This is a genomic window from Paraburkholderia sp. BCC1884, from assembly GCF_900996225.1.
Taxonomy (GTDB): Bacteria; Pseudomonadota; Gammaproteobacteria; order Burkholderiales; family Burkholderiaceae; genus Paraburkholderia.
The window spans coordinates 1-57,671 of record NZ_CAAJGL010000066.1 but is presented as its reverse complement, the minus strand read 5'-3'; the positions used below and the strand labels follow the sequence as shown (position 1 = coordinate 57,671).

50 protein-coding genes and 1 pseudogene are annotated in these 57,671 nt (G+C 62.8%); 39 read left to right on the top strand and 12 right to left on the bottom strand.

Annotated elements, in window-relative coordinates:
* Nucleotides 1-158: 158 nt before the first annotated feature.
* Entirely contained in the window at nt 159-668 is a 510-nt protein-coding gene (locus FQ705_RS06415) for a Spy/CpxP family protein refolding chaperone (RefSeq protein WP_144138571.1), read from the bottom strand.
* Nucleotides 669-855: 187 nt separating this feature from the next.
* Here FQ705_RS06415 and FQ705_RS06410 point away from each other — a divergent pair, with 187 nt between their 5' ends.
* From FQ705_RS06410 to FQ705_RS06390, 5 genes and pseudogenes are all read left to right on the top strand, one after another.
* Nucleotides 856-1,740: a LysR family transcriptional regulator gene (locus FQ705_RS06410; protein ID WP_144138570.1), complete on the top strand. Its 885-nt coding sequence runs from the start codon at nt 856-858 to the stop codon at nt 1,738-1,740.
* Between the two features lie 96 nt (nt 1,741-1,836).
* Nucleotides 1,837-2,295, top strand: coding sequence for an Lrp/AsnC family transcriptional regulator (locus tag FQ705_RS06405; protein WP_144138569.1), 459 nt, complete (start codon nt 1,837-1,839; stop codon nt 2,293-2,295).
* A 676-nt stretch (nt 2,296-2,971) separates the two neighbouring features.
* Nucleotides 2,972-3,745 (top strand): annotated as a pseudogene (locus FQ705_RS06400) (type VI secretion system Vgr family protein); the annotation flags it as partial.
* A gap of 130 nt (nt 3,746-3,875) precedes the next feature.
* Complete coding sequence (locus FQ705_RS06395; protein ID WP_144138567.1) at nt 3,876-4,523, top strand: hypothetical protein; 648 nt, start codon at nt 3,876-3,878, stop codon at nt 4,521-4,523.
* A 397-nt stretch (nt 4,524-4,920) separates the two neighbouring features.
* On the top strand, nt 4,921-6,018 hold the full coding sequence (locus tag FQ705_RS06390) for a saccharopine dehydrogenase family protein (RefSeq protein WP_144138566.1): 1,098 nt from the start codon (nt 4,921-4,923) through the stop codon (nt 6,016-6,018).
* A gap of 158 nt (nt 6,019-6,176) precedes the next feature.
* On the opposite strand, the gene FQ705_RS06385 is transcribed toward FQ705_RS06390, so the two are convergent.
* Together FQ705_RS06385 and cydX are read right to left on the bottom strand one after the other, a co-directional pair.
* A complete protein-coding gene (locus tag FQ705_RS06385) occupies nt 6,177-6,797 on the bottom strand; it encodes an AAA family ATPase (RefSeq protein WP_144138565.1) in 621 nt (206 codons plus the stop codon).
* Nucleotides 6,794-6,943: a cytochrome bd-I oxidase subunit CydX gene (gene cydX / locus FQ705_RS06380; RefSeq protein ID WP_144138564.1), complete on the bottom strand. Its 150-nt coding sequence runs from the start codon at nt 6,941-6,943 to the stop codon at nt 6,794-6,796. The genes FQ705_RS06385 and cydX overlap by 4 nt, the downstream gene beginning before the upstream one ends.
* 256 nt (nt 6,944-7,199) lie before the next feature.
* On the opposite strand from cydX, the gene FQ705_RS06375 reads away from it, so the two are divergent.
* From FQ705_RS06375 to FQ705_RS06315, 12 genes are all read left to right on the top strand, one after another.
* Nucleotides 7,200-7,640 carry a hypothetical protein gene (locus tag FQ705_RS06375; RefSeq protein WP_144138563.1) on the top strand — a complete coding sequence of 147 codons (441 nt, stop codon included), beginning with the start codon at nt 7,200-7,202 and terminating at the stop codon, nt 7,638-7,640.
* 156 nt (nt 7,641-7,796) lie between these two features.
* Nucleotides 7,797-8,774: a magnesium/cobalt transporter CorA gene (corA, locus tag FQ705_RS06370; RefSeq protein ID WP_144138562.1), complete on the top strand. Its 978-nt coding sequence runs from the start codon at nt 7,797-7,799 to the stop codon at nt 8,772-8,774.
* A 364-nt stretch (nt 8,775-9,138) separates the two neighbouring features.
* On the top strand, nt 9,139-10,101 hold the full coding sequence (locus FQ705_RS06365; RefSeq protein ID WP_144138561.1) for a sugar ABC transporter substrate-binding protein: 963 nt from the start codon (nt 9,139-9,141) through the stop codon (nt 10,099-10,101).
* A gap of 376 nt (nt 10,102-10,477) precedes the next feature.
* Entirely contained in the window at nt 10,478-12,073 is a 1,596-nt protein-coding gene (locus FQ705_RS06360) for a sugar ABC transporter ATP-binding protein (RefSeq protein WP_144138560.1), read from the top strand.
* Nucleotides 12,070-13,110 (top strand): ABC transporter permease, encoded by a 1,041-nt coding sequence (locus FQ705_RS06355; RefSeq protein WP_144138559.1) that lies wholly within the window; start codon nt 12,070-12,072, stop codon nt 13,108-13,110. The genes FQ705_RS06360 and FQ705_RS06355 overlap by 4 nt, the downstream gene beginning before the upstream one ends.
* 192 nt (nt 13,111-13,302) lie before the next feature.
* Nucleotides 13,303-14,349 carry a LacI family DNA-binding transcriptional regulator gene (locus tag FQ705_RS06350; protein WP_144138558.1) on the top strand — a complete coding sequence of 349 codons (1,047 nt, stop codon included), beginning with the start codon at nt 13,303-13,305 and terminating at the stop codon, nt 14,347-14,349.
* Between the two features lie 229 nt (nt 14,350-14,578).
* A complete protein-coding gene (locus FQ705_RS06345) occupies nt 14,579-16,345 on the top strand; it encodes a methyl-accepting chemotaxis protein (RefSeq protein ID WP_144138557.1) in 1,767 nt (588 codons plus the stop codon).
* Between the two features lie 365 nt (nt 16,346-16,710).
* Entirely contained in the window at nt 16,711-17,472 is a 762-nt protein-coding gene (locus FQ705_RS06340; protein ID WP_144138556.1) for a hydratase, read from the top strand.
* 732 nt (nt 17,473-18,204) lie between these two features.
* Nucleotides 18,205-20,127, top strand: a complete 1,923-nt coding sequence (locus FQ705_RS06330; protein ID WP_144138554.1) for a PrkA family serine protein kinase — start codon at nt 18,205-18,207, stop codon at nt 20,125-20,127.
* Nucleotides 20,128-20,307: 180 nt separating this feature from the next.
* Nucleotides 20,308-21,579 (top strand): YeaH/YhbH family protein, encoded by a 1,272-nt coding sequence (locus FQ705_RS06325; protein ID WP_144138553.1) that lies wholly within the window; start codon nt 20,308-20,310, stop codon nt 21,577-21,579.
* Nucleotides 21,576-23,291: a SpoVR family protein gene (locus FQ705_RS06320; RefSeq protein WP_144138552.1), complete on the top strand. Its 1,716-nt coding sequence runs from the start codon at nt 21,576-21,578 to the stop codon at nt 23,289-23,291. The genes FQ705_RS06325 and FQ705_RS06320 overlap by 4 nt, the downstream gene beginning before the upstream one ends.
* A 233-nt stretch (nt 23,292-23,524) precedes the next feature.
* Complete coding sequence (locus FQ705_RS06315; RefSeq protein ID WP_144138551.1) at nt 23,525-24,829, top strand: MFS family transporter; 1,305 nt, start codon at nt 23,525-23,527, stop codon at nt 24,827-24,829.
* Between the two features lie 52 nt (nt 24,830-24,881).
* Here FQ705_RS06315 and FQ705_RS06310 read toward each other — a convergent pair whose 3' ends face one another.
* The 3 genes from FQ705_RS06310 to FQ705_RS06300 all read right to left on the bottom strand — a co-directional run bounded on the left by FQ705_RS06310 (nt 24,882) and on the right by FQ705_RS06300 (nt 26,733).
* The gene (locus tag FQ705_RS06310; RefSeq protein WP_144138550.1) at nt 24,882-25,103 is read right to left on the bottom strand and encodes a hypothetical protein; all 222 of its coding nucleotides are present in this window, start codon (nt 25,101-25,103) and stop codon (nt 24,882-24,884) included.
* A gap of 152 nt (nt 25,104-25,255) precedes the next feature.
* Nucleotides 25,256-26,338, bottom strand: a complete 1,083-nt coding sequence (locus tag FQ705_RS06305; protein ID WP_144138549.1) for a glycosyltransferase family 2 protein — start codon at nt 26,336-26,338, stop codon at nt 25,256-25,258.
* A gap of 215 nt (nt 26,339-26,553) precedes the next feature.
* The gene (locus FQ705_RS06300) at nt 26,554-26,733 is read right to left on the bottom strand and encodes a hypothetical protein (RefSeq protein WP_144138548.1); all 180 of its coding nucleotides are present in this window, start codon (nt 26,731-26,733) and stop codon (nt 26,554-26,556) included.
* A gap of 586 nt (nt 26,734-27,319) precedes the next feature.
* Between FQ705_RS06300 and FQ705_RS06295 the strand changes: the two genes are divergently transcribed.
* The 7 genes from FQ705_RS06295 to FQ705_RS06265 all read left to right on the top strand — a co-directional run bounded on the left by FQ705_RS06295 (nt 27,320) and on the right by FQ705_RS06265 (nt 33,394).
* Nucleotides 27,320-28,291 carry an ABC transporter substrate-binding protein gene (locus FQ705_RS06295; RefSeq protein ID WP_144138547.1) on the top strand — a complete coding sequence of 324 codons (972 nt, stop codon included), beginning with the start codon at nt 27,320-27,322 and terminating at the stop codon, nt 28,289-28,291.
* An 89-nt stretch (nt 28,292-28,380) separates the two neighbouring features.
* Nucleotides 28,381-29,427, top strand: a complete 1,047-nt coding sequence (locus FQ705_RS06290) for an aromatic ring-hydroxylating oxygenase subunit alpha (protein ID WP_144138546.1) — start codon at nt 28,381-28,383, stop codon at nt 29,425-29,427.
* Nucleotides 29,428-29,429: 2 nt separating this feature from the next.
* Entirely contained in the window at nt 29,430-30,263 is an 834-nt protein-coding gene (locus FQ705_RS06285) for an ABC transporter ATP-binding protein (RefSeq protein ID WP_144138545.1), read from the top strand.
* Entirely contained in the window at nt 30,260-31,162 is a 903-nt protein-coding gene (locus FQ705_RS06280; protein WP_260854404.1) for an ABC transporter permease, read from the top strand. Before FQ705_RS06285 ends, FQ705_RS06280 begins: the two co-directional genes overlap by 4 nt.
* Before the next feature lie 22 nt (nt 31,163-31,184).
* Nucleotides 31,185-32,633, top strand: a complete 1,449-nt coding sequence (locus FQ705_RS06275; RefSeq protein ID WP_144138544.1) for an amidohydrolase family protein — start codon at nt 31,185-31,187, stop codon at nt 32,631-32,633.
* 162 nt (nt 32,634-32,795) lie between these two features.
* Complete coding sequence (locus FQ705_RS06270) at nt 32,796-33,029, top strand: hypothetical protein (protein ID WP_144138543.1); 234 nt, start codon at nt 32,796-32,798, stop codon at nt 33,027-33,029.
* A 113-nt stretch (nt 33,030-33,142) separates the two neighbouring features.
* Complete coding sequence (locus tag FQ705_RS06265; RefSeq protein ID WP_144138542.1) at nt 33,143-33,394, top strand: DUF1488 domain-containing protein; 252 nt, start codon at nt 33,143-33,145, stop codon at nt 33,392-33,394.
* A 26-nt stretch (nt 33,395-33,420) separates the two neighbouring features.
* Here the strand turns inward: FQ705_RS06265 and FQ705_RS06260 are convergent, their stop codons facing one another.
* Nucleotides 33,421-34,350, bottom strand: a complete 930-nt coding sequence (locus FQ705_RS06260; protein ID WP_144138541.1) for a LysR family transcriptional regulator — start codon at nt 34,348-34,350, stop codon at nt 33,421-33,423.
* 253 nt (nt 34,351-34,603) lie between these two features.
* Between FQ705_RS06260 and FQ705_RS06255 the strand changes: the two genes are divergently transcribed.
* Nucleotides 34,604-35,377, top strand: coding sequence for an SDR family NAD(P)-dependent oxidoreductase (locus FQ705_RS06255; RefSeq protein ID WP_144138540.1), 774 nt, complete (start codon nt 34,604-34,606; stop codon nt 35,375-35,377).
* A 20-nt stretch (nt 35,378-35,397) separates the two neighbouring features.
* On the opposite strand, the gene FQ705_RS06250 is transcribed toward FQ705_RS06255, so the two are convergent.
* Entirely contained in the window at nt 35,398-36,798 is a 1,401-nt protein-coding gene (locus FQ705_RS06250; protein WP_144138539.1) for a DHA2 family efflux MFS transporter permease subunit, read from the bottom strand.
* Between the two features lie 157 nt (nt 36,799-36,955).
* On the opposite strand from FQ705_RS06250, the gene FQ705_RS06245 reads away from it, so the two are divergent.
* Nucleotides 36,956-37,816 (top strand): LysR family transcriptional regulator, encoded by an 861-nt coding sequence (locus FQ705_RS06245; RefSeq protein WP_144138538.1) that lies wholly within the window; start codon nt 36,956-36,958, stop codon nt 37,814-37,816.
* Nucleotides 37,817-38,045: 229 nt separating this feature from the next.
* Nucleotides 38,046-39,605, top strand: a complete 1,560-nt coding sequence (locus FQ705_RS06240) for a methyl-accepting chemotaxis protein (RefSeq protein WP_144138537.1) — start codon at nt 38,046-38,048, stop codon at nt 39,603-39,605.
* 71 nt (nt 39,606-39,676) lie between these two features.
* On the opposite strand, the gene FQ705_RS06235 is transcribed toward FQ705_RS06240, so the two are convergent.
* Entirely contained in the window at nt 39,677-40,114 is a 438-nt protein-coding gene (locus FQ705_RS06235; RefSeq protein ID WP_144138536.1) for a carboxymuconolactone decarboxylase family protein, read from the bottom strand.
* Between the two features lie 232 nt (nt 40,115-40,346).
* Between FQ705_RS06235 and FQ705_RS06230 the strand changes: the two genes are divergently transcribed.
* Nucleotides 40,347-41,396, top strand: a complete 1,050-nt coding sequence (locus tag FQ705_RS06230) for an NAD(P)/FAD-dependent oxidoreductase (protein ID WP_144138535.1) — start codon at nt 40,347-40,349, stop codon at nt 41,394-41,396.
* A gap of 86 nt (nt 41,397-41,482) precedes the next feature.
* Here FQ705_RS06230 and FQ705_RS06225 read toward each other — a convergent pair whose 3' ends face one another.
* Entirely contained in the window at nt 41,483-41,719 is a 237-nt protein-coding gene (locus FQ705_RS06225) for a hypothetical protein (protein WP_144138534.1), read from the bottom strand.
* A 180-nt stretch (nt 41,720-41,899) separates the two neighbouring features.
* On the opposite strand from FQ705_RS06225, the gene FQ705_RS06220 reads away from it, so the two are divergent.
* From FQ705_RS06220 to FQ705_RS06205, 4 genes are all read left to right on the top strand, one after another.
* The gene (locus FQ705_RS06220) at nt 41,900-43,882 is read left to right on the top strand and encodes a PAS domain S-box protein (RefSeq protein WP_144138533.1); all 1,983 of its coding nucleotides are present in this window, start codon (nt 41,900-41,902) and stop codon (nt 43,880-43,882) included.
* A 222-nt stretch (nt 43,883-44,104) separates the two neighbouring features.
* Nucleotides 44,105-45,277: an acyl-CoA/acyl-ACP dehydrogenase gene (locus FQ705_RS06215; protein WP_144138532.1), complete on the top strand. Its 1,173-nt coding sequence runs from the start codon at nt 44,105-44,107 to the stop codon at nt 45,275-45,277.
* The gene (locus FQ705_RS06210) at nt 45,265-45,933 is read left to right on the top strand and encodes an SAM-dependent methyltransferase (RefSeq protein ID WP_144138531.1); all 669 of its coding nucleotides are present in this window, start codon (nt 45,265-45,267) and stop codon (nt 45,931-45,933) included. Before FQ705_RS06215 ends, FQ705_RS06210 begins: the two co-directional genes overlap by 13 nt.
* Complete coding sequence (locus tag FQ705_RS06205) at nt 45,930-46,583, top strand: glycosyltransferase (RefSeq protein WP_144138530.1); 654 nt, start codon at nt 45,930-45,932, stop codon at nt 46,581-46,583. The genes FQ705_RS06210 and FQ705_RS06205 overlap by 4 nt, the downstream gene beginning before the upstream one ends.
* Nucleotides 46,584-46,616: 33 nt before the next feature.
* On the opposite strand, the gene FQ705_RS06200 is transcribed toward FQ705_RS06205, so the two are convergent.
* A complete protein-coding gene (locus FQ705_RS06200) occupies nt 46,617-48,014 on the bottom strand; it encodes an MFS transporter (protein ID WP_144138529.1) in 1,398 nt (465 codons plus the stop codon).
* Between the two features lie 232 nt (nt 48,015-48,246).
* Between FQ705_RS06200 and FQ705_RS33995 the strand changes: the two genes are divergently transcribed.
* Entirely contained in the window at nt 48,247-48,399 is a 153-nt protein-coding gene (locus FQ705_RS33995) for a hypothetical protein (RefSeq protein WP_186307804.1), read from the top strand.
* Between the two features lie 51 nt (nt 48,400-48,450).
* Here FQ705_RS33995 and FQ705_RS33990 read toward each other — a convergent pair whose 3' ends face one another.
* Entirely contained in the window at nt 48,451-48,594 is a 144-nt protein-coding gene (locus FQ705_RS33990) for a hypothetical protein (protein ID WP_186307805.1), read from the bottom strand.
* Nucleotides 48,595-49,007: 413 nt separating this feature from the next.
* On the opposite strand from FQ705_RS33990, the gene mprF reads away from it, so the two are divergent.
* The 6 genes from mprF to FQ705_RS06170 all read left to right on the top strand — a co-directional run.
* Complete coding sequence (mprF, locus tag FQ705_RS06195) at nt 49,008-51,602, top strand: bifunctional lysylphosphatidylglycerol flippase/synthetase MprF (RefSeq protein ID WP_144138528.1); 2,595 nt, start codon at nt 49,008-49,010, stop codon at nt 51,600-51,602.
* On the top strand, nt 51,599-52,870 hold the full coding sequence (locus FQ705_RS06190; RefSeq protein WP_144138527.1) for a virulence factor family protein: 1,272 nt from the start codon (nt 51,599-51,601) through the stop codon (nt 52,868-52,870). The genes mprF and FQ705_RS06190 overlap by 4 nt, the downstream gene beginning before the upstream one ends.
* A 414-nt stretch (nt 52,871-53,284) precedes the next feature.
* Nucleotides 53,285-54,847, top strand: coding sequence for an amino acid adenylation domain-containing protein (locus FQ705_RS06185; protein ID WP_144138526.1), 1,563 nt, complete (start codon nt 53,285-53,287; stop codon nt 54,845-54,847).
* 92 nt (nt 54,848-54,939) lie between these two features.
* The gene (locus tag FQ705_RS06180; protein WP_144138525.1) at nt 54,940-55,200 is read left to right on the top strand and encodes an acyl carrier protein; all 261 of its coding nucleotides are present in this window, start codon (nt 54,940-54,942) and stop codon (nt 55,198-55,200) included.
* A 22-nt stretch (nt 55,201-55,222) separates the two neighbouring features.
* Nucleotides 55,223-57,040, top strand: coding sequence for an alpha/beta fold hydrolase (locus FQ705_RS06175; protein WP_260854403.1), 1,818 nt, complete (start codon nt 55,223-55,225; stop codon nt 57,038-57,040).
* Between the two features lie 299 nt (nt 57,041-57,339).
* On the top strand, nt 57,340-57,671 hold a 332-nt coding region (locus FQ705_RS06170), incomplete at its 3' end, for a pyridoxal-phosphate dependent enzyme (RefSeq protein WP_144138602.1).

The window sequence follows — 57,671 nt, the reverse complement described above, 5'->3', positions numbered from 1 at the left end:
GGACAAAAGCTCGCCGGGCCGCTGATGACCCGCATCATGCCAGATGCATCGGGTGACCGCTCTCTTTTGCAAGGGATGGCAACGCGGCGCGAACCGTCCGCGCCGCGTGCCAACGCATGCTTACGACTGCCTGCCCGAATCTTGATGCTTACTGTGACTTACTGGGCAGCAGCGTCGCTTGCCGGGGCAGCGGGAGCGCGGCCGCCCTTGCCCTTGCCTTTACCGTGATGCCCCGGGCCGTTGGGGCCACCCGGCTGATGGAAAGTGACGTCGGCCAGCTTCTTCTGTTCCGGCGAGAAGCTGCCATACAGCGGATCGAATGCATCGACCAGCTTCTTCATGCCGTCGGCATGCGCCTGGGCGATCGTGGCGTACTGCTTCATGTCGTCGAGCGCCGACACGTTGCCGGCCGCGCGGCGTTGCTGGAACAGTTGACCCATCGTCTCGCCGTTGTTGCGCATGACGTCGGCGAACGCATTCCATTGGGTTTCCTGCGCGGACGTGATCTTCAGTTGCGAGTGCAGGTAGGCGATGCGGTCTTCGACATTGCGCTCATGGCCCTTGGCGGCGGGCGCCGACGCGGCGGCCATCGGCGCCGGTGCGGAAGCTTGTGCGAATGCGCCGCTCATGGCGACTGCGGTGGCCAGCATTACCAGTGCTTTTTTCATCGAAACTCCTGATGTCTATTCGAATTGGGACAAGGCTCGCGGGCGAGCGGCCCGTCATGCGCCTGTCATGATGACGCACGCCGGCCGACTGCTCACTTTACCGTCGCCGCTATTAGTATCACGTTATCCCTACAATGCGGTCGCTGTGCGACAAACGCTTACAACCGAAACGAACAGGAAATAGCGGGTGGACAAATTCGTCAGCATGGAAATCTTCGTCGCGGTGGTCGAGGCGGGCAGCCTGACGGCGGCGGCCGAGCGCTACGACATTTCGTCGGCGATGGTCGGCAAGCATATCCGTTCGCTTGAAACGCGTCTCGCCACGAGGCTGCTCACGCGCACGACGCGTCGGCAAAGTCTGACCGAGATCGGCCGACAGTACTACGAGCAATGCAGACGCATTCTCGCCGACGTAAGAGATGCCGAGTCGCTTGCCGAAGCGATGGCGGCCACACCGCGCGGCGTGCTCAAGGTGACGGTGCCGTTGACTTATGGCGTCGAAGTCTTCGCGCCCGCGATGACCGACTACCTGACGGACTGGCCGGACGTGAGCCTCGAACTCGATCTGTCGAATCGCGTGATCGATCTGGTGGAAGAGGGCTTCGATGCATCGGTGCGCATCGGTCATCTGCCGGATTCGAGTTTCGTGGCGAGGCCGCTCAAACCTTACCGCATGCGCGCCTGTGCGTCGCCCGCGTATCTGGCGCGCGTCGGCACGCCGCGCACGCCGGCCGATCTCGTGCATCACGAGTGTCTCGGTTTTTTGCATTGGGGCCGCGAAGGTTTGTGGCGCCTGGACGGCGAGACCGCCGATGAAAACCATTTGCGCGCCGGACGATTCCGCGCGAACAACGGCCAGGCGCTGAAGGTCGCCGCACTGCGTGGGTTCGGTCTGGTGCTGCAGCCGGAGGCGTTGCTTGCCAGAGAGATCGCCCGCGGCGAACTGGTATCCGTGCTGGACGACTATTTGCCCGACGGCGCGCCCGTGAATCTGATCTATCCACGCGATCGACGCGCTACGCCCAAGCTCACGAGCTTTATCGATTTCGTGATCGGCCGGTTTGGCGCATGAGGTGAACGTTAGCCGTGAGCCTGTCGAACAGGCTGTCGCCTCGCATGCAAGACGCGCGATAATCCGCTCCATCGCTGACCTACTTCCTTCGCTCCCATGAGACCTCCGCGCCTCGATCAACTCGACGACCTCGACCGCAACCTCGTTGCGCTTTTGCAAGCCAACGCGCGCGAGAGCGTGGCCAATCTCGCGCGCCAGCTCGATGTGGCGCGCACCACCGTGATCGCGCGAATCGCGCGGCTGGAGCGCAGCAATGTGATCGCCGGCTATAGCGTGCGGCTCGGGCAGGACGTGCTCGATTCGAGCATCGTGGCGTACGTCGGGATCATCATCGCGCCCAGGCATGGCGCGGCCGTGCAAAAGCGCCTGGGCAAGATGCCCGAGGTGCAGTTGCTGTGCGCGGTGAGCGGTGAGTTCGACTACGTTGCATGGCTGCGTGCGGACTCGCCTGACCGGTTGAACGATCTGCTCGACGAGATCGGCGGACTCGAAGGCGTGGAGCGCACGACGACTTCGATCATTCTTGCGCGCAAGATCGATCGGGGGATGGTGTGAGGCTTGTCTATGCGGTCCTGTAGCATTGCATTGCGACGATATCTGCGTTTAATAATTTCGGTGGCAGGCGCTATTTGGACAGACATGGTGCGATGCGGTTTGTCGTTGGCTTGGCCGGCTTGCGGCCTGCTGCACGTTTCGAGTATATCGATGGGCGATTAACCAACTGGGCTTTGCGTCGACGCGGGATGATGGCAGTGAACGGTGACGCCTGAATTGGGGACGTCGGGGGGGCTTGGTTCGGGTGGTTTCGGGTAGTCGATATCACAGAGCGTCGCCGACGTTGCTCGGATAAAAGCCTGCTGATGAGGATGTGCCCGGTTTCGTCGAATGACGACGCTTTAGATTCATCGAAAGGGCATAAAGACGGCTGTATCTTTTTTCTGGAGTAAACGCAGCCACGATTTTCGGTAACGACAGTCATTTTCAGACTTTCGAATTGGAGCAGGTTACAAAAAAACAAAAAATAACCGATTAATTGAAATTGGACTGACCCGTTTCTGCTTCTGAACGCGCTAAAAAATCTGGATAGTTTTGTAACAAATACCAGATTTAAAAATGCGATCCGCATATAGGTTATTCCGAATGTTTTTCTCAAAATTCGCTGACCAGATTAATTGCTTAAATCTTGTAGAATCGGGCTCATTCATCAGACCACGAAACAAGAAGAGGGCATATGGGGGCGCAGGATATGGTCTCGGCCATCACGGGCGGACTCGCGCAGCACGACAGATTGTTGACGCTTGACACGCCGTTGGGTAGCGACGTTCTCACACCCCTGCGGGCGATGGGCAATTCACGCGTCGGGCGACATTTTGAATTCACGGTCGACGTCGTGTCGACATCGACTGACATCGAACTCAAAAAGCTGATCGCGCAACCCGTCACGCTTTGGATCCAGCAGTCCGACAAATCTTATCTGCCGCATAACGGCTTCGTGCATACCGCGCGTCGGCTTGGCAGCGATAGCGCACTGACGAGCTATCAGATCGGTTTTGCATCGTGGATGCATTTTCTCAAGTTCCGACGCGATCAGCGTATCTGGCAGGACGTGAGTGTCGACGACATCGTCAGCGATGTATTCAATGCGCATCCCGAGGCGCAAGGGCGGTTCCGGTTTGCGCTGGCCAAGCCGCTACCGACTCGTTCATATTGCCGGCAGGACGAGTACGACTGGAACTTCGTGCACCGGCTGCTGGAAGAGGAAGGTCTGTACGGTTTCTGGCAGCAGGCGCAGGACGGTATATCGCATTCGCTGGTCATCACAGATAACCTGTCGAACTTCGATGCTCTGGCGCCATTGCAGTTCTATCGCGCGGGTACGAATAGCGAAAACGATGCGATCACACAATGGTCGGGCACGCGCACGCTGCAAAGCGCATTGCTGACCACGCGCACATTCGACTACAAGAGCCCGTCGAGCGTATATAACCCGAAGGCTACGCGCATTACACTGCGCGTTTTCTGAGCGACGACGTGAACACGGCGCAAGCTGCGACTTTTAACCCACACCACGGTGATGTGACAACCACGGTCACCGTGGATTACACACCTCAACGTCCCGAGCCTGAAAACCCGGTATGAAAATTCGACTTGCTTTGCTAGCTCTCACTCTTCTAGCGGCTTCTTCGACGGTCACGTGGGCAGAAGGGCCGGCGGTCAAACACGATCGGCTTGAGATTAGTGATCTGATTGAACAATCGATCAGCGTCCTGTATACAAACCGTGGTGGCAACCAGGCATTTAATGTTGCTACGAGCGATATCCTCTCGTTTACATCCGGTCAGAACCAAGCTTGGCTACTGCCTGTTCTCAACGGTAATGCGGACAGCCATGCACTGCGATCCGGTCAGTGTGACGTCCTGATCTACAAGGCTGACACGGACTATTTGACGCCGATACAGTTTTCCCATGTGGGGCTTGGCGATTTCCACGATGATCAATGTGTCGGATTTAATCGCCCACTAATCGTTACTATCGAAAAAAGTGCGTTTCCACTTGTGATCTTCCCGACTAGCTATGGAAAGCGAATTAAAACGACAGTATGGCGTGTGCTGGCTTACGATGAAAGCAATGAGTCATTCTGTTTCGCACCCCAAGCCTCACAGACATTGACGCAATTTGCGAGCACAACACAACTGGACGAGAAGAACGCCGCCGAAGTATTCAAAAGGCTGAATCTGCCAGCGGAATTTTTTAAGTGTGTTGCGCCGACGAAGGTAAATTGATTGCCGGCACCACGGTGCTTAGCCCACGGTTCGTCGGATTAGTTTGCAATCTCGGCGTTCGACGATCCGATTTCATCCGTCGATGCGCGGCCGCGGCGCGGTTATGAGTTGAGTGCTGTCGCTCTGTTGACCTCGAAGGAGGGACATGCTCTTCAGACCGTGTTAACACCATTTCGACATATTGACTGAATACTTCGTCATAACGTCGAAACTGATAGTCAAAGCGCAGCATTTTGCGCGTATGAACTGATTTTGCTTCTCCCTAAACTGTTGCCCATGGGTTCAGCCCGCCGGGCGCGGCGCCTTGTGCGCCGTGCACTTTCCAAGCTGGAGACAGCACAGAGAATAGACCGGAGTTCGCTTTAGAACGCCAGCGCCGGTCGATCAGGAGAAGCGCATGAAAGTAGCCATCGTTGGTGCAGGTTTGATCGGTCACACCATCGCCCACATGTTGCGCGAAACCGGCGATTACGACGTCGTCGCCTTCGACCGCGACCAGCACGCGCTCGACAAACTCGCCGCTCAAGGCATCCCGACCCGCCGCGTCGATTCCGCCGATGCCGCCGCGTTGCGCGCCGCCGTGCAGGGCTTCGACGCGCTCGTCAACGCGCTACCGTATTACCTCGCCGTGAACGTGGCGTCCGCGGCAAAAGGCGCGGGCGTGCATTACTTCGATCTGACCGAAGACGTGCGCGCCACCGCCGCGATCCGCGCCATCGCCGACGACGCCGAGCATGCTTTCATGCCGCAATGCGGCCTCGCGCCGGGCTTCATCGGGATTGCCGCGCACGAACTGGCGAACCGCTTCACGGAGATCCGCGACGTCAAGATGCGCGTCGGCGCATTGCCCGAGTTCCCGACCAATGCGCTGAAGTACAACCTGACGTGGAGCGTGGACGGTCTCATCAACGAATACTGCCAGCCGTGCGAAGCGATTCGCGACAGCCGCACGCAGTGGGTGCAGCCGCTCGAAGGCCTCGAACACTTTTCGCTCGACGGCACCGAGTACGAAGCCTTCAATACTTCCGGTGGTCTCGGCACGTTGTGTGAAACCCTCTCGGGCCGCGTCGAATCGCTCGATTACAAGTCGGTGCGCTATCCGGGCCACCGCAATCTGATGCAGTTCCTGCTCGAAGACCTGCGCCTTGCCAGCGACCGCGATACGCTGAAGAACATCATGCGCCGGTCGGTGCCGTCTACCGCACAGGACGTCGTGCTGGTGTTCATCACGGTCAGCGGCATGCGCGACGGCCAACTCGTGCAGGAAGTCTTCACCCGCAAGATTTTCGCCAAGACCGTGTGCGGTGTGCCGATGAGCGCGATCCAGATCACCACGGCCGGCGCGATGTGCGCGGTGCTCGATCTGTTCCGCGAACAGAAGTTGCCGCAAAGCGGTTTCGTGCGTCAGGAGCAGGTGTCGTTGCGCGACTTCCTGGCGAACCGCTTCGGTCAGTTGTATGAAGGCGAGACGCTGGACGCGATGGCGACGGTGTAAGGCGCGCTTCAGCGATACAAAACCGAGGGCCGTGCGACAGGGCGGTTAGAGAGGACCGCTTCCGTACAGAGCGTGGGGCAATGTCCCGAAGAAACGCCCCGCTTTTGCGGGGCGTTTCCGTTTCTACTCGAGGGCAGGGGATCCCATTCGCGCGCGCTCTACACCGGCAGCGGCGGCTGCATCGACGCCGCCCCGTAGGGTTCGCCGACAAGGCGTGCGAGCAGCGCCTCGTAATCCGACGCTGTAGGCGCGGTGTTGTCGAACATCAGCAGATCGACACTCATCTCGCCGTCTGGCACGAAGCGGCGCTGCCGGTATTCGTTCCAATGGGCGAGCTTGTAGGCATCGTTGGGATCGCCGCGTTCGACGATCCGCGTCCGTGCCGTCTCTTCGGCGATGTGAACCCACACGACGCGCAATTTCACCTCGTCGCCCACACCCAGCCATTCATGATCGAACAGACGCCGCTCGCGCACTTCGCGCGACAGCGGCGCGACCACCAGCGCGTTGACGCCGAGCTCGAGATTGTCACGCGCGGTGTCCAGCAGGCCGCGATATTCCGGGTCGCGCAGATGTTCGAGGAACAGTGGGCTGTCGCGGTCGTTTGGGTCGCCCGTCAGCATGGACATCGCGGCCGCGCTGTAGCCGCCGTAGAGCGTGTCTTTGTCGAGCAGACAGAAAGGCGCGGCGCTCGCGCGCATGAGCGGCCCGAGCAGTTTTTTAGCGAGCGTGGTTTTGCCCGTGCCCGCATGACCGCAAAAGAACACCAGGCAAGTCACGACGACGTGTCGTCCGGCCGCGCGGACGCAGCGACGGCGCGTTGCGGGTCACGGGCGAACTTGCCACCTGCTTCCAGCCACATGACATTGATGATGCCGAAGCCCAACGCCACGCCGATGCCAAGAATCCAGGTGAAATACCACATAGCAGTCTCCTTGAAACGCGACCGAGGGTAAGTCCGCAGGGCAAGCTGTCCACGGCGGCGCCCTTTGCAGCGATCATGAAGAAGAACGCGACGCCGTGCAAGGGGAGCTGGCGGATCGGCCGGTTAGCCGTTCGGCCAGGCTGGCGCAATGCTCGCGCGTTGCTATGATCGATGCCAACGGATCAGCGGGGGCCGTCGGCATGGCAAAGCATCGCCGAGCACAGGACCGTGACCAACAATAAAGAAGGGGAACAACATGCCAACACGCCTCTATGACCACTGCCGGGCCGCGCTGCTGACGCTGGCCGTGGCGGTGCTTGCCGGCTGCGCTGCCGCGCCGGCCGAGCCCGTTCCGTTCAAGCCGGTGCCCGCGGCACGCATCGTGCAACCCGGCTACACCGAGCCTGGCACAGGGCTGGTGGCCGTCGACGTGCGGCGCGAACGCTCGCGCGACGTGATCGTGCGCTTTCGGGATGCGCTCGTCTATGTGGACGGCGAGCAGGTCACCGATCTGATGAACGGCGAGCACGTGGTGTTTTATCTGAGTCCGGGTGTGCATCGCATCGGTGTGTCGACGCAGTTCGATCCGGTGGTCGAAATGCCTTTCACGGTCACGGCCGATACGCGCTACACGAACCGCGCATCGATCGTTTTCGGCGACGATCACCGGATTGCGCTGCGCAGGGTTGCCCAGTAGCGGGACGCAGCGGGCCTCGTGTCATTTAACAATTGGATACATGACGGTCACGCGGAGCCCGTAACATGGCGGCTGGCCTCTATTCGTCCATGCAGATCCGGCGGCCTTCAGGGCCATGAGCAAGCCCGGTCTGTTCCGTTTTCAAGGTAATCCAACATGCTGATCAATTGTGCCGCCTATCAGGACGGCCGTAAGCTGGCTGACATCGATATCGATAGCATCAGCGACTACGTGGCGCGGCCTGAATGTTTCGTCTGGGTCGCGCTGAAAGATCCGGGGCCGGGCGAACTGGCGGTGATGAAACACGAGTTCGGTCTGCACGAACTCGCCATCGAAGATGCCCAGAACGGTCACCAGCGTCCCAAGATCGAGGAATACGGCGAGTCGCTTTTCGCCGTCATGCACACGGTCGAAATGGACGAAGACAGCGAGTTGCTGATCGGCGAGGTCGACGTGTTCGTCGGGAAAAATTATGTGCTGTCGGTGCGCCGCGGCACGCGCGCGGGCTTTCAGAACGTACGCGCGCGTTGCGAGCGCGAGCCGGGCTTGCTCAAGGAGGGCTCGGCCTTCGTGCTGTACGCGCTCGCCGACGACATCGTGGATCGCTATTTCCCGATCATCGAGGCCATGAACACCGAGATCGAGGCGCTCGAAGACCGTATCTTCGAACATAACAACTCGGCGGCCTCGCGCGCGATCATCGAAGACCTGTACTCGTTGAAACGGCGCCTCGTGATCCTGCATCACCATATCGCGCCGTTGCAGGAAGCCGTCGGCAAACTCACGGGCGGTCGCATTCCGAGCGTCTGTGCGGGCATGCAGGCTTACTTCCGCGATGTCTACGACCATCTCGAGCGGATCGTGCGGATCATCGACGGCCGGCGCGAAATGGTCGTCACCGCGGTGCAGGTCAACCTCGGCATGATTTCCCTCGCCGAAAGCGAAGTGACCAAGCGGCTCGGCTCGTTCGCCGCACTGTTTGCCGTGCCGACCATGATCGCCGGCATCTACGGGATGAATTTCCAGAGCATTCCCGAACTGCACTACAAATACGGTTATCCGATCTGTATCGCGGTCATGTTCGCGGTCGACGTCGTGCTGTTCTGGCGCTTCCGTAAGGCCGGGTGGCTCTGATCCGGTTGTGCAACGGGCTTACGTTGTGCTTTCTTCGTAGTCTCCGCGCTTGCACCGTGCGCAATAAAAGTCCAGCATAGGCGGCCCGCCGGTCGCTGACCTTGCAACCGGCGGCAAAAAACCGCCGCGCACGGACCGCGCGAAGGACCCTTGCCACATGTTGCCCGCCGGCGCGCCGACCCAGCTTACCGGCACGAATCGAGTGGCCGCAGCGCGTCGACGCACACTCCGTGCGCCGACGCACTGCAACACCGCGAATCGTTGACAATGCGCCTGGGCAACGCTGAGAATGGGCCTCGCAAACGTTTGCGCGCGACACTAAAAATACGGCTCGCCTCGAGCCCGCCAGACCCTGGAGATGTGCATGAGCCAACGCATTCGCCGCCGCATCCTGACGGCTGCAGTTCTCGCCACCGCAACCGCCGCCTTGCCCTTTTCTTCCGCCTACGCGCAGAGCACGCCGGCCCATAAGCCGAGGGTCGCGTTGGTGATGAAGTCCCTCGCCAACGAGTTCTTCCTCACCATGGAAACCGGCGCGAAGGACTATCAGAAGCACAACTCCTCGCAGTTCGACCTGATCACCAACGGCATCAAGGACGAAACCGATACCGCCAACCAGATCCGCATCGTCGAGCAGATGATCGTGTCGAAGGTCGACGTGATCGTGCTGGCGCCGGCCGATTCGAAGGCGCTGGTGCCGGTCGTCAAGAAAGCGGTGGATGCGGGCATCATCGTCGTGAATATCGACAACCGGCTCGATCCGGACGTGCTCAAGTCGAAAGACCTGAACGTGCCGTTCGTGGGTCCGGATAACCGCAAGGGCGCGCAGAAGGTCGGTGATTACCTGGCCAAAAAACTCAAGTCGGGCGACGAAGTCGGCATCATCGAAGGCGTCTCGACCACCACCAACGCGCAGCAGCGTACCGCGGGCTTCAAGGACGCGATGCAGACCGTCGGCGCGAAAGTCGTCTCGGTGCAGTCGGGCGAATGGGAAATCGACAAGGGCAACGCGGTCGCCGCTGCCATGCTCAACGAGTACCCGAACCTGAAGGCGCTGCTCGCCGGCAACGACAACATGGCGATCGGCGCAGTCTCGGCGGTGCGCGCGGCCGGCAAGCAGGGCAAGGTGCTGGTGGTCGGCTACGACAACATCAACGCGATCAAGCCGATGCTGAAGGACGGCCGCGTGCTCGCCACGGCGGATCAGTACGCCGCCAAGCAGGCCGTGTTCGGTATCGATACCGCGTTGAAGGCGTTGAGCGAGCACAAGAAACAGTCGCAGTTGTCCGGCGTGGTCGAAACGCCGTGTGATCTGATCACGAAATAAGCGCGCCCCCGGCAAGCCGCACCGGCCGGCCCGGCATGTCAGCAGGCGAACGCAAGCAGCCGGGTCTCACCCTTCGGGCATCGCAGCAGGCCCGACCGCGCGGGTTCGCGACGACGTCATTCGAGGCACGCTCAATGCGTGACGCATGCCTCATCGCCGTGGACCCGCGTCAATTCAATAAACGCTCAAGAAACCTGCAGCGCCGCCGTTAAATCCAGAGGTAAGCGTCATGACGGTGGCCGCGCGACGGGGAGCGTGCGTGGCCGTGAGCCAGCGCATTCCGCGCATTGGCCGGCATGACACGTGGCGGTTGGCGGCGGCCTCGTTCGTGAAGGCGCCATGAGACCGCGGTATCCGCCACGGAACCAGGATTGCAATGGATTCGACCGACCACGATGCCTTGCCTGCCGTTCTGAGTGTCAGCGGCATCGGCAAGACCTATGCCGAACCGGTACTCGCCGACGTGTCGCTGTCGCTGCGCGCCGGCGAGGTATTGGCACTGACTGGTGAAAACGGCGCGGGCAAGAGCACGCTCTCGAAAATTATCGGCGGACTGGTCGACCCGACTACCGGCACGATGCAACTCGGCGGCGCATCGTACGCGCCGGCGAGCCGCACCGAGGCGGAAGCGCTCGGCGTGCGCATGGTGATGCAGGAGTTGAATCTGCTGCCGACGTTGTCGGTGGCCGAAAACCTGTTCCTGAACCGCTTGCCGCGGGTGGGCGCGTTCAGCTTCGGCTGGATCGACCGGCGCAAGTTGCGCGAGGATGCGCGCGAGGCGATGGCCCAGGTCGGCCTCGACGCGATCGACCCCGATACGCTGGTCGGCGAGCTGGGCATCGGTCATCAGCAGATGGTGGAGATCGCGCGCAATCTGATCGACGACTGCCGGGTGCTGATCCTCGACGAGCCGACCGCGATGCTGACCGCGCGCGAAGTCGACCTGCTGTTCGAGCAGATCGACCGCCTGAAGTCGCGCGGCGTGGCGCTGGTCTATATCTCGCACCGGCTCGAGGAGCTGGCGCGGGTGGCCGAGCAGATCGCCGTATTGCGCGACGGCCGGCTGGTGCACGTGGACGCGATGGCCAACCTGACGAGCGACCAGATCGTCATGTGGATGGTGGGCCGTGAGCTCGGCGAGCGGATCGATCTTGGGGTGCGCAACATCGGCAAGCCGCTCCTGAAAGTAGACCGGCTCACGCGCGGCAAGGTGGTGCGCGAGGTGTCGTTCGAAGTGCGCGCGGGCGAGATTTTTGGCATCAGCGGCCTGATCGGCGCGGGCCGCACCGAACTGATGCGGCTGATTTACGGCGCCGATCAGAAGGACAGCGGCACGGTGCTGCTTGCGCCGACGCCGGGCACGCCGCCCGTGCCGGTGCAGATCGGCTCGCCCTCGGACGCGGTGCGCGCCGGGATCGCGCTGATCACCGAAGACCGCAAAGGCGAAGGCCTGCTGCTGCCGCAACCGATCGCGGCCAACGTGTCGCTCGGCAATATCGGTCGCGTGGCGCGTCACGGCATAGTCGACGCGAAGCGCGAAAACGCGCTCGCGCAGAAGCAGATCGACGCGATGCGGATTCGCAGTTCGGGGCCGGGGCAGATTGTCGGCGAGCTGTCGGGCGGCAACCAGCAGAAGGTCGTGATCGGCCGCTGGCTGGCGCGCGATTGCCGCGTACTGTTATTCGACGAACCCACGCGCGGCATCGATGTCGGCGCGAAGTTCGATATTTATGGCTTGATGGGTGCGCTGGCCCGTGAAGGACGCGCGCTCGTCGTGGTGTCGAGCGACCTGCGCGAGCTGATGCTGATCTGCGACCGGATCGGCGTGATGTCCGCGGGCAGTCTGACCGGGGTGTTCGAGCGCGATGGCTGGTCGCAGGATGCGTTGCTGGCGGCGGCGTTTGCCGGCTATCGCAGCCGCGAGGCATTGCTGCACGACCCCGACACCAGTGAAGCAGGGAGTCTGTCATGAACGATCAATCGTCGCCGGAAGGATCGGACGAGAAGCCGGGCGGGACCGTGACGCCGCCGGCCGATCCGTCGGCGCCGCTTGCGAGCGGCAAACCGGCTGGCACGCGGCTCGGGTTTTCGAATTACCTGGGTCTGGCGGGTGCGTTGCTGGCCATGATCGTGCTGTTCTCGCTGCTGAGTTCGCACTTTCTGACCTACGACACGTTCAGCACGATCGCCAATCAGATCCCCGATCTGGTGGTGATGTCGGTGGGCATGACTTTCGTGCTGATCATCGCCGGAATCGATTTGTCGGTGGGCTCGGTGCTGGCGCTGGGGGCGTCGGTGGTGAGCGTGGCCGCGCTCAAGTGGGGCTGGGGGCCGTTGCCGTCCGCGCTGCTCGGCGTCGCGGCTTCGGCGCTGACCGGCACGATCACCGGCGCGGTGACGGTGGGCTGGCGGATTCCGTCGTTCATCGTCTCGCTCGGGGTGCTCGAAGCGGCGCGCGGCATGGCGTATCAGATGACGAACTCGCGCACCGCCTACATCGGCGACGCGTTCGACTTTCTGTCCAACCCGATCGCGCTGGGTATTTCGCCGGCCTTCCTGATCGCGGTGGCGGTGATGGTGGTCGCGCAACTGGTGCTCACGCGCACGGTGTTCGGCCGCTATCTGGTCGGCATCGGCACGAACGAGGAAGCGGTGCGGCTCGCGGGCGTCAATCCGCGGCCCTACAAGGTCATCGTGTTCGCGCTGATGGGCGCGTTCGCGGGGCTCGCCGCGCTGTTCCAGATTTCGCGTCTGGAGGCGGCCGACCCGAATGCGGGCGTGGGCGTGGAGCTGCAGGTGATCGCGGCGGTGGTGATCGGCGGCACGAGCCTGATGGGCGGGCGCGGTTCCGTAATCAGCACGTTTTTTGGCGTGCTGATTATTTCCGTGCTGGCCGCGGGGCTCGCGCAGATTGGCGCGAACGAGCCGACCAAACGCATGATCACCGGCGCGGTGATCGTGGTGGCGGTGGTGCTGGATACCTACCGCAGCCGCCGCAAGCGCGCCTGAGCCGGCGTCGGCCGTGATGATGGACCGGCCTGTTCGGCCGGCAGCGTAGCGTAGTACGGGTAGTTGGCGTGTGATTCGCGGTAAAGCGTAAGTAATCGGAAATCAACGGGGTTGGTCTGTCTTCGATGAAGTGTCCGGTGGATCGCCAGGTGGCGTGGCCGGCGGGAAAAACAGGCGGGAGAGCAACAGGTTATGGCGACGATCAAAGATGTAGCAGCCGTGGCGGGGGTGTCGTTCACGACGGTATCGCACGTGGTGAACAACTCGCGGCCGGTATCGGCGGACGTGCGTGCCAAAGTCGAGCACGCGATCCGTCAGCTTCACTATGTTCCGTCGGCCGTGGCCCGTTCGCTGAAGGCGCGCGCCACGGCGACGATCGGACTGGTGGTGCCCAACAGCACGAATCCGTATTTCGCGGAGCTGGCGCGCGGTGTCGAGGACGGTTGCGCGCGCAACGGCTACTGCGTGTTCTTCTGCAATTCCGACGACGATCCAGGCAAGCAGCGTAACTATCTGCGCGTGCTGCAGGAAAAGCGCATCGACGGTCTGGTGGTGGCATCCGCCGGCGACGACGCCGTGCTCGCGCAGACGCTCGCCGACTCGCATGAGCCGCTGGTGATCGTGGATCGCAATATCGAAGGTCTGAATGCGGACCTGGTGCAGATCGACCACGAGAAGGGCGGCTATCTCGCCACCCGTCATCTGCTCGAACTGGGGCATGTGCGGATCGGCTGCATCACCGGGCCGATTCACACGGCGGTTAGTGCGATGCGGGTGCATGGCTTCATCCGCGCGATGACGGAGCGCGGCATCGAGATTCCGTCCGATGCGATCGTGCAGAGCGACTTTTCGGGCACCGGCGGGCATCGCGCGGCCGCACAGTTATTCGACACGGTCAGGCCGTCGGCGATTTTTGCCTGCAACGACATGATGGGCATCGGTGCGCTGCGTGCCGCGGCGGAACGCAATATCAGCGTGCCGCGCGATTGCTCGATCATCGGCTTCGACGACATCGAACTGGGACGCTTCACGTATCCGGCGCTGTCGACGGTCGGGCAGTCGGTGCGCGCGCTCGGCGACATGGCCGCGCAAACGCTGATCGAACGGATCGCCGGGAGCTCGCCCGGCGCCGGCGTGCCGCGCGCGCCCGGTCGCCGGCGAGTCGTGTCGCCGCGCCTGATCGTGCGCGAGTCGACCGCGACGTGGGCGGGGGCGGCGACCCGCGATCTGGCGGCGTGAACCGCTGCGTGTGCTTTGCTCGTATTACATAGCTGACTGCGTCAGCTATGTAATTCTTTCCGCCCCTTACATCGATTTTCTTCATACCATATAAATCCTTCAAGTAAGCAGGGTTCCTGCCGTAAACGAGAGTATTAGAGCGCCGAACCAAAATGGCGCCAAACGCAGACGCCACCCGCTACCTCGCGCTGCGGACGCAGCCTCTCTTTTGTCAAGCACAGGAACAAGCATGTTGAACAAAGGCATTACGATCAAGGCGCGCATTGGCCTGACGATGGCTTTTCTCGCCGCGCTGCTGATCGCGATTGGCGTTTTCGGTTTGTTCGGCATGAGCCGTTCGAACGACGCTTATAAAGACACCTTCACCAACGCCATGCCGAGCGCGGTCGATATCGGCAACGCCGAGCTGTTTGCCGCACGCGAACGTCTGGCGCTCGATCGCGCCGCCTTCATGATCGGCACGCCCGAAGTCGCTGCAACGCTGGAGCGCGCCCGCTCCATGCGCACCACCTCCGACATGTGGTTGAAAAAGTATCTGGATCTGCCGCGCGCGGCCGACGAAGACCGTCTCGCCCAGGATGTGATCGCCAAACGCGACGCCCTGCATCAGCAGATGGACGCTTTCGCGACGATTGTCGCCGCTGCCAATCAGGCCAAACTGGTCGACGGCGCGAAGACCCTGCAATCGACCTATAACGACCTCGCCAACGCCGACGACGCGCTGCGCAAGTACCAGTTCGCTTCGGCGAGGGATGGCTACGACGCTGCGCAGGCGAGCTTCGATGTGTTCCGCATGGTCAGCATCGGCGCCTTGCTCGTCGGCGTGTTGGCCGCCGCTCTGTCGTACCTGACCTTGAGCCGTGCGATCGCCCGTCCGCTCGAGGCCGCGCTCGGCCATTTCGACGCGATTGCGGCCGGCGATCTGCGCCGTCCGGTCGTGGTCACTTCGCGCGACGAAATGGGGCAACTGCTCGACGGAATCGCGAAGATGCAGCACAGCCTCACCGAAACGGTGCGTACGGTGCGCGGCGGCAGTGAATCGATTGCGACCGCCACGCGGCAGATCGCGGCCGGAAATATCGATCTGTCCTCCCGCACGGAAGAACAAGCCTCCGCGCTGCAGGAAACCGCGTCGAGCATGGAAGAGCTGACCGGCACGGTCAAGCAGAACGCCGACAACGCACGCCAGGCGAGCTCGCTCGCGGCCAATGCGTCGGAGATCGCCAATCGGGGCAGTTCGGTGGTCGGCCAGGTGGTCGGCACGATGGGCGAGATCAATCAGAGCTCGGCCAAGATCGCCGACATCATCTCGATCATCGAAGGGATCGCGTTCCAGACGAACATCCTGGCCCTGAATGCGGCCGTGGAAGCCGCCCGAGCCGGCGAAGAAGGGCGCGGTTTCGCGGTGGTGGCAGGCGAGGTGCGCAGTCTTGCGCAGCGCTCGTCGGCGGCAGCCAAGGAAATCAAGGAACTGATCGACACTTCGGTGGAGCGCGTGCAATCGGGCTCGGCGCTGGTCGATGAAGCCGGCCGCACGATGACCGAAATCATCGGCGCGGTGCAGCGTGTGACGGACATCATGGGCGAAATCGCCGCGGCGTCGGAAGAGCAGAGCAGCGGCATCGACCAGGTGGCGCGTGCCGTGACGCAGATGGACGAAGTCACGCAGCAAAACGCGGCACTGGTGGAAGAAGCGGCCGCGGCCGCCTCCTCGCTGGAAGACCAGGCCGGCAAGCTGCGTACCGCCGTGGCCGTGTTCCAGCTGGAGGAAGGCGGTTACAAGGCCCCGGTAGCGGCGCCGCGCCGTGCCGTCACGGCCGCACGCCCGGCGACAAGGAAAGTCTCGCACGCCGCCGCTCCGGCTGCGGCCCCGGCGCGTGTTCCCGCCGCAGCACCGAGCGCAGGCGCGCAACCGACCGCAGCGCCGATGCGCACGCCCGTGAAGGCGGCGGCGACAGTCGGCGCAGGTGGCGATCAGGACTGGGAGACGTTCTAAGAAACGCTCAAGGGGACATAGTTGCAACATTCGTTCCCGATGTCGCTGCAGCAAGTAGTACACGATGACGGCTGAACGCCTCACCCGAAAGACCGCGATTGCGTCCGCAACCGCGGTCTTTTTGCATTGAGTGCGCATTAAGTCACGTTGGCGGCAGCAGACGGCACCCTGGCGCGCGTCCTGATCCGGTACATTGACGGGCGCGGCCATGGCTTGTGGCGGCGGCATTGCGCGTCGGCGAACGGTCTCGCACGGGCGCTCAGGCCAGGCGCACGAGCGCGCCCCGCCCGCCGCCGCAGCGCCTGGCCCTCATCCACCGGCACGCCATATCCAACCGCTCAACGCGCCAGCCACAAAGGACCGACATGACGCCATACGACCTCGCGCACCGCCTCGTCGAAGCACGCAGGCTGCATCGCCCGATCGATGCGCCCGCACCTGACAGCCTGCCGCCCGACGCAGCCACCGCGTACGCGATCCAGCAGGCAGTCATAACAGGTCTCGGCGACTCGACCGGCGCGTGGAAGATCGGCGCGAAGGCCCCCGGCGGCGCCGCTGCGGGCGCGCCGATTCCTGCCTCGCTGGTGGTGCCGTCGCCGGCGCGGCTCGCGCACGGCGGCTTCTTCCGCGTACTGGTCGAACTGGAGATCGCTTTTCGTTTCGCCGAGGCGATCGAGCCGCGCGGGCGAGCCTATGCGCGTGACGAGGTGCTCTCGAAGGTCGGCCTCGTGTTGCCGGCCATCGAGATCGTCGACAGCCGCTTTGCCGAATGGCCCAATGTCGCGCCGCTCGCGCAGTTGGCCGACGCCCAGAACAACGGCGCGCTCGTCACCGGCCATCCGGTGGCCTATGCGGGACTCGCTCGCGGCTTCGATTTCGTTTCGCCGGAACTGGAGTTGAGTTTCGACGGCACGTCGCTGGTGCCTGAAGCGACGGGCAACCCGGCAGGCGACCCGCGCGAGTTGCTGGTGTGGTTCGTCAACCATTGCGCCGCCATGGGCATCACCATCGAGCCCGACTGGACGCTCACCACCGGCTCGTACGTCGGTGCCCACAAAGTGGACAAGGCGGGCATCGTGCGCGGCCACATCGACGGGTTGGGTGAAGTGGAGATTGAACTGACCTGAATCCGCATCGCGCCGCTTGTAACGGCACATTACGAAACATTGCGCAAACGGCTGCCTTGGGGCAGCCGTTTTACATTCGACGCATCCGCAAGAAGCGCTTTGCCGTATACACCTATACGCGCGATTCACGGCGAGACCGTCATCCAGTTATAGGCATGGGCCGACCCTGTTATCGATGAGGTTAAGCGACGAGGTCGGTATCACGTGCGCAGCGAGCAGGGCTGTCACTTCATTCGTCGCGCTTCGACAAAAAGGCGCGGAACAAAATCGCTTTTGCGTTGACGAACTCGCTTGATGAAACGAGTCGGGCGACGCGCTTCGAGTGGTCGCCGCATGAACATGTAACAGAGGCGTGGCGATGTAGTCCGAACCCCTGCGTCGCGCGTTGAGGAAATCAGGCCACAGTAGAAATGCACGGCAAAACGCACAGCATGTCCGCGTTTTCAGCAATAGAGTGTGCGCATGCGGACAAGCGTTCTGGTGTAGCAGTGAGATTGTTCGCTGAACGGAACGAGACGATCGCGGCAACAGTGCAGGGCGATGTGAGTGGAAGATTGTAGGTGGTCGAAACTTTGTTTCCAAGTGAGGAATGTTGGGAGACGGGTACGGCGCGATTTTCGCAATGTAGTTCGTGAAAAAAAATTTAAAAGGGTTTAGGATGAATTCGAGCGATGTCGTTTCCGAATAGCGCGCCGCGCACGACATCGATCTAGACTTCGGCGAGGAGGTAGCATGGATATCTACAGCAGTTTCGCGACCCGCTTCGAGAAAACGCGAGAAGATGAACTCTCGCTCGAGGAGTATCTCGCGCTCTGCAAAGACAATCCCGCCGCGTACGCCACGGCTGGCGAACGCATGTTGACGGCGATCGGGGAGCCGGAACAGATCGACACTCGCAATGAACCGCGCATGTCGCGTATCTTTGCGAACAAGGTCATCAAGGTATACCCCGCATTCCGTGAGTTCTACGGAATGGAAGAGGTGATCGAGCAGGTGGTCGCCTACTTCCGGCACTCAGCTCAGGGGCTCGAAGAGAAGAAGCAGATTCTGTATCTGTTGGGACCGGTCGGCGGTGGTAAGTCGTCGATCGCGGAACGCCTGAAGCAGCTCATGGAACGCGTGCCGTTTTACGCGATCAAGGGCTCGCCCGTGAACGAGTCGCCTCTGGGTCTGTTCGACTATGAGGAAGACGGTCCGATCCTCGAAGAACAATACGGCATTCCACGCCGCTACCTGAAAAGCATCCTCAGTCCGTGGGCCGTCAAACGCCTGCACGAATACAACGGCGACATCCGCAAGTTCCGCGTGGTGCGTCGCTATCCGTCGATCCTCCGCCAGATCGGTATCGCCAAGACCGAGCCGGGCGACGAAAACAATCAGGATATTTCGTCACTGGTCGGCAAGGTCGATATCCGCAAGCTCGAACAGTACGCACAAGACGACGCGGACGCATACAGCTACTCCGGTGGCCTGTGTCTCGCCAATCAGGGTCTGCTCGAGTTCGTCGAAATGTTCAAGGCGCCGATCAAGGTCCTGCACCCGCTGCTTACCGCCACTCAGGAAGGCAACTTCAAAGGCACGGAAGGCTTCGGCGCGATCCCGTTCGACGGCGTGATTCTCGCGCACTCGAACGAATCGGAATGGAAGGCGTTCCGCAACAACCGCAACAACGAAGCACTGCTCGACCGTATCTTCGTAGTGAAGGTGCCGTACTGCCTGCGCTATGGTGAAGAGATGAAGATCTACGAGAAGCTGCTGCGGAATTCGTCGCTGGCGAATGCGGTTTGCGCGCCGGGCACCTTGAAGATGATGGCGCAGATGTCGGTGCTCACGCGTCTGCAGGAGCCGGAGAATTCGAGCCTGTTCTCGAAGATGCAGGTGTACGACGGCGAGAATCTCAAGGATACCGATCCGAAGGCCAAGTCGTTCCAGGAGTATCGCGATTTCGCGGGCGTGGATGAAGGGATGACCGGCGTGTCGACCCGTTTCGCGTTCAAGATCATGTCGCGCGTCTTCAACTTCGATTCGACCGAAGTCGCGGCCAATCCGGTGCATCTGATGTACGTGCTCGAACAGCAGATCGAACGCGAACAGTTCCCGCCGGAAACCGAGCAGAAGTATCTGTCCTTCATTAAAGACGTGCTCGCTTCGCGCTACGCAGAGTTCATCGGCAAGGAGATTCAGACTGCGTATCTCGAGTCGTATTCCGAGTATGGTCAAAACATTTTCGATCGCTACGTGACGTACGCGGACTTCTGGATTCAGGATCAGGAATTCCGCGACCACGACACCGGCGAGAGTTTCGACCGCGCGGCCTTGAACGCCGAGCTGGAGAAGATCGAAAAGCCGGCGGGTATCAGCAACCCGAAGGACTTCCGCAACGAGATCGTGAACTTCGTGCTGCGTGCGCGTGCTGCCAATGCGGGTAAGAACCCTGCGTGGATCAGCTACGAGAAGCTGCGCGTCGTGATCGAAAAGAAGATGTTCTCGAACACGGAGGAACTGCTGCCGGTGATTTCGTTCAATGCCAAGGGTTCGGCCGAAGAGCAACGCAAGCACGAAGACTTCGTCAATCGCATGGTGACGAAGGGCTATACGCCGAAGCAGGTGCGCTTGCTGTGTGACTGGTATCTGCGCGTGCGCAAGTCGTCATGATGCGCATGGCGTGCCGCTCGCGCGGTCTGACCGCGCGAGCACTCTGCGAGGCGCAAGCTGCATGGACATAGCGTTGCTGACGTCGTACCAGGCAGCGTGCGTCTCGCGCACCCGAAATTAGCGCAGCTGCATGGGATCGGAGCAAGTGCTACGCACGAGCTCCGACATGGGAGACCGGGCGTGCTTCATCAAATCATCGACCGCAGGTTAGCTGGCAAGAACAAGAGCATTGCGAATCGCGAGCGCTTTTTGCGTCGCGTCAAGAACTACATTCGTCGCGCCGTTTCGGAAGCGGTTCGCGACCGTAGCATCAAAGACATCCAGAACACCCAGAGCATCACCATTCCGCGCAAGGACATTGCGGAACCGTCGTTCCGTCATGGCCCCGGCGGCAAGCGGGAAATGGTGCATCCGGGCAATTCCGACTACATCCGCGGCGACAAGATCCAGCGTCCTCAGGGCGGTGGCGGCGGAGGCGGGGGCAATCAGGCCAGCAACGAGGGCGACGGTCAGGACGACTTCGTGTTCGAACTGAGCCGCGAAGAATTCATGCAGTACTTCTTCGACGATCTCGAACTGCCACGTCTCGTCAAAACTCATCTGATGGCCGTCCCCACGTGGAAAAGCATCCGCGCGGGCTGGGCGGCCGAAGGCACGCCGAACAACATCGACGTGGTCCGTTCGCTGCGCAGCGCGCTGGGCCGCCGGATCGCGCTCGGTGCGCCGCTCGTCAACCAGTTGCACGAGATGGAGCGGCAACTTGAGGTGATGAAGGCCGATCCCGCCGATCGTCGCGAGGAAATCAAACTGCTCGAAGAAGAGATTCACCATTTGCGCGGGCGCATCTGGCGGATTCCGTTCATCGATCCGTTCGATCTGCGTTACGTGAATCGTGTGAAGCAACCCACACCGTCGAGTCAGGCCGTGATGTTCTGTCTGATGGATGTGTCCGGTTCCATGGACGAGCAGCGCAAGGACCTCGCCAAGCGCTTCTTCATCCTGCTGTATCTATTCCTCAAGCGTAACTACGAGCGCATCGAGGTGGTGTTCATCCGCCACCACACGCGCGCCGAAGAAGTAGATGAAGACACGTTCTTTCATTCGACGGAAAGCGGCGGCACCGTGGTGTCGAGCGCGCTGGAATTGATGCAGAAGGTCATGGACGAGCGCTATTCGCCGACTGAATGGAACATTTACGGCGCACAGGCCTCGGACGGCGACAACTGGACTGACGACTCGCCGAAGTGTCGCAAGATACTCTCGGATGACATCCTGGAGAAGGTGCGCTATTTTGCGTATATTCAGGTGACACCCGAAGAGCAGAACCTATGGCTCGAATATGCGCAACTGGCGCTTAGCCAGCCGCATATGGCGATGAAGAAGGTGGAAACCGCGGCTGACATCTATCCGGTGTTTCGCGAGCTGTTTGAAAAGCAGGTGGCGTCTTCATGACGGACAAGCACCTGCACACCGAAGCGCCCGGCGAGTTGCCGGAGCGCATAAAAGGCGTGCCGCAGCAGCAGTCGGGGCATGCCGAGGCGAAGGCGGACACGGTTCAGTCCGCCGCCGCCGGAGCAGTCGACTCCGTAGCAGCACGGGGACACACCGGAACGCCCACTGAGGGGCAAAGGGAAGTCCGTATGAACGCAGCCGATAGACGGCCTCTGCCGTGCCCGTCCGACTGGACCTTCGAATTGATCGAAGAGTACGACTCGCATATTGCCCGTGTTGCAGAGCAATATGAACTCGACGTCTATCCGATCCAGCTCGAACTCATCAGCGCCGAACAGATGATGGATGCGTACGCGTCCGTCGGGATGCCGGTGAACTACCGTCACTGGTCGTTCGGCAAACACTTTCTCTCCACCGAAAAAAGCTACCGTCGCGGGCAGATGGGGCTGGCGTATGAGATCGTCATCAATTCGAATCCCTGCATCGCGTATCTGATGGAAGAGAACACGATGACGATGCAGGCGCTCGTCATCGCGCACGCGGCCTACGGCCACAACTCGTTCTTCAAGGGCAACTATCTGTTCAGGCTCTGGACGGATGCGCACGCGATCATCGACTATCTCGTCTACGCAAAGAATTACATTGCGGAATGCGAGGAGCGTTTCGGGCTCGACCGGGTGGAAGAATTGCTCGACTCGTGCCACGCGTTGATGAATTACGGCGTCGACCGCTACAAGCGGCCGCAGAAGCTGTCGCTGGAAAAAGAGTTTGCGGCGCGCCGCGAACGCGAGGCGTATCTGCAATCGCAGGTGAACGAGTTGTGGCGCACCTTGCCGACGCGTCATACGCCGTTGCCCGAGGAAGTCGAGGAGCGTTATCCGCCCGAGCCGCAGGAAAACCTGCTGTATTTCGCGGAGAAAAATGCGCCGCTGCTCGAACCGTGGGAGCGCGAGGTAATTCGCATCGTGCGCAAGGTCGGGCAGTATTTCTACCCGCAACGGCAGACCCAGGTGATGAACGAAGGCTGGGCCACGTTCTGGCACTACACCTTGCTCAACACCATGTACAACCAGGGTAAGCTAGAAGACGGCTTCATGATGGAGTTTCTCCATTCGCACAGCAACGTGGTCTACCAGCCGCCGGTCACGAAGCCTTATTACAGCGGCATCAACCCGTATGCGCTCGGTTTTTCGATGATGAGCGATATTCGTCGGATCTGCGAAGCGCCGACGGAAGAAGACCGCCGCTGGTTCCCGGAACTGGCGGGCAGTCCGTGGCTGCCGGCCATGCATTACGCGATGCGCAACTTCAAGGACGAGAGTTTCGTCGCGCAGTATTTGTCGCCGCATCTGATTCGCGAGATGCGCCTCTTCTCGGTGCTCGACGACGACATGCGCGATTCGCTGGAAGTGTCGGCGATTCATGACGACAGTGGCTATCAGTATGTGCGTCAGGCGTTGTCGCGGCAGTACGACATGCATCATCGCGAGCCGAACATTCAGGTGTGGTCGGTGAACACGCGTGGCGACCGGAGTTTGACGCTGCGGCATTTCATGAGCGACAACCGCCATTTGTCCGGTGATAGCGATGAGGTGCTCAAACACATGGCGCGCTTGTGGCAGTTCGACGTGTATCTGGAGAGCGTCGACGAGAACGGTACGGTGAGGAAGAAGTATGACTGCCGGTATGTGCCGCCCGCGGTGAGGGTGTGAGCGGTTCGTGTAGAGAAAAAAGCCAGCGTTCAAGCTGGCTTTTTTATTGGCCTTAGAAAAAAATCGCGCGGAATCAAGCAGTTCGCCACACAGCACTTCGCCCAACCTGACAATCTCCCATCTATTCCTTGCAATTATGTAAAATTCGCGCACGCGAGCGGCGGCTATCTCGTCGCGCATGCGTGAAGGCGGCGCCACGACCGCCGCATCCGTTCAAAAGACAAGGAAAGAGCATGACCGACCTAACCGATCAAACCGTGGCCTCGGCTCACGACACACGGCGCCGCATCTTTGCGATCGTTGGCGCTTCATCCGGCAATCTCGTCGAGTGGTTCGACTTTTACGTCTACTCGTTCTGCGCGCTGTATTTCGCGCCGGCGTTCTTTCCGAGCGGCAACACCACCACGCAGTTGCTCAACACGGCCGGCGTGTTCGCGGCCGGCTTCCTGATGCGGCCGATCGGCGGCTGGTTCTTCGGCCGTCTCGCCGACAAGCACGGTCGCCGCAGCGCGATGATGGTGTCGGTGTTCATGATGTGCGGCGGCTCGCTCGTGATCGCCTTGCTGCCCACCTACGCGCAGATCGGCGCGCTCGCACCGGCCTTGCTGCTGGTCGCGCGACTGTTTCAGGGCTTGTCGGTGGGCGGCGAATACGGCACCAGCGCCACCTATATGAGTGAAGTCGCGCTCAAGGGCCGGCGCGGTTTCTTCGCATCGTTCCAGTACGTCACGCTGATCGGCGGCCAGTTATGCGCGCTGCTGGTGCTCGTGGTCCTGCAACAGACGCTCTCCACCGAAGAACTGAAAGCGTGGGGATGGCGCGTGCCGTTCGTGATCGGCGCAGTGGCGGCGCTGATCGCGCTGTATCTGCGGAAATCGCTCGACGAAACCACGACCGCCGAGACGCGTCAACGCAAGGAAGCCGGCACGCTGCGCGGTTTGTGGCAACACAAGACCGCCTTCATGACCGTGCTCGGCTTCACCGCCGGCGGTTCGCTGATCTTCTACACGTTCACCACTTACATGCAGAAGTATCTGGTCAACACGGCCGGCATGCACGCGAAGACCGCCAGCAACGTGATGACCGCGGCGCTGTTCGTCTACATGGTGATGCAGCCTGCGTTCGGCGCGTTGTCGGACCGTATCGGCCGTCGTCGTTCGATGCTGTTCTTCGGCTTCTTTGCGACCATCGGCACGGTGCCGCTGCTGCACGCGCTGAAAGACGTGACGAGCCCGTACGCAGCGTTCGGGCTGGTCGTGGTGGCACTCGCGATCGTCAGCTTCTATACGTCGATCAGCGGCCTCATCAAGGCGGAAATGTTTCCGCCGGAAGTGCGCGCGCTCGGCGTGGGTCTGTCGTACGCCGTGGCCAATGCGATCTTCGGCGGCTCGGCGGAATATGTGGCGCTGTGGCTGAAGTCGGTGGGCAACGAGTCGATGTTCTACTGGTACGTGACCGTGCTGTGTGCGATCGCCGGTATCGTCTCGCTGCGCATGCGCGATCCGTCGAAAGAAGGGTATTTACGTCACGAGCCGTAAGACGCGTGGCATGAACGAGCGGGCAATCAGCCGCTTCAGCCGGGCACGCTCGTCATGCCACCACGAGCTCCGTACCCAACGCATGCAGCAGATCGCGCAACGCCTCCGCCTGCGCCATCTTCGCGTCGCTGCGTAAATGAATCTGCAGTGCGCGGCCTGCAATACCGTCTACGGGTTGCGCGAGCCACAGCTCCACCGCGAGTCCCAATCCCTCGGGCTGGTTGACGACCACGGGTTCGATCACACGCGGCTTGAAACAGGCACTGTCGGACATGGCGAATCACCTCGACGCTGATGACGGTTCGCATCCATCGTAATCAGCGTCGCCCAATGCGCCAAGCAACAAATACGCGTTTGCTAAGCAGCGGATCCTTAGCAGAAATCGCACTTGACACGGCCGAACCGCGGCCGTGTGCGCGCCCCGCGTCACACCGGTTCGGAGCGGTCCGTCACGAGATCGGCGACCATTTCCTTGACCGCCGCGACCGGCTCGGCGACTGCCGCGGGCGCCGCCGCCACGGCGGCAACCGCTGCTGCCGCAACTGCTTGCGGCCGTTCGCCCAGCGCCGCCCGCGAGAGCATCAACAGATGGTAGTAAAAGCGCGCGCTGAGGCCATAGTTGTAGGCGAACAGATGCGCGAGCGCGACCTTGAAACCGGCACGCGCCTGATAATTTCTCGCATGCACGGAAACGACGATCGGCGCGAGCCGACGTAGCGCCAGCTTGCGAGCCGGCTCCAGTGACGGCGGCAAGTGCAGCCCCTTGACGAAGGCATAGGCGCTCACCGTCGCCGCTGTCGTCGTGCCACGCGTGCTATGCGACACGGAGTTCGCCGTCTTGCGATACACCGAGACGTACTCGTGCAGATAGAACACCTCGCGCGCGGCAAGGCAGAGTTGGGTGCCGAAGACGAAATCGCAGCACACGCCGAACTCTTCCTTGTAACCGATCCGCTTCACGAGTTGGGCATCGGCCATCCAGCCGTTGTTCGGAAACATCTGGATCAGGCCGGTTTTGCCCGGCGGTATCTGCAAACCCTCGACCTCTTTCGTGCGGCGGAAGTCCACATTCAGTTGCGCGCTGGCGTCGAAGTCGATCGCGCCGCTGTGGTCGGCCTCGTACTGGTCGCCGAAGGCGGCATCGAGTTGCGGGCGCAGCGTCCATAGCGCGACGAGTTTCTCGACACCGTCGGTGGTCAGCAGGTCGTCGTCGTGTATCAGCAGGATCTTGTCGCCCTCGGCGCGCTCGAACAGACTCGCGACATTGCGCGCCTGGCCAAGTGGCGGCTGATTTCTCGTGTAGCGGATGCGTGGTTCGTCCGCATAACGCGCAGCGATCAATGCTTCGGTGCGGTCGTCGCGTGAGTCGTCGCCGATCACGATTTCCAGATTGCCGTAGCTCTGCGCGAGGCACGACTCGATACACGTGACGATCAACTCCGGCCGATTGCAGGTCGGCAGACAAATGGAGACTAGGGCGGAGTGGGGCACGGCAGAAGTGATGGACATGGACGACGCCTTTTTTTATCAAATTGGGGGGCGGCAGCCGGTTCGCTTCGCGCACACATCGCTGCATGCAGGAAATTAGTCCATCGGATCAAAAAAATAATCGGTAAAAATTAGGAAGAAATGTTTGGCTTATGAAAGGCGCTGCATAAGAAAAATTTACGCGACTCTGCTGCTGAAACGCAGCAAAGCCGCTCGCACAAAGATTCGCGCTAATTTCAGCCCGGCGAGGGCTCGCCTTCGCCGGGCTTCTTGCCCGGACGGTCGGCGGGCGACTCATCGCGCGCCTCGTCGTCACGCTCGGGCAATTTGCTCTTCTCGTTGTCGCTATGGATGGCCGGTTGCGGATGTTCGAGATCGGCCGGTGCCTGTGCGCCGCCTTCCTTGGTTTCGCTCATTGCTTTTCTCCTGGTTGCAAGACGTGCTGAATCTTCAGCAAGCCGCAGTCCCGGCATCCCGGCGCACGCTGCACGGCGCGCCAAAACGCAGATTGTCTGCACCGGCGCGGTGCCAGCGTGCTTCGCCTGCGTGCAGCGCGACTGGCAAAAACCGGCGAGTTCATCCATGTATTAACCGGCACATCCCGCCGAGTGCTGCTTCGCAGCAACTGGCACAACATTCGCTTAAAGCCTCATCAGAGTAGAAGCGGCTAGCGAGCCGGCATGTCGATGCCGGTCACCGTGGGGCATTGCTCTTGGGACGCATCGTGCGTCCACGTCGAAGCGATTCGGCGTTTGAACGGAACCGTCCGGTTCCGCCAACAAGGAGCGTGCGATGCAGTTGCCCCAAATCTTTACCCGACTGTCATGCGTCACCGCGATCCCACGCGGCGATCTGCGTTTGCCTGTTCGCGCTGTCAGTCACATCGCCCGTTCCTTGCCGGCTTGCCTTCCCACTATCCCAACCTTCCCCACGTTCACACGGAGTTCAGTCATGCGCGTTTCGCATCTTCTCTGCCGCCTTGTCGTATCTGCCCGCTCGTTCATGACACGTACTGCCGGTGCCGCCGCATTGGCGAGCATCGCGACGTTCGCGCCGCTCGCTCACGCCGAGGATCACGTCACCTTGCTCACCAGCTGGTACGCCCAGGCGGAACACGGCGGTTTCTATCAGGCCGTGGCCACCGGCATCTACAAGAAATATGGGCTCGATGTCACGATCAAAATGGGCGGCCCGCAAGTCAACGGCATGCAACTGCTGGCGGGCGGTCAGGCGGACTTTCTGCTCGGCTACGACTTTCAGGTGCTCTCCAGTGTCGAGGCGGGCATTCCCGTCACTACCGTCGCCGCGGCCTTCCAGTACGACCCGCAAGGCATGATGACCCACGCCGACGTGACCAGTCTCGCCGGTCTGAAGAACAAGACGATCCTCGTCGCCGGGTCGGGGCGTACCACCTGGTGGCCGTGGCTCAAGGCGAAGTACGGCTACACGGAAGCGCAGGCGCGTCCGTACACCTTCAACCTGCAACCGTTCTTCGCCGACCCCAACGTGGCGATGCAGGCGTATCCATCGTCGGAAACTTTCCAGGCTGAACAGGCTCACGCCAACGCGCATTTCTTCCTGTTCGCCGACGCTGGCTATCCGCCGTACAACTCCACCATCGTCACGATGCGCGACACGATGAAAAACAAGCCGGACGAAGTGACGCGTTTCGTGAAGGCGTCGATGGAAGGCTGGAAGAGCTATCTGAACGATCCCGCGCCGGGCAATGCGCTCATCAAGAAAGACAACCCGCAGATGAGCGACGCGCAACTCGCCTACGGCGTCGCGCAACTGAAAAAGCTCAAGCTGGTCACCGGCGGCGACGCGGCCACGCAAGGCATCGGCACGATGACCGACCTGCGCTGGAAGAAGACCTTCGACTACATGGTCGACGCCAAACTGCTCAAGCCCGCCACCGACTATCACGCGGCCTACACGCTCCAGTTCATTCAGAACGCGAAGGTGATGCCTTGACGCGCGAGGCGATGCCTCGGGCAAACAAGCCACTCAAGCCGCCTCACGTCTGAACGAAACGCTCGAAAGAAAATAGAAGGAGCATCCCCATGCTGGTCACCCGTCAAAATGTCTTGCGCCGCTTCTGGTACGCCATCATGCCGATGACGCAACTCGATGCCGGCCCGCAACCGTTCACCCTGCTCGGCGAGCCGATCGTTTTGTGGAAGGGCGTGCACGGCAAGCCGCACGCCTTGCGCGATCGGTGTTGCCATCGCACCGCGAAACTGTCGAAAGGTTTCGTCGACGGCGACGGCAACATCGCCTGCGGCTATCACGGCTGGACCTACGACTGCAGCGGCCAATGCGTGAAGATTCCGCAGAACAACGGCGGCTCGATTCCGTCGCGCGCCGTGGTGCCGTCGTATCACTGCGAAGAGCGCTACGGCTACGCATGGGTCGCGCTCGACGATCCGTTGCAACCGATCCCCGAGTTTCCCGAAGACGGTGCGCCGGGCTACCGCCGCATCCTGCAGTTCTACGAGCGCTGGGAAACCAGCCCGCTGCGCATGATGGAAAACTCGTTCGACAACTCGCATTTCAGCTTCGTGCACAAGGGCAACTTCGGTCTGTTTGACAACCCGAAGCCGTCGAAATACGAATTCCGGCCGAATGAATGGGGCTTCGAAGCCGAGACGCATGTGCCGGTGCGCAATCCGCCCGCGAGCTATCGCATCACCGGCACCACCGAGGAAGTCACCGAGCGTCATCTGATCAACCGCTGGTTCATGCCGTTCGCGCGGCGTTTCGGTTGCGTCTATCCGGCGAGCGGCATCCATCACATCATCTACAACTGCGCGACGCCGATCGACGATCGCACGCTGATGCTGTCGCAATGGCTCTATCGCAACGACACCGAAGACGCATGCTCGACGCAGGAACTGATCGACTGGGACCGGCCGATCACGGACGAAGACCGCGACATTCTCGAAGCCACCGACTACGACGCCTGCATCGACGTGCGCCGTCAGCAGGAATGCCATATGGAGTCGGACCAGCCCGGCCTGTTGATGCGTCGCATGCTGCTCAAGCTGCTGAACGATCACGGCGAGTCCGAAGTATTTCGCGACGTATTGCCGATTCACGTGGAGGATTGACCATGACGGCCACTGAAGCCTACATGCCGAATGCCGTGTCGCCCTTGCTGTCGGTGCAGCGCGTCGACAAGCGCTATCCGAACGGCACCGTCGCACTGGAAGACGTGCGCCTCGCGATCGAACCCGGCGAGTTCATTTCATTGCTGGGGCCGTCCGGCTGCGGCAAGAGCACGCTGCTGAAAATGTTCGCCGGCATCGAAACGCCGACGCACGGCCATCTGCGCTGGTGGGGCCAACCGTTCGGGACGGTCGGCTCGAAAGGACGGCGCATGTCGATGGTGTTCCAGGAGGCCACGCTGATGCCGTGGGCGACGCTCGCCGACAACGTGCGCCTGCCGCTCGATCTCGCGCGCGTGCCGCGTCGCGAAGCCGACGCGCGGGTGGCCGAGGCGCTCGACGGCGTCGGGCTCGCAAAGTTCGCCAGGGCATTGCCGCGCGAACTGTCGGGCGGCATGCAGATGCGCGCCTCGCTCGCCCGCGCGCTGGTTACCGAGCCCGATCTGCTTCTGCTCGACGAGCCGTTCGGCGCACTCGACGAATTCACCCGCAACCGCCTCGACAGCGATTTGCGCGCGTTGTGGCAACGCCGCGGCATGACGGTGGTGTTCGTCACGCACAGCATTTACGAAGCGGTGTATCTGTCGAGTCGCGTGGTCGTGATGCAGGCGCGGCCAGGGCGCGTCATTGCCGAGGTGCCGATCGACGGACCGCTCGAACGCGATGACGCGTATCGCGTGAGCGAGCCGTTCATGCAGCACTGCAAGACGCTCTCCGAGTTGATTACCGATGCGCATCGCGCGTCCATCGCGTACGAAGAAACAGGAGTGCAATCATGAGCGGCGAAGTTCTGGGCGGGCATTCGGCCAACGAGCGGCGCGTTGTGGCGGCAGTCCCGGCAGTCTCGGTGGCTTCGGCGGCTTCGGCGGCTTCGGCGGCAAAGCCTACGCGCACGCCGTGGCTGCAACGCCCCGGCATCGCGAAGGCGATCGCGCCGTGGGTCGTCGGCGTGGTGGTCGTGCTGATGTGGCAAGGCTGGTGCGTGCTGGCGAAAGTGCCGGCGTATCTGGTGCCGTCGCCGGTGGCGATCGTCGGCGAACTGGTGACGGATGCGCCGCTTCTGTTCGGCAGTCTGCTCGCAACGCTCAAGATCACCTTGCTCGCGTTCGCGCTGGCCACGGTGCTCGGCGTCGTGATTGCGTTGTTGTTCGTGCAGAGTCCGTTGATCGAGGCAAGCCTGTTTCCTTATGCGATTCTGCTGCAGGTCACACCGGTGGTCGCGATCGCGCCGTTGATCATCATCTGGGTCAAGGATATGAACGTGGCGCTGGTGTTGTGCGCGACGCTCGTCGCATTGTTCCCGATCATCTCGAACACCGCGCTCGGTCTGCGCAGTGTGAACCCGGGCTTGATCAATCTCTTCAGGATCAATCGTGCCACGCGCTGGCAGACCCTGGTGCGTTTGCGAATCCCCAGCGCATTGCCGTATTTTTTCGGTGGACTGCGCATCTCCAGCGGCCTGTCGCTGATCGGCGCGGTGGTGGCGGAGTTCGTCGCGGGCACGGGGGGGAGCGGCGCGGGGCTCGCGTATCAGATCCTGCAAGCGGGCTTCCAGCTGAATATCCCACGACTGTTTGCCGCGCTGCTGCTCATCACCGTGACCGGCGTGGTGCTGTTCGCCATCACGGCGTGGGTGTCGCGCATCGGCTTGCGCGGCTGGCACGATAGTCAACTCTGATTTTTTTCGGGCGCACCCGCTTATGGCACCAGACAATACTCAAGCTTCGACGTTGATTCGCAACGCGGCCGCGATCATGACCGGTGGAAACGGCTCGCACGATGAACCGGTGCGCGCGCAAGGTCCCGACATCCGCATCGTCGGCGACACGATCGAGGCGATCGGCACCCTCACGCCGCGTCCCGGCGAGACGATCGTGGACGCGACCGATTGCGTGATTTACCCGGCGTGGGTCAACACCCATCACCATCTGTTCCAGTCGCTGCTCAAGGGCGACACGGCCGGGCTCGACGCCACGCTCACGCCCTGGCTCGCCGCGACACCGTATCGTTTTCGCGCGCTATTCGACGAGCGGCGTTTCCGGCTCGCGGCGCGTATCGGCCTGATCGAACTGGCGCGCTCGGGCTGTACGACGGTGGCCGACCACAACTACGTGTACTACCCGGACATGCCGTTCGACAGCTCGGCGATCCTGTTCGACGAAGCGGACAAACTCGGCCTACGCTTCGTGCTGCTGCGCGGCGGCGCGACGCAAACGCGGCAACTCGAAGCCGACTTGCCGACCGCCTTGCGACCCGAATCGCTCGACGCCTATGCCGCCGATATCGAGCGGCTGGCGGCGCACTACCACGACGCCTCGCCGCGCGCGATGCGGCGTGTGGCGGTGGCGCCGACCACGGTGCTGTATTCGATCCCGCCGCAGCAGATGCGCGAGACCGCGGCGCTGGCGCGGCGGTTGGGTCTGCGCCTGCATAGCCATCTGTCGGAAACGGTCGGCTATCAGGACAGCGCCCACGCAATGTACGGGCAAACGCCAGTGGCGTTTTGCGGCGAGCACGACTGGCTTGGCAGCGATGTCTGGTACGCGCACCTCGTCAAGGTCGATGCCGACGAAATCGCCTTGCTGGCGCAAACCGGCACCGGCGTCGCGCATTGTCCGCAGAGCAACGGGCGCCTGGGCAGCGGCATTTGCCCGGTGCGCGAGATGGCCGACGCGGGCGTGCCGGTTTCGATCGGCGTGGACGGCGCGGCGTCGAACGAAGCGGCCGACATGATCTCCGAAGTGCACATGACGTGGCTCGCGCAGCGCGCGCGCCTGGGCATGCAGGCGCAGCCGACCTATCGCGGCGGCAACTTCGAGGGCGGCGCACAGGCGGCGAGCGTGGCCGACGTGATTCATTGGGGCACGGCGGGCGGCGCGAAAATCATGGGACTCGACGAAGTGGGCCGGGTCGCGCCGGGCTTCGCCGCTGACCTGGCGGTCTATCGTCTCGACGATCCGCGTTATTTTGGCTTGCATGATCCGGCGGTCGGTCCGGTCGCGTCGGGAGGACGGCCGTCGCTGGCGGCGCTTTTTTGCGCCGGCAAACGCGTCGTGACGGATGATCGTATCGAGGGTGTCGATCTTGTCGAGCTAGGACGCGAGGCAAGGGCGGCAGTCCGTGAGCTATTGACCGAAGTCGGTCATTGACCTGCACGCTGGCGCAGCCGCGGCCGGGCGTCGCACGCTGCGCGTGGGCGCCAGCAATCGCTATACTGGCACTGACCGGCTGACGGATTCCCAGCGGTTCTGGATTCACAAAATTTCGATATCCGAAACAATTATCAGCGCTGTTTTGACGCGGAGAACAATATGGATTTGGCCCAGCTCGTAGAAGAGAAAATCAACGAGAGCGCTAGCAGAATCATCAAAGGCGGCGTCGGCACCGACGACATCTCATTGGGCAAACTGAGCTTTTATATGGCGCTGCGGCGAGTGCAGCAGAAGAAGGCCACGGCGCAGGATCTCGGTCTGATGGACGCCATCAACGATACCTTGCAGGCGCTCGCCCTGGTTAAAGAAGGGCGGACGTTTTATCAGGGGTAAAGCAGCTCGGCAGGACGAGACAGCAGGGCACTCACACTTACAAACAACTGCTTGACCCCACTTCCCATTCAGCGCAACGTTGAAGGAGAAACCTATATTTGCGGGGGTCCGACATGTCTCTCAACTTCCCGAATCCGAGCCGCAGTTATGACGCTTCGCATCATTGCGTCACGTTTTGGGGCTACGACAATGCGCGCGAAATCGCCTTCACCGTCGACAACGCCGTGATCTCGAATCTCAGTCCGAGCGTGGGGTCCGACGAGCCCGCCGTTCTCGCCGCGTTCGATCGACATCGCGAACACATCCTGACACTGGCGCGCGGCGTTTATTCCAGCGGCTCACAGAATCGCTACACGATTGCCTGAGACTGGGCAGAGCGGCGCCCGCCGCGTCAGACTGCCGGCTCGCGCGCGGCGCCGCCAGTCAGCGAAACGATGAATTCGAAGAAAGCGCGGACCTTCGCCGGCGGATGATGCCGCGAAGGGTAAAGCGCGTACAGCGGATAAACTTCATCGCCCCAATCGGGGAAAAGCTCGACCAGTTTGCCGTTGGCCAGCATCGTCTCGGCACCGAGCGCCAGAATCTGCGCGACGCCCTGGCCCGCCTTGCACGCGCTGTGCAAGGTGCCCACGTCGTTGACCGTCAGACGCCCTTGCGGGGTAATCACCACTTTCTTGCGGCCGCGATGAAATTCCCAACTGAACGGATAGCCCGTCGCGGGATCGCGGAATTTGATGCCTACGTGCTGACCGTTTTCGAGATCCGCCGGATTCACCGGATGCCCATGCTTCTTCAGATAAGAGGGCGCGGCCACGGTGAGAATGCGCGTGTCGAGCAGTTTGCGGGCGATCAGCGTGGAAACCGGCGGTTCGCCGAAACGGATCGCGAGATCGAAACCGTCGGCGACCATATCGCCCAGCTGGTCACGCGTGATCAGTTCGAGTTGCAGACCGGGATGCTTGTCGATAAAGCCGCCCAGTCTCGGACCCAGCACGAGACGCGAAAAGAACGGGTCCATGTTCACGCGCAGACGTCCGCGAACGGCTGTCGCGCCCTCGGCGGCAGAGGCTGCGGCGTCTTCGAGGCCACCGAGCAGCGGCACGATCTGTTCGTAGAAGCGCCGGCCTTCGTCGGTCAGCGTGACCGAGCGCGTGGTGCGATCGAACAGGCGGATGCCAAGACGCGCCTCGAGCCGCGCGACCGAGCGGCTCACCCCGGACTGCGACATGTCGAGCGCTTCGCCGGCCGCCGCAAAACTGCCGCAATCGACGATCGCCGTCAGGACGCCCATGCCGTTCAGCATGCGCTCGTCAAATGGCATGTTTTCTTCCTTTTGTTATGCATTCGTGCGTGACATGCTAACGCGAAAGTCTGTTTGATTTCACGCGGACACCGCGCGAAAAGCCCTCTGGCAAGTCATATCGATGATGTGCCGTCATGAGTGGAATGACAGCCAGGCTATCGCGTCAGCCATCTGTCGGGCTTTATTCTTTGCGGGTTCGCCCGATCGACCAAGCCATGCGATTCTCGTCATGCATCGGGCATATTTAAGGGAATCAAAGGAGAGAGCCCCTATGTCACGAATTTTTATTACCGGCTCTGCCGATGGCCTCGGTCAGATGGCTGCACGCCTGCTGGTGGACGCCGGGCATCAGGTGGTTTTGCACGCGCGCAGTGCACAGCGCGCCGAGCAAGCCTTGCAGGCAATCCCGCAGGCGCAGACCGCGCTCGTCGCCGATCTGTCGGGCTTGGCCGCCATGTTCGATCTCGCGCAGCAGGTCAACCGGCTCGGTCGTTTCGACGCGGTGATCCATAACGCCGCCGTCGGATATCAGGAGCCGCGCAAGATCACCACGGCCGATGGTTTGCCGCACGTGTTCGCGGTCAACACGCTGGCGCCGTATGTGCTGAGTGCGTTGATCGACAAACCGCAGCGGCTCGTCTATCTGAGTTCGGGCCTGCATCGCAGCGGCGACGCGAGTCTCGACGATCTCGCGTGGGAGCGGCGCCCCTGGCAAGGCACGGCGGCGTATTCGGACTCCAAGCTACACGACGCCCTGCTGGCGTTCGCGCTTGCGCGTCGCTGGCCGGAGGTGTTGTCCAACGCGTTGGAGCCCGGCTGGGTCGCCACGAAAATGGGTGGCGCGAGCGCGCCGGACGATTTGCAGGCCGCGCCGACGACCCAGGTCTGGCTCGCCGCGAGCGACGACCCGGCAGCCAGGGTGAGCGGCGCGTACTTCTATCACATGAAGCCGCGCGAGACGCATCCGGCGGTGCGCGACGTGTCGGTGCAGGAGCGGTTGATCGAAGCCTGCGAGGGCTTTTCAGGTATCGGCTTGCCGGACTGATGGATGATGCCGCGCCGGACTCAGTGACCCGCACCCTGAGTCGCCTGGCCGCGCACGGCGCGCGTGCCAGGTGCTTCGTCGAGCTGACGGAAGATCCATGCCGACACCAGCGTGATCACACCGACGCACGCGAAGCTCAGGCGGAACCCGAGCGCGGGCGATCCCCATTGCGCCGAGAACACGTTCACGAGGCCGCCGCTGATCGATACGCCCAGGCCGATCGCCAGCATCTGCACCATCGAAAACAGGCTGTTGCCGCTGCCGGCGTCTTCGTGCGACAGGTCTTTGAGCGTGACGCTGTTCATTGCCGCGAATTGCATGGAGTTGGCCGCGCCGAACACCGCCAGAACCGCGATTTCGATCACGAGCGGCGTGCCACGCGAGATGAGTGCAAACGCAACGATCGACGACCCTACGATCAACGTATTGACCAGCAGAAAGGTGTCGTAACCATAGCGGCGGATCAGCGGCGCGATCCAACGTTTGGCGACCGTGCCGGCAAGTGCCGCGGGCAGCATCATCAGACCGGAGTGGAGAGGCGAGTAGCCCAGTTGCAGTTGCAACAGCAAGGGCACCAGAAACGGCACGGCGCTCGAGCCGATGCGGCACACCAGGTTGCCGATCAGGCCGACGCTGAAATTCGGCTCGCTGAAGAGCGACAGCTTGAAGAGCGGATTGCTGCGGCGCTGGGCGTGCGGGATATAGGCGAGGGCACTCAAGGCGGCCACCACGAACAGTCCCGCCGACCAGGCCAGCCGATGCGACGCCACGGGCGCGTCGACTGCCAGCGAAAACGTGATCATGCACAGCGACAGCAACCCGCAGCCGACGAAATCGAACGGCGGCGCCTGCGTCTCGCCGTGGGTCGGCAGATAACGCTGCACGGCATACAGTCCGATCGCGCCGATCGGCACATTGATCAGAAAAATCCAGTGCCATGTGATGGCCTGCACGAACCAGCCGCCGAGCGTCGGCCCGGCGATCGGCCCCAGCTGGCCGGCAATCGAAATGAAGGCGAGCGCCGAGACATACTGCTCGCCCGAGACGCTGCGCAACACCGCAAGACGTCCGATCGGCAGCAGCATCGAACCGCCCAGACCTTGCAGCACGCGCGCCATCACCAGTTGGCCGAGCGTATGCGCGCTCGCGCAGCACACCGAGCCAAGCACGAAGATCAGGATCGCCGCGAAGTAGACGCGCCGCGTGCCGAAGCGGTCGGCGAGCCATCCGGATGCGGGCGTGAGCATCGCCATGGTCAGCGTGTAGGCGATGATGATCGGCTGCATGGCGAGCGGCGCGACGTGCAGGCTGTGGGCAATCGACGGCAGCGCGGTGTTGACGATGGTCGTGTCGAGCGACTGCATGAAGAAGCCGGCGGCGACGATCCACAGCAGCGCGGTCTGGGAGGAATCCTTGGTCATCTTTTAGCGAGGCGGCGATGCGCGCGTCTGGGCGGGCGCGCCCGATACAGTTGCTGGGGGGAATTCCGTCATCATATTGACATCCTCGTCAATCGGGAACCCCACTAAGGGCGTTGACTGTTATCGACTTTCCCGATAACCAGCGCGACAATGCGCAATGCTCAATCCAGTCTGGCTCAAGACCTTTGCCACCGTCGCCGGGTGCCACAGTTTCACCGAGGCCGGGCGGCGGCTCGCCCTGACGCAATCGAGCGTCAGCGAACATATCCGCCGCCTTGAAGAGAGTGTAGGCCGCCGCCTGTTCGTGCGCGACACCCATTCACTGGCGATGACTCCGGACGGCGAGGCCATGCTGGCGCACGCCAGCGTGATTCTGCAGGCGCTCGCGCGGGCCGAGTCGCAGTTTCGCGCGCCGCGCCTGAAAGGCCGCGTGCGTCTCGGCTCTTCCGACGACGTCGCGCTCGGTCCTTTGCCCACGGTGCTGGCCGCGTTTCGTGATGCCCATCCCGACGTCGAACTCGAAATCACCATCGGCATGACCGGCAAGCTGTACGAATTGCTCGAAGCCGGTTCCATCGATCTGCTGGTCGGCAAGCGCCGCCTGGGCGATCGCCGGGGTGTGCCGCTATTCACCGGGCGACTGGAGTGGCTGGCGCGCACCGGCACGCTGGTCGACCTCAGCCAGCCGCTGCCGCTGATCCTGGTAGCCGAGCCGAGCGTGACGCGCGCGGTGGTGCTGGACGCGCTCGCCGAGGCCGGCTCCAGCTGGCAGGTCGTATGCACGAGCAGCAGCCATTCCGGCTGTATCGCGGCCGCGCGCGGCGGCCTTGGCATTACGGTGCGTCCGCAGTATCTGGCCGCGCGAGGCCTCGCCGCGCCGCTGAATGCCGCCGCGCTGCCAGCGCTGCCGTCGGTGGAATTCATCGCGCTGGCTGCGCGACGGCTCAGCCGGCCGGCGGGCACGCTGCTGCAATTGCTGCATGACAGCGATTTGCGCGGGTCGTGGATCGGCGAATAAGCAGGCTCGACGTCAGCCGTTCACCCGAACCGTAGGATTCCAGATCAATCGTCTGGTTCGGCGCGCGGATTGATCCGTCGCGCCTGTTGCGCGTTTGCCGCGCGCGCCGAATTTTATTTTTTCCCTCGGTCCACATGGCTATACTTTCCATATGCGGATAGATGTTTCATATAAGGAACAAAAACCGTCGAGACAGTGCGTTGAACAGCCAGAGCTATAAGAAACCACGATGACCAAAAACCTCACCATCAACTTAAGGATCGCGATCACCATCGCGTTTCTCGGTGCCTTGCTGATCGCTACCGGCGCGCTCGGCGTTCTTGGCATGAACGAAAGCAACCAGGCGCAACGTGAGGCTTACTCGGTGCACTTCGCCTCGGCCGTGGCGCTCGGCAAATCGGGGACGGCGATGTCGCGGGCACGCTTCGGTCTCGATTGGGCCATGAGCAATCCGCACTCGCCGCAACTGAATGCGCAACTCGAGCGCGCCCGCCTGCTGCTCGGCGACTCGGACAAATGGTGGGCCACGTTCCGCGACCTGCCCAAGACGCCGGACTTGCAGCGCCTCACCGACGACCTCGACGCGAAGCGTAGCGCCGTGCGTCGCGACGGCATCGACAAACTGATCGAAGCGATCCGCACGGGCGACGCGAGCTGGATGGACGAGAGCCGCGCGGCGCATCTGATCGGCCTCTATACCGCGATGAACACCAGCCAGGGCGCGCTCGAAGACTACTTGAACCAGCAGGCGAGCGACGCCGGCGAGCGCTCGGCCACGCTGTTTCACACACTGCTCTGTGCCTGCATCGGCAGCATTCTGGTGGGCTTGAGCGTGGCGTTCATCAGCTGGCGCACCTTGCGCCGCGCGATCATGGCGCCGTTGCACGACGCGCTGCGCCAGTTCGACGCGATCGCCGCCGGTGAATTGACGACCCAGGTGCCGATCCGATCGAACGACGAAATGGCCACGCTCCTGCGCGGTGTCGCGTCGATGCAGGACAGGCTCGGCGCGACCGTGACCACGGTGCGTGCCGGCTCGCATTCGATTGCCTCGTCGACCCAGCAGATCGCGGCCGGCAATCTCGATCTGTCGCAACGCACCGAGGAACAGGCCGCGTCGCTGGAACAGACGGCGGCGGCGATGGAGCAGCTGACGTCGACCGTGCAACTGAATGCGCAGAACGCGCAGCACGCGAGCGAACTCGCGGCGCGCGCCTCGGAGATGGCCGCGCGCGGACGCCATTCGGTCGGCAGCATGGTCGAGACGATGCGCGTGATTCACGCGGGTTCGTCGAAGATGACCGGCATCATTACGGCCATCGAAGGCATTGCGTTTCAGACCAATATCCTCGCGCTGAACGCGGCCGTCGAAGCAGCGCGTGCCGGTGAAGAAGGGCGCGGCTTCGCGGTGGTGGCGGGCGAGGTGCGCAGTCTCGCGCAACGTTCGGCGGCGGCGGCCAAGGAGATCGGCGGGCTGATCGCGGAGTCGACCGCGCGGGTGGAGAACGGCGCAGGGCTCGTCGATGAAGCCGGCGGCACGATGCAGGAGATCGAAGCGGCGATTGGCCGCGTCGCACGCCTGGTCGGCGAAATCGCGGCGGCTTCGAAAGAGCAGAGCGAAGGCATCCGGCAGGTGAGCCTTGCCGTCACCCAGATGGACGAGGTGACGCAACACAATGCGGCACTCGTCGAGGAAAGCGCGGCGACAGCCAACTCGCTGGCGGATCAGGCGCGGCAGTTGAGCGAGTTGACCGCGGCTTTCAAGGTTGCCCGCGTGCATTCCTATTGACCCGCGTTGCCGCTATTGGGCGGGCAAAACGCGGGCATCGGGCAACGATCGGGCAACCGTTCAGGCAACCCTCAGGCGGGCATCTTGCGAAACGCAATCGCGAAGCGATTCCATGCATTGATCGCCGAGATGAGCAGGGTCAGGTCGACCAGTTCTTCGTCGCTGAAGTGCGGGCGCACGGTTTGCCACACGGCATCGGGCACATGGTCGTGCGACACCAGCGTGACGGCTTCCGTCCATTCGAGCGCGGCACGTTCGCGATCCGTGAAAAACGGCGTTTCGCGCCACACGACGACCGTCGCCAGACGACGTTCGGTTTCGCCGCCTTTACGGGCGTCGGTGGTATGCATGTCGACGCAAAACGCGCAGCCGTTGATTTGCGAGGCGCGCAGACGAACCAGTTCTGTCAGCGATTTTTCGAGCGCCGATTTGCCGATGCGCTCTTCCACGCCGAGCAGGGATTTGATGGCGGCGGGGTTGGCTTTGTAGAAGTCGAGACGTTGTTCCATGATGTGCTCCTGATTCGGTTCAAGAAAGGTCGGGTGCTGCGATGAATGAAGATTAGTCCTGGAACTGGCTTTTGAATATGACCGGTTCTGGTTATTTTCAGGTAACCAGTCAGGCGTGCAGGCAGAGGGCCGCAGCGTCGCGCCAAGCGCCCTTACCGGGTGTAATGGCATCGTTGCCGCGCGGATGACGATTCGGTATGGTGGGCCTTCAACCCATCTGAAGAGAGTGCGCATGACATCCCCCACCGACCAGCAACCGCCGCCGATCCGCTCCGATGTGCTGATCGTCGGCGCCGGGCCCGTGGGCCTGTTTGCCGCCTTTGAGGCGGGCGTGCTCGGTCTGTCGTGTCAGATCGTCGACGCCCTTGGCCGGATCGGCGGCCAGTGCATGGAGCTTTATCCCGACAAGCCGATCTACGATATTCCCGCCATCGTGTCGTGCACGGCGCGCGAACTGGTCGAGCGCCTTATGGCGCAATGCAAGCCGTTCGAGGCGCCGATTCATCTCGAGCAGCGCGTCGAATCGGTCGAGCAGCGCGATGACGGGCGCTGGACGGTGCGCACCGATCGCGGTCTCGCCTTCGACGTCGCGGCGATCCTGCTCGCCGCCGGCAACGGTGCTTTCGTGCCGCAGAAACTGGCACTGGCCGAGGCCGTGCCGCTGGAGTCGCGGCACGTGCACTACAGCGTGCCGCGTCTCGCCGATTTCGCCGACAAGACCGTGGTCGTGGCCGGCGGTGGCGACTCCGCGCTCGATTGGGCGCTGGCGCTACGCAAGGTGGCGCGGCATGTCACGCTGGTCCATCGGCGCAGCGGATTCACGGCGGCCGATTCGAGCGTCGAGTTGATGCGGCGTGCGGTGGAGGCAGGCGAGATGAAGTTCATCGTCGGCGCGATTGCGGGTCTCAAGGTGGAGAACGACGCATTGAAAGCGCTGACCTTGCGGCACATCGAGGGCGAAATCGAACTGGAGGCCGAGCATCTCGTCGCGCTCTACGGACTGGTTGCCGATCTGGGACCGATCGCCGGGTGGGGCCTCACGATTCACGGCGGACGCGTGGACGTGGACACGTCCAATTACGAAAGCTCACGACCCGGTATTTTCGCGGTGGGCGATATCGCCAATTATCCGAACAAGCAGAAGCTGATACTGTCCGGTTTTCACGAGGCGTCGCTGGCGCTACGCAAGGCCTATTCGTACGCGTATCCGGAGAAGAAACGCACTCATGTGCACTCCAGTTACGACGCGAAGCTGGCTGAGAAATTGGGCGCGGCAGGCTGAAGAATTTGCAGATCACGCGGGCGGTTCTGCTGGGCCGGTCATGATCGTTCGATCGCGGCCGGCCCGTTTCTACTTCTACTTATAGGTCATTTGCCCGCAGGCTGGCTGGCGGCGGCTGCCGCGCTCGCTTCCTTGTCCTTCTTCTTTGCTTCGTGATGGCCGATTGCACAGCCCGCGGTGGCGCCTGCCACGCCATGGTCACCAGCGACGTGGCCGGTGACGCCGCCTACGACCGCGCCTTTGGTGCAGCCTTCGGCCTGCGCGGCGGTGTAGGTGATCGACAATGCTGCGGCGAGGGCGACGGTGGTGAGGGTTCGTTTCAATTGAGGCTCCTGTTCTGAATGATGGTGCCTTGATCTCCTAGCAAGCGCGGGGCCTGGCTTGCTTCGTTCATCATTCATGCATCTGAAAGCCTCGCTTTCAATCCCCAGGTGAAACGATAGGCCAGGTAGTCGCCGGCTCACGGTGTATGCTTTTGCTCTAAAGCCAATAATCGTTCGACCATGAAACAGTTCGATGCATCTCCCGCCGACGACAACGGCAAACCCACTACGCAAGCGCACGGAGCCCAAACCGGCCGCGCGGGAATGCCCGTCGATGTCGACTACGGCGAGTTCGTCCAGGTCATCGAAGACTATGCGATCTTCGTGCTCGACGCGACCGGGCGCATCGTCAGCTGGAATGCTGGTGCGCAAAAGCTGAAAGGCTATGCGCCGCACGAGATCATCGGCGAACATTTTTCGCGTTTCTATACGGCTGAAGCGATGGCGCGCGGCTGGCCCGCCTATGAACTGCAGCAGGCCTCGCTCGCGGGCCGTTTCGAAGACGAAGGCTGGCGCGTGCGCAAAGACGGCACGATGTTCTGGGCCAATGTCGTGATCACCGCGATCCGCAACAAGGCCGGCATTCTCACGGGCTTTGCCAAGGTCACGCGCGACCTGACCGCGCAACGCGAGCATCTGGAAGCGCTACGGCAAAGCGAGGAGCGTTTTCGGCTGCTGGTGGACAGCGTGAAGGACTACGCGATCTTCATGCTCGACCCCGACGGCTATGTAATCAGCTGGAACGCGGGGGCCGCGCGCATCAAAGGCTATACACGCGAAGACATCGTCGGGCGGCATTTTTCCACTTTCTATCCGCTTGAAGACGTCGCCGCCGGCAAGCCCGTACGCGAACTGGCGATCGCGCGCGAACTCGGCCATGTCGAGGACGAAGGCTGGCGCGTGCGCAAAGACGGCACGACCTTCTGGGCCAACGTGAACATTACCGCGGTCTACGACGAAACCCGGCGCTTGCGCGGCTTTGCCAAGGTCACGCGCGATCTGACCGAACGGCGTCAGCGCGAAGAACTGGAGCGCTCGGGCGAGCGTATGCGGCAGTTTCTCGCGACGCTTGCGCATGAACTGCGCAATCCCCTCGCGCCGGTGCGCAACGCGCTCGGCGTGATGCAGCTGGAAACGGGGGTGAGTCCGACACTGGCGCGCTCGCGCGATCTGATCGATCGCCAGGTCACGCACCTGACGCGGTTGGTGGACGATCTGCTCGATGTCGGCCGGATCATGTCGAACAAGGTGGAGCTGCGGCTTGGGCGGGTCGATCTGGCCGAGGTGGTGGCGCGTGGCGTCGAGGCCGCCAGGCCCTTCACCGATGCGCACAAACAGCGGGTCGTGCATCATCTTCCGGATGACCCGATCAACGTTCGCGGCGACATGACGCGTCTCGTCCAGGTGCTGCAGAACCTTCTGCACAACGCGTCGAAATTTTCACCGGTGGACAGCACGATCTCGGTCGCGGGTCGCATCGATCATCAGATGGCCGTGCTGGAAGTGCGTGATTCGGGATGCGGCATTCCTCTGCGCTCGCTCGACCGGATCTTCGAGTTGTTCGCGCAGGAGAAGGGCAGCCAGAGCGGCGGTGAAGGTGGTCTGGGCATAGGTCTTACGTTGTGTAAATCGCTGGTCGAAATGCACGGCGGCAGCATCATCGCGAGCAGCGAAGGGCCGGGGCGCGGCAGTACTTTCACGTTCAGTCTGCCGTTGTCCGCCTCGCCCGCGAGCGCAACGGACAACGAGGCGGGCGCCGGCAAGGCGGAGGTGCCGCCGCTGCGAATTCTGCTGGTCGACGACAATCGCGACTCGGCCGACAGTCTGGCGATGCTGCTCGAACTCAAGGGTCACGAGGTGCGCATCGCCTACGAGGGCGAACAGGCATTGGAGGTCGCGCCGCGCTTCGTGCCGCACCTCGCCGTGATCGACATCGCCATGCCGAAGATGGACGGTTATGCCACCATCGCCGCGCTGCGCAAGATGCCTGCACTGGCAGACACGCTGTTTGCCGCGATGACGGGCTTCGGCCACTCCAGCGATCGGGAGCGCACCCGAGAGGCGGGTTTTCACGCGCATCTCGTGAAGCCGGTCGAACTGGCGCTATTCGACAACCTGCTGGACCAGGCCGAAGCGCGTCGCGGCAACAACCCGGCGGTATAGCGGGTCAGTGGCGCCCCGCCTGGTCGGCAAGCGCTTCTTCCCGCTCGTTTTTTGTCTTACCTCATACCTGAGCGTGAGCGTCGCGCTCTTTCGCCCTTTTCCTGAGTCGAGCCGCGTGTTCCGGCGATAAACGCCGGCGGCACGCCGCTTGCTGTCCCGTCTGCATGCGCGGCGGCCATTGAAGGTCCGCCGGCACCAGGTCGAACCTTTCAGGGAGGCACGATGCTCGATATGCGTGATCGTGAGGCCGGCGTCAGCGTCGGACTGCCGCAGGATACCGGCGACGCCGCGAAGAGCCGGCGGTGGACGGCACAGTGTCCGCAACCGGTCGCACGCGAGGCAAGCTCGCTTGAAGATTTTCTCGAAGATGCGTATTTCGATTCGAACGATCCGGCGGCGCTCGGCCAGATGCTGCGCGCTCTGGTCGAACGCGAGGACGACCGGCCGCCATTCCTGCCTTTGCCGGGTCATGGCCAGACATTGATGCGCTGGCGCGCGCTCGCGGCCGTTGCGGCGCGCGACCTTGGGCTCGTCAAACTTTTCGAAGGCCACACCGACGCAGTAGCGATTCTCGCCGAGCTACAAGGGGCACCGCCGACGCCAGGCAGCCGCTGGGCCGTCTGGGCTGCAGAACCGCCGGATGCACGCGTGCAGGCGACGCAAGTAGGATTCCGAAGCGATGAGCGGGCGCTGCAGTTGTCGGGCACGAAAGCCTGGTGTTCGGGCGCGCAGGCAGTCAGTCATGCGCTCGTCACTGCCTGGCTCGACGACCAGCCGGTACTGGCGGCCGTCGCGATGGATCAGACGTCGATAGCCATCGACACGTCGAAATGGCAGGCCGTTGGCATGAAGGCCACGGCGAGCGCCGATGTGCGCTTCGAGCAGACCTCCGCGACGCTCATCGGTACGGCGCATTCGTATGTGCGGCGTCCGGGCTTCTGGCATGGCGGCGCAGGCATTGCCGCCTGCTGGTACGGGGCGGCTGCGCAGATTGGCCGGATGTTGCGCGAAGCGTGCGGACCGCGCGCAGATGCACAGCGTCTGGCTCACCTCGGTGCGGTCGAAGTCGCATTGGCGGGCGCGGCTGCGGTGTTGCGCGAGACTGCTGCGCATATCGATGCCGATCCATTCGCCGACTCGCAGCGCGAGGCCATGCGTGCACGGCTGGTTGTCGAAGAAGCGGCGAACGCGGTGATGCGCCACGCGACGCGCGCCCTCGGCGCAGGCCCGCTCTGCCGCAACGCGCACTTCGCGCGTCTACTGGCGGACTTGCCAGTATTTCTGCGGCAAAGCCATGCCGAGCGCGATCTCGCGGCTTTGGGTGAATCGATCGTAGCGAAGACAGCGGCGAAGACCGTCGCGCAGAATGCCGGAGATACGCCATGGACGCTCTGAGCCCCCGCGAAGAACTCACCGTCGAGGTGGACGTACCGGCCAGCCAGTCGACCGGTTCGCAGTCGACGTATTTCGACGAACTTTATCGACACAGCGACGATCCCTGGAAGCTACGCGAGGGCTGGTACGAAAGCCGCAAGCGTTCGCTCACGCTGGCCTTGTTGCCGCGTCCGCGTTATCGCAATGCGTTCGAGCCCGGCTGCGCAAATGGCGAGTTGACGGCCGAGTTGGCCCAGCGTTGCGAGTCGCTGCTGGCCGTCGATCTGCACGAACGCGCGGTGGATCTCGCGCGCGTGCGCGTTGCCGGCTTGCCGCACGTGCGCGTCGAGCAGGGCACGGTGCCGTCGATGTGGCCCACCGCTAGCGGGCCGTTCGATCTGATCGTCATCAGCGAACTGGCCTATTACCTCGACGCGGCCCAACTCGAAACGCTGGCCGCGCGCATCGCCGCTTCGCTGACGACCGACGGCACGCTGCTCGCCTGTCACTGGCGTCGGCCGTTCGCCGAAGCGCTCGAATCCGCCGATGCCGCGCACGCTTTATTCGATGCGCGCTGCGGCCTTACGCGTCTCGCCCATCACGACGAAGCCGATCTGCTGATCGACGTCTGGTCGCGCGACGCACGTTCGGTAGCGCAACGCGAGGGGCTTTTATGATCGGCGTGATCGTTCCGGCTCACAACGAGGAGGCGCTGCTCGCGCCTTGCCTTGCCGCCCTGATCGAAGCGTCGCGCCACGAGGAACTGGCCGGCGAGACGGTGCGGATCGTCGTCGTACTCGACGATTGCGACGATTTTTCCGGCGCGATTGCGCGCGCCTACGGCGTGGAAACGCTGGCGTTGAAGGTGCGCAACGTCGGCATTGGACGCTCGACAGGTGCGGACTACCTGCTCGCCGACGGCGCCCGCTGGCTCGCTTTTACCGACGCCGACAGCCGTGTCTCACCAGGCTGGCTGGTCGCGCAACTGTCGCTCGATGCGGACGCCGTATGCGGCTCGATCGCCGTCGACGACTGGACCGCGCATCCGCACAGCGTGCGCGAGTATTTCCGCAAGACCTATGTCGATGCCGATGGTCACCGCCACATTCACGGCGCGAATCTCGGCGTCTCGGCCGAGGCTTATCGGCGCGCGGGTGGTTTTCCGCCGCTCACCTGCAGCGAAGACGTGGCGCTGGTGGACCGCCTGATCGCGATCGGCGCACGCATCGCATGGAGCGCCGCGCCGCGCGTGATCACGAGCGCGCGTGCACTGGCCCGGGCACGTGGCGGTTTTGGCGACACTCTTGCCGCCTGGGCTTCGGGTTGATATGGCGCGCAAGCGCAATGCACGCCCGACCGCTCAACCGCGCCCGCCCCGCGAAATCTCCTCGCCCGCGCGATGCGGCATGCGCAGCGTGACCGGAATCGACGCGAGCGAGCACAAACCCACCACCAGAAACGCGGGCCAGAAATCCGACCATGTGATGCTCGGATGACCGTGCAATGCCCGCGAAATCTGTAGCACGATCCCGCCGACCGTCACCCCGAGGCCGAGCGACATCTGCTGCACGACACTGCCGAGGCTGGTTGCGCGGCCGACGTCACGGCTGGCGATTTCGGCGTAGGTGAGCGAGTTCAGGCTGGTGAACTGGAGCGCCGGGAAGAAGCCGCCGAGCAGCACCACCACCCAGATGATCCAGGTCGGCGTGCCGGGGAAGAACAGCCCGCACGCCGCGATCGATATGCCCGAGAGCGCCGCGTTGACCACCAGCGTCGAGCGAAACCCGAAGCGATGCAGCACGCTCGAGGCGACCGTGCGCATGAACATGCCGCCGAACGCGGACGCACAGGTAATCAGGCCGGATTCGAAGGCGCTCATGCCGTGGCCTTCCTGCAGCATCAACGGCAGTAAAAACGGCAACGCGCCGAGACCGATGCGAAACAGCGAGCCGCCCAGCACGCTCGCCTGAAACGTCGGCACCTTGAAGAAGCGCAGATCGAGCAGCGGTAGCGGCACGCGCTGCGCGTACGCTACATAGGCCGCGAGCAGCACGGCGCCGAGGCCGCACATGCCGAAGGCGTCGCGGTTCGAAATCAGCTCGCCGCCCACCAGCGACAAGCCAAGCAGCAGCAACACCGCGCCTGCGGCCGACAGAAAAAAACCGATCCAGTCGAGCGGACCGGGGTCCGGCTCACGCGTGTTGGCGATGTGCCTGTTGGTCAGATAGATACCGAGAATGCCGATCGGTACATTGATGAAGAAAATCAGCCGCCAGTGCAGATAGGTAGTGATGAAGCCGCCCAGCAGGGGGCCGGCGGCGGGGCCGAGCATCGCGGGGACGCTCAGGTAATTCATCGCGCGGATGAAGTCGGACTTGTGTACCACCCGGAAGATGATGATTCGCCCGACCGGCACCATCATCGCGCCGCCTACGCCCTGTACGAAGCGCGCAAGCGTGAAAGTGGCAAGCGAATTCGAGGCCGCGCACAGCAGCGAACCGGTCACGAAGATACCGATGGCCGTGCGGAAGATCGTGCGCGCGCCGAAGCGGTCGGCGAGCCAGCCGCATACCGGAATGAAGACGCCCAAGCCCAGCACATAGCTCGTGATAGCGATTTTCAGCGTGACCGGATCGCGTCCGAAGTCGCGTGCCATGGCGGGCAGGGCGGTGACGATCACGTTCGCGTCGACGCTCTCCATGAACATCGCGCACGCGACGATCAGGGGCGCAATCAGGGCTTTCTGGACGACGGTCATGAAGGGGCCGGCTGCGGCAGGCGGTCGCAGGCAAAGGGGACATTATTGCACCTGTACGGTGCGGTTTGTTAACAGCCGGCACCCCGGTCGCGCCCCTTTTTGAGGTTTGACGGCCAACGGAGTGGTCGTCTGTACAACAGATGGGCCGCTTTTTTAATATATGTTGCGGTGCAGTACGAGGAAGTTATAATCGGGTTATTGCCTAGGTATAAACCCTATACAGGAGTCCACCATGAACACCGCTTCCAACGCTACCGCCGCCCGCGCTACCGCCACCACGAACACCACGTGGCTCGCGAAGCTGCGCGCAGTGGCGCTGCACGCTCTCAACCTGCATCTGCAACACTGCGCCGTGATCGCCGAAGCGCATCGCCGCCCGCAATAAGAGCGTCCCCGCGTTTCAGTGCGCCCCTGAAAGACGGGGCGCATTGCTTTGCTAGTCGCCGGTTCGCCTCGAACTCGACGACACCGCCGTCCGCATTCTGGTTGCCCGGGTCGACAAGGCGCTCATCAGCAGCACCATCGACACCAGGCCGACCAGATAAATCCCCGCCATCACCCAATCCTGATCCGCCATCATCGTTCTCCTTCAAGTTCATCGTGCGATCGATGCGCTGCGTTTCGCTGCGCTAATGCTCTCGATTACGGCACCCGAAGAGAAAATCTTGATGAGGTAAAACAGGGATTAAAAAGGGTGGCTACGCGCGCGGCATGCGATCGGCGTGATGCCGAATCTTCATTCCCGCGACGCCCTTTAGCGTTTAAACTTCAGCCCCCGCGTGCCTCAGGCTCGTTTCCCTGCGTTATTCACCGCGTCGCGCCTGACGCGTCGCGGTAAACGGCTGATTAAACCTGACTAAAACCGGCTCGTTTGGCTGACGCTGTCAACCTTTTCGGCCGTTTGCCGTTATCCATTTGTAATCGCCAAAGTCAGGCGACGCCGCGACGGACGCTCCGTCGTCGCGACAGCTCCACGCAAGGCCTGCATTGACCATGTTCCACCGATACAAGCAGCGATTCGACCGGCTGGGCGCGAGCCTCGGGCGCGTTGGCAAGACGCTCGGCAGCCGCGGAATTCTTTCGCCGGTGCTCGCGCTCATGATTGGCGGGTTGCTGCTGATCGTCCTGCAGCATCTGTCGCAGGCGGTCGACTATCGCTCGGTGATGCGTCAACTGCGCGAACTCACGGCCGTCGAATGGAGCACCGCGCTGGCCGCCACCGCGCTGAGTTACGTGGCGCTGGTCGGCCGCGACTTCGTCGGCTTGCGCTACCTCGGCGTGGTGGTCCCACGCGTGGCGCTGTGGATCGGCGCAACGGCCGGTTCCGCGCTCGGCAATGCCACCGGTTTCGGCGCCTTGACGGGCGGCGCCGTGCGTGTGCGCGTGTACAGCGTCGCGCAGGTCACGCCCGCGCAGATCGGCCGCATGACCGTGTTCACCAGCGTCTCGCTGGCGCTCGCGCTCGTCTTGATGACCGCGCTCGGCATGGTCGCCGCCGCCGGCCTGCTTGCGCCGATGCTGCATCTCACGCCGCCGGCGCTGCGTGGGAGCGGCGCAGCGCTGCTGATCGTGCTCGGGCTCGCGGCTGCGGCCTGCCGTCGTGAGACGCGCCCGATCCGCACGCGCTGGCAGTGGCTGTCGTTCGACATTCCGGCGCGCCGCGATCTGCTCGCGCAGGTCGGGCTTGCCGTGCTCGACGTGGTGGCCGCGGGCCTCGCGTTGTGGGCGTTGCTGCCGCATGCGGACGTGAGCTTCGTCACCTTCATCACCGTCTATGCCGCGGCCATGCTGCTCGGCATGATCGGCCATACGCCCGGCGGTGTCGGCGTGTTCGAAGCGGCCATGGTGTTCACGCTCAAGGGCAGCGTGCAGCCCCACGAAATGCTGGCCGCGCTGCTCGCCTATCGGGCGATTTACTTCGGCGCGCCGCTGATCGTTTCGGCCGCGCTGCTCGCGGGCTTCGAAGGCCGCGCGTTGAAGAGCCGCCTGCCGCTGCAACACGCGGCCGCGGCTTCGAAGCTGGCACCGCTGTTCCTCAGTCTCGTCACGTTCGTGGTCGGCGGCATGCTGGTGATTTCCAGCGCGACGCCCGCGTTCTGGCAACGCATCCGCATTCTGCGCGACGTGCTGCCGCTATGGGTGCTCGAGAGCTCGCAGATGCTGTGCAGCGTGCTCGGGGTGCTGCTGCTGTTCGTCGCGCGTGGCCTGTTGCGGCGTCTCGACGCGGCGTGGTGGATGACTCTGCTGCTGGCCGTTTTGAGTCTCGCGCTCTCGCTGACCAAAGGTCTCGCGTTCGTCGAAGCGGGCGTGCTCGGCATGCTGATCGCGCTGCTACTGACCACCCGCCAGCGCTTCAATCGCCACTCGTCGCTGTTCGCCGAACGCTTCACGGCGGGCTGGCTGGTCTCGATTGCGATGGTGCTCGGGCTCGCCGTCTGGGTGATGCTGTTCGCCTTCCGCGACGTGCCGTACACACGTGATCTGTGGTGGCAATTTGCCTTCGACGAACGCGCGCCGCGTGCCTTGCGCGCGACGCTGGCCGCCAGCCTGTTCGCCGCCACCTTTTCGTTCTGGCAGTTGCTGCGTCCGGCCGCGGGCCGTTTCGTCAAACCGGCGCCGGAAGACCTGCACGACGCGGCGCGCATCGTGCGCGCGCAGGAACGCAGCGACGCCGGTCTCGCCCTGATGGGCGACAAGAGCTTCCTGTTTTCGGAATCGCGTGAAGCCTTTCTGATGTACGCGAAATACGGCCGCACCTGGGCCGCGCTGCACGATCCGGTCGGTCCGCGTGAAGAATGGGCCGGCCTCATCAGCAAGTTCGTGGCGCTCGCTCATACGCACGGCGGCCGCGCGGCGTTCTATCAGGTGCGCGCCAACGCCTTGCCGCTCTATCTCGACGCAGGCCTCACGCTGATGAAGCTCGGCGAGGAAGCGCATGTCGTGCTCGACGATTTCGATCTGAAGGGCTCGCATCGCGCGCATCTTCGCTATGCGCTCAAACGTGGCGATCGCGATGGCTTTGCGGTCGAAGTGATCGATCAGGCCGACGTGCCCGCTTCGCTCGACACCCTGCGTGAAATTTCCGACGGCTGGCTCGACAGCCGCGACGCGCGCGAGAAGAGCTTCTCGGTCGCCGCGTTCACCGACGAATATCTCGCCGCGCAATCCGTGATGCTGGTCCGCCAGAACGGCGCACCCGCCGCCTTCGTGACCTTCATGACGACCGATATGAACACCGAGGCGACCGTCGGCGTGATGCGTCACGTGGAGAGCGCGTCGCCCTATGCAATGGAATATCTGTTCACCCAACTGGCGCTGCATCTGAAGCAGGCGGGTTTCCGCTCGCTGAGTCTGGGCATCGCGCCGCTTTCAGGCATGCAGCCGACGCCGCTGGCCTCGCGCTGGCACCGGTTTGCCGGCATCGTGTGGCGCTTCGGCGGCCGCTTCTATAACTTCCGCGGACTGCGTGCTTTCAAAAGCAAGTTCCAGCCGCATTGGGAGCCGCGCTATCTCGCGGCGTCGGGTTCGGTGGGCGTGTTCTTCACGCTCGCGGACCTGTCATTGCTGGCAGGAGGCCGGCGTTCATGACCTTGCATCCGTTTTTCAGGCTCGCCGTGGCGGCGAGCCTCTTCACTTGCAGCGCGTTCGCCCAGGCGGCGACCACCAGCGTGCCCGGCGGCCGTTATGGCGACGTCACCGTCACGCAACCGACGGGGCCCTTGCGCGGTTTCGTGGTCTTGTACTCGCAGGCGGGCGGCTGGAGCGCCGCGGACCAGCAGAGCGCGGACGCGCTCGCCAAGGCGGGTGCCTTGACTGTCGGTGTGGATACCACGCGCTACGTGGCCAATCTCAGCGCGAAACAGGAAGCCTGCCATCAACTGGTGGGCGACGCCGAAGCGCTGAGCCATCAACTCGAGCGGCAGGCGCAATCGAGCCATTATTTCGCGCCGATCGTCGCGGGCACCGGGCAGGGCGCGACGCTTGCGATGCACGTGCTCAAGCAGGCGCCGTCGAATACGATCGCCGGCGCGGTCGTAGTGAACCCCGAGCAAACGCTCGACTCGCGCTTCCAGCCGTGTCCGCCGGACCCCACCGTGATTCGCGACAAGGTGCCGGGCTTCGTCGAAACAGCGACCACGGGTAGCGCTTCCGAGGAGCGCACGCGTCTGGTGAGCCTGCTCACGCCGCACCTGCAAGCCGTCTCCACGAGCGACGACGACCTCTCCGATCTGCCGCTGATCGAGTTGCCGGCGGCGCATCCGAACGGCTTGATGGCGATCGTGATCTCCGGCGACGGCGGCTGGCGCGATCTCGACAAGACCATCGCGCAGGCTTTGCAGAAAGACGGCGTCTCGGTGATCGGCGTGGACAGCCTGCGCTATTTCTGGAGCGAGAAGCCGCCCGCGCAAACGAGCCGCGATCTCGCGCGCGTGATGAAAACCTACGGCGCGCGCTGGCATGCCGAGCATATTGCGCTGGTCGGCTACTCGTTCGGCGCGGATGTGATGCCGTTCGCCTATAACCGTCTTCCCGACGCGCTGCGTGCCAAAGTCTCGCTGATCGCCTTGCTCGGCTTCGCGCCGGATGCGGACTTTCAGATCCGCGTGGGCGGCTGGCTCGGCATGCCCGCGAGCGACAAGGCGCTGAAGGTGCAGCCGGAGTTGGCTCATGTGCCGCCGTCGATCGTGCAATGTTTCTACGGCGAAGCCGAGAAGGACACCTTGTGTCCGGCGCTGGCTCAAACCGGCGTCGACGTCATTCGAACCTCGGGCGATCATCACTTTGGCCGCGATTACAACGCGCTCGAACAGCGCATTCTCGGCGCATTCAGGAAGCAAAGCGGCTTGACGCACTGAACGACGTATAAAAGCAATCACGTTTTGCAAGCCGCCTGAAATGAAAACGAAGGGCCATTCACGCTGCGCACGGCAGCCGGCCCGGTAGTGACGCGTCTTTAATCGTTAATCGAAGCTCGCCAGCCGCTCTCATTTTTATGTTGAGAGCGGTATCGCACATATACCGGCCCCATCCGGAATCTATGATTCTTACGAAACCTGTTACCAAGATTGCTCATGCGTTTGCGTGTGAAGAATCAGCGTAGCGGGTTATGTCAGCGCATCCGTCTTTAGAATTCTTCTGCGATAAAACGCAGCGCGCCACGGGGTCGTCATCGTCACTGTGCAGCGTGCTTTTGGCATGACTGGTTGTCGCGCACCGGCTGGCCGGCGATGCGACGCGCCAGGGCTGTGCCTGATGCATCGGGGCCTTGAATGCTGGATTCCTTCTTCTTCGACACGGCCGCGAACGAGCCGGACCGACCCGCGCTATGGGTCGACGAACGCCTCTATCGCTACGACGAGATCGCCGCGCGGGCGCAGCGGATCGCAGCGGGGCTGGCGGCCGTCATGCCGGCCGGGAAAGCCAGACGTTGCCTGCTGTTCGCCCACCGCAGCGTAGCCGCTTATGCGGGCCTGCTGGGGATCCTGAAGGCTGGGTGCGCCTATGTGCCGGTCAATCCGAACACGCCGGCTGCGCGCATCGCCGCGGTAATCGCGCAGTCGGGCGCGCCGGTGCTACTGGTGGACCGGCGCTGCGCGGCCGTGCTCGTCAATGTCCTGCCGCTGCTGAACGCAAGCCCGGCGATCTTCCTGATCGACGACGAAGAAGAAGGCGATGCGCTGAACGGACTGCCGGCTATTGCCTTTACCGCTGAGCCCGCGCCTCGCTCGTCCGATGATCGCGCCTACATCCTGTTCACCTCGGGCTCGACCGGTGCGCCGAAAGGCGTGCCGATCTCGCACGCGAATGCGTGTGCCTACGTGGCGTCGCAACTGCCGTCGATAGGCCGGCTGCCGGATGCCCGCTACTTGCAGTTGTGCGAGATATCGTTCGATCCCTCGGTGCATGACATGTTCGTGTGCTGGGCCAACGGCGGCTGCCTGTATGTGCCGAAGACCGCGGAGCCCATCTACAACGCCGCGTTTGTCAAACAACACGCGATCACGCACTGGTGCAGCGTGCCCTCGGTGGCCGCTTTCATGCAGCAGTTGCGCAAGCTCCCTGCGGACGAATTTCACAGTCTGCGCGTGACCCTGTTCGGCGGTGAACCGCTGCCGCGCTGGTTGGTGCAGGCCTGGATGCGAGCCGCGCCGAACACACGCGTGCTGAACTGCTATGGACCGACCGAAACGACGGTCGCCTGCAGCGCCTTCGAAGTGACCGCGGAATTCATCGCCGTCTCCCAGCATTCGGTGATGCCGCTAGGCGAAGCGCTGCCCGGCATGGAACTGCTGATCGTGGACAGCGCGCTCGACCCCGTCACGCCCGGCGTGAGCGGCGAATTGCTGATCGGTGGGCCGCAGGTCGCCTCCGGCTATCTGTCGCCCGATGAGCCCGGTAATCGTCGCTTCGTGTCGGCTCACTATCCTGGCTGCAGCGCATCGCGCTGGTATCGCAGCGCGGATGTCGCGCGCGAAGTCGCCGGCATGGGCATGGTGTTTCTGGGCCGGCTGGATTCGCAGGTCAAGATCCGCGGCAACCGCATCGAACTCGAAGAGGTGGAACTCGTCGTGCAGGCCTGCAGCGAAGCCGCGCTTTGCGCGGTGCTGCCATGGCCTGTCGATGAAGCCGGCCGTGCGGGTGGTTTGATCGCGTTCGTGTCGGACGCGCAACACGACAGTGTGCGCATCCTGCGCGCCTGCCGCGAGCGCTTGCCGGCCTACGCGGTCCCGCAACGCATCGTGATGCTCGACGCGGTGCCGCTCAACGTGAATGGCAAGATCGATCGGAAGGCGCTCGCCGCGCAGTGCGAAAGCGGCGACGTGTTGATCTGATTCGAGCAGGACGGGACAAGACAGCCGCGCATCCGGTCAGCGATCGACGCACCGATTCCGCGCGCAAGAACGAACGTATCCGGGAGATAACAATGAACGCACAAGTACGCAGCATCCTGCAGGACACCGCTTGTCTCGACGTACCCGTGGACACGCTCGCCGATCACGACGATCTGTACGACGCAGGTTTGTCGTCGCTCGGCACGGTCCGCGTGATGATGGCAATCGAGGAAACTTTTTCGATCCAGATTCCCGCCACGCTGATTACACACGATCTCTTCCAGAGCATCGACTCGCTCGCGAGGGTGATCGAACAGATCGTCCCGGATGAGTCGATTGCAACGCACACCTGATATGGCGCCACGCCGACCCGACATGACGACTTCGCCCAGCATGACGCCGGTTACATTCGACGGTTGTTTCGGATGGCTGCATCGCCCGGCGCACACGCAGGCTGAAATGGGCGTGGTGCTGTGCAACCCGTTCGGCTACGAAGCGCTGTGCATCTATCGCGGCTGGCGTGAACTGGCCGAGGCGCTCGCCGCGCGCGGCATCGCGGTGCTGCGTTTCGACTATCCCGGCACGGGCGATTCGAGCGGCAACGAAGACGATCCGCAGCGCGTGCGCGCCTGGGTCGACAGCATCAAGACGGCGGCCGCGCGACTGCGCGCCGACACCGGCGTGACGCGGCTCGGCCTGTGCGGATTACGCCTCGGCGGCACGCTGGCGGCGCTGGCTGCCGAAGAGTTGGGCGGCGTCGATAGCCTGGTGATGCTCATGCCCGTGAGTTCGGGCAAGGGCTATATCCGCGAACTGGAATTGCAGCATCAACGCTGGCTCGGCTCGCAGGACGCCGCCGAACTGCGGGTCGACGTGGAGCCCGCGCATACGATCGGCGCACATGGCTTTCGTCTTTATCCGGATTCGCTCGAGATGCTGACCCAGGTCGATCTCGAACGCGCGACACAGTGTCCCGCGCGCCGCGTGTTGATGCAGGACCTCGGCGAGAGCCCGCGCGTGAAGCGTCTGGCCGCGCATTATCAGTCACAGGGTGCCGAAACGGAGTTGCAGTGGTTCGGCGAGTACAGCAAGTTCGTGTTCGATCCGATCTTCAGCCAGACGCCGGTCAGAGCCTTCAATAGCGTGCTCGAATGGTTCGGCGTGGCGGCGGTCAGCGGCGCCGAACCCACGGTCGAGATACGGGCGGGCGTGCCCAGCCAGTCCATCGAATTCGCACACGGACACGAGACCCCCGTCGTGTTCGACGACAACCGCTATGCCGGCGTGCTGTGTCAGCCGACGCGCGCGCTCGAGGGCGCACCGGCCGTGCTGTTCGTCAACACGGGTGGCGTGCACCGGGTCGGCGAGGGGCGCTTCACGGTGCTGATGGCGCGGCGTCTCGCGGCCCAGGGCATCGCCTCGTTGCGCATGGACCTGAGCGGCCTGGGTGACAGCATGCGCCGTGACGACAGCCTGTCGCTCGATATGGTGTACGCCCGTTATTCCATCGGCGATGCGCGCGCCGGCGTCGATTGGCTGACGGCGCTGGGGCATCCGAAGGTGGTGATGTTCGGCGTGTGCACCGGTGCGTATGTCAGCATGCATACGGCGCTCACGCACCCCGCCGTGGTGGGATGCACCGGCGTCAATCTGCCGTTCTTCATCTGGGACGGTGCGCGAACCCGGCCTGGTACCCAGCATGTTGCGTCGAGCGTGGTGTACCGGCGGGCCATGCGCAATCCGCGCAAATGGCTGCGTCTGCTGACGGGGCAGGCGAAGGGACGCGCAATCACGGCCGAACTCGCGCGACGCATGGTGGCGCGCGTCGCGGCGCGTACCGGCACGGCGCTCGAACGGTTGCTCGGACATCGCACGCCGGGTGGCGCGGTGCGCAAGCTCGTGCTCGAACTGGAACGCAAGGGCGTGCACACTTCATTCATGTACGGCCCGCTCGACGAAGGGCTGGAGCAGCTGGAAATTCATTTCGGACAACATGGCAATCAGTTACAGAAGCTCAAGCATGTTTGCACGACAGTCGTCGGCACGGTCGATCACGCGCTCTTCTCATGCGCCGCGCGCGAAGCCGTGATGACGCGCTTCGAGGTGTTCCTCCGTGAGCGCGTGTTGAGTGGACGGCGCGAGGCCGTCGCGCCGAATCTCGGCTTACGGGTTGCCCCGGCCCAGCGACGTTGAAGCGGACGAGTGCAGGGCAGAGGGATTGACAAAGCACGTCAAGTCAACGAAGATCGGTCACATGAACTGCCTCGACATCCGTATTGCGCTGATTATTAGCATCATTCCTCGAATGGTGGGTTAGCGCGCGTCTGATCGCAGTGATACATAACCCGCCCCATGAGGCGGGTTTTTTTATGTCCGCTGCAGCCTGCCTCCTGGTGAACTTCTGATGACTGGTCCTTACCGCACTGGAGCTTGCCTTGCCGCTACACGAACTCGAATCGTCAACTGTTGGCGTTAGCGTTGCCGCTGACAGCGTGGCGCTTCGCCACGACTACCTGAAAAAAACCCTGACCGCGCGCGTCTACGACGTGGCGCGCGAGACCGAACTCGAACGCGCGCCGAACCTGTCGGCCCGGCTGCGCAATCCGGTGTATCTGAAGCGCGAGGACAACCAGCCGGTGTTCTCCTTCAAGGTGCGCGGCGCGTACAACAAGATGGCGCACATTCCGGCCGAGGCGCTTGCGCGTGGCGTGATTACGGCGTCGGCGGGCAATCATGCGCAGGGCGTGGCGCTGTCGGCGGCCCGTATGGGCGTGAAGGCGATTATCGTGGTGCCGGTCACGACGCCTCAACTGAAGGTCGATGC

Bases quoted from the DNA above. Each gene is read 5' to 3' on its own strand.
- FQ705_RS06415 (WP_144138571.1), bottom strand. From the start codon at position 668: ATGAAAAAAGCACTGGTAATGCTGGCCACCGCAGTCGCCATGAGCGGC.
- FQ705_RS06405 (WP_144138569.1), top strand. From the start codon at position 1,837: ATGAGACCTCCGCGCCTCGATCAACTCGACGACCTCGACCGCAACCTC.
- FQ705_RS06395 (WP_144138567.1), top strand. From the start codon at position 3,876: ATGAAAATTCGACTTGCTTTGCTAGCTCTCACTCTTCTAGCGGCTTCT.
- FQ705_RS06390 (WP_144138566.1), top strand. From the start codon at position 4,921: ATGAAAGTAGCCATCGTTGGTGCAGGTTTGATCGGTCACACCATCGCC.
- cydX (WP_144138564.1), bottom strand. From the start codon at position 6,943: ATGTGGTATTTCACCTGGATTCTTGGCATCGGCGTGGCGTTGGGCTTC.
- FQ705_RS06375 (WP_144138563.1), top strand. From the start codon at position 7,200: ATGCCAACACGCCTCTATGACCACTGCCGGGCCGCGCTGCTGACGCTG.
- corA (WP_144138562.1), top strand. From the start codon at position 7,797: ATGCTGATCAATTGTGCCGCCTATCAGGACGGCCGTAAGCTGGCTGAC.
- FQ705_RS06365 (WP_144138561.1), top strand. From the start codon at position 9,139: ATGAGCCAACGCATTCGCCGCCGCATCCTGACGGCTGCAGTTCTCGCC.
- FQ705_RS06360 (WP_144138560.1), top strand. From the start codon at position 10,478: ATGGATTCGACCGACCACGATGCCTTGCCTGCCGTTCTGAGTGTCAGC.
- FQ705_RS06355 (WP_144138559.1), top strand. From the start codon at position 12,070: ATGAACGATCAATCGTCGCCGGAAGGATCGGACGAGAAGCCGGGCGGG.
- FQ705_RS06350 (WP_144138558.1), top strand. From the start codon at position 13,303: ATGGCGACGATCAAAGATGTAGCAGCCGTGGCGGGGGTGTCGTTCACG.
- FQ705_RS06345 (WP_144138557.1), top strand. From the start codon at position 14,579: ATGTTGAACAAAGGCATTACGATCAAGGCGCGCATTGGCCTGACGATG.
- FQ705_RS06340 (WP_144138556.1), top strand. From the start codon at position 16,711: ATGACGCCATACGACCTCGCGCACCGCCTCGTCGAAGCACGCAGGCTG.
- FQ705_RS06330 (WP_144138554.1), top strand. From the start codon at position 18,205: ATGGATATCTACAGCAGTTTCGCGACCCGCTTCGAGAAAACGCGAGAA.
- FQ705_RS06320 (WP_144138552.1), top strand. From the start codon at position 21,576: ATGACGGACAAGCACCTGCACACCGAAGCGCCCGGCGAGTTGCCGGAG.
- FQ705_RS06315 (WP_144138551.1), top strand. From the start codon at position 23,525: ATGACCGACCTAACCGATCAAACCGTGGCCTCGGCTCACGACACACGG.
- FQ705_RS06310 (WP_144138550.1), bottom strand. From the start codon at position 25,103: ATGTCCGACAGTGCCTGTTTCAAGCCGCGTGTGATCGAACCCGTGGTC.
- FQ705_RS06305 (WP_144138549.1), bottom strand. From the start codon at position 26,338: ATGTCCATCACTTCTGCCGTGCCCCACTCCGCCCTAGTCTCCATTTGT.
- FQ705_RS06300 (WP_144138548.1), bottom strand. From the start codon at position 26,733: ATGAGCGAAACCAAGGAAGGCGGCGCACAGGCACCGGCCGATCTCGAA.
- FQ705_RS06295 (WP_144138547.1), top strand. From the start codon at position 27,320: ATGACACGTACTGCCGGTGCCGCCGCATTGGCGAGCATCGCGACGTTC.
- FQ705_RS06290 (WP_144138546.1), top strand. From the start codon at position 28,381: ATGCTGGTCACCCGTCAAAATGTCTTGCGCCGCTTCTGGTACGCCATC.
- FQ705_RS06285 (WP_144138545.1), top strand. From the start codon at position 29,430: ATGACGGCCACTGAAGCCTACATGCCGAATGCCGTGTCGCCCTTGCTG.
- FQ705_RS06280 (WP_260854404.1), top strand. From the start codon at position 30,260: ATGAGCGGCGAAGTTCTGGGCGGGCATTCGGCCAACGAGCGGCGCGTT.
- FQ705_RS06275 (WP_144138544.1), top strand. From the start codon at position 31,185: ATGGCACCAGACAATACTCAAGCTTCGACGTTGATTCGCAACGCGGCC.
- FQ705_RS06270 (WP_144138543.1), top strand. From the start codon at position 32,796: ATGGATTTGGCCCAGCTCGTAGAAGAGAAAATCAACGAGAGCGCTAGC.
- FQ705_RS06265 (WP_144138542.1), top strand. From the start codon at position 33,143: ATGTCTCTCAACTTCCCGAATCCGAGCCGCAGTTATGACGCTTCGCAT.
- FQ705_RS06260 (WP_144138541.1), bottom strand. From the start codon at position 34,350: ATGCCATTTGACGAGCGCATGCTGAACGGCATGGGCGTCCTGACGGCG.
- FQ705_RS06255 (WP_144138540.1), top strand. From the start codon at position 34,604: ATGTCACGAATTTTTATTACCGGCTCTGCCGATGGCCTCGGTCAGATG.
- FQ705_RS06250 (WP_144138539.1), bottom strand. From the start codon at position 36,798: ATGACCAAGGATTCCTCCCAGACCGCGCTGCTGTGGATCGTCGCCGCC.
- FQ705_RS06245 (WP_144138538.1), top strand. From the start codon at position 36,956: ATGCTCAATCCAGTCTGGCTCAAGACCTTTGCCACCGTCGCCGGGTGC.
- FQ705_RS06240 (WP_144138537.1), top strand. From the start codon at position 38,046: ATGACCAAAAACCTCACCATCAACTTAAGGATCGCGATCACCATCGCG.
- FQ705_RS06235 (WP_144138536.1), bottom strand. From the start codon at position 40,114: ATGGAACAACGTCTCGACTTCTACAAAGCCAACCCCGCCGCCATCAAA.
- FQ705_RS06230 (WP_144138535.1), top strand. From the start codon at position 40,347: ATGACATCCCCCACCGACCAGCAACCGCCGCCGATCCGCTCCGATGTG.
- FQ705_RS06220 (WP_144138533.1), top strand. From the start codon at position 41,900: ATGAAACAGTTCGATGCATCTCCCGCCGACGACAACGGCAAACCCACT.
- FQ705_RS06215 (WP_144138532.1), top strand. From the start codon at position 44,105: ATGCTCGATATGCGTGATCGTGAGGCCGGCGTCAGCGTCGGACTGCCG.
- FQ705_RS06210 (WP_144138531.1), top strand. From the start codon at position 45,265: ATGGACGCTCTGAGCCCCCGCGAAGAACTCACCGTCGAGGTGGACGTA.
- FQ705_RS06205 (WP_144138530.1), top strand. From the start codon at position 45,930: ATGATCGGCGTGATCGTTCCGGCTCACAACGAGGAGGCGCTGCTCGCG.
- FQ705_RS06200 (WP_144138529.1), bottom strand. From the start codon at position 48,014: ATGACCGTCGTCCAGAAAGCCCTGATTGCGCCCCTGATCGTCGCGTGC.
- FQ705_RS33995 (WP_186307804.1), top strand. From the start codon at position 48,247: ATGAACACCGCTTCCAACGCTACCGCCGCCCGCGCTACCGCCACCACG.
- FQ705_RS33990 (WP_186307805.1), bottom strand. From the start codon at position 48,594: ATGATGGCGGATCAGGATTGGGTGATGGCGGGGATTTATCTGGTCGGC.
- mprF (WP_144138528.1), top strand. From the start codon at position 49,008: ATGTTCCACCGATACAAGCAGCGATTCGACCGGCTGGGCGCGAGCCTC.
- FQ705_RS06190 (WP_144138527.1), top strand. From the start codon at position 51,599: ATGACCTTGCATCCGTTTTTCAGGCTCGCCGTGGCGGCGAGCCTCTTC.
- FQ705_RS06185 (WP_144138526.1), top strand. From the start codon at position 53,285: ATGCTGGATTCCTTCTTCTTCGACACGGCCGCGAACGAGCCGGACCGA.
- FQ705_RS06180 (WP_144138525.1), top strand. From the start codon at position 54,940: ATGAACGCACAAGTACGCAGCATCCTGCAGGACACCGCTTGTCTCGAC.
- FQ705_RS06175 (WP_260854403.1), top strand. From the start codon at position 55,223: ATGACGACTTCGCCCAGCATGACGCCGGTTACATTCGACGGTTGTTTC.